Annotated in this window: 48 protein-coding genes (2 of these 48 only partly in view); 30 read left to right on the top strand and 18 right to left on the bottom strand. The window is 67.1% G+C overall.

What is annotated here, in order from left to right; all coding sequences use genetic code 11:
- Together C7402_RS21405 and C7402_RS21400 are read right to left on the bottom strand one after the other, a co-directional pair.
- Positions 1-777 carry the 5' portion of an ABC transporter permease gene (locus tag C7402_RS21405; protein ID WP_116612000.1) on the bottom strand. 171 nt of this gene lie to the left of the window's left edge, so the window shows 777 of its 948 coding nt (coding positions 1-777); its start codon is at positions 775-777; its stop codon lies beyond the left edge, outside the window.
- Positions 774-2,429 (bottom strand): ABC transporter substrate-binding protein, encoded by a 1,656-nt coding sequence (locus C7402_RS21400; protein WP_116611999.1) that lies wholly within the window; start codon positions 2,427-2,429, stop codon positions 774-776. The genes C7402_RS21405 and C7402_RS21400 overlap by 4 nt, the downstream gene beginning before the upstream one ends.
- A gap of 419 nt (positions 2,430-2,848) precedes the next feature.
- Between C7402_RS21400 and C7402_RS21395 the strand changes: the two genes are divergently transcribed.
- The 8 genes from C7402_RS21395 to C7402_RS21360 all read left to right on the top strand — a co-directional run bounded on the left by C7402_RS21395 (position 2,849) and on the right by C7402_RS21360 (position 12,295).
- Positions 2,849-4,066 carry a GNAT family N-acetyltransferase gene (locus C7402_RS21395; RefSeq protein WP_116611998.1) on the top strand — a complete coding sequence of 406 codons (1,218 nt, stop codon included), beginning with the start codon at positions 2,849-2,851 and terminating at the stop codon, positions 4,064-4,066.
- A gap of 42 nt (positions 4,067-4,108) precedes the next feature.
- The gene (locus C7402_RS21390; RefSeq protein WP_116611997.1) at positions 4,109-5,875 is read left to right on the top strand and encodes an ABC transporter substrate-binding protein; all 1,767 of its coding nucleotides are present in this window, start codon (positions 4,109-4,111) and stop codon (positions 5,873-5,875) included.
- Between the two features lie 22 nt (positions 5,876-5,897).
- Entirely contained in the window at positions 5,898-7,532 is a 1,635-nt protein-coding gene (locus tag C7402_RS21385) for a dipeptide ABC transporter ATP-binding protein (protein WP_116611996.1), read from the top strand.
- The gene (locus C7402_RS21380) at positions 7,525-8,469 is read left to right on the top strand and encodes an ABC transporter permease (protein ID WP_116611995.1); all 945 of its coding nucleotides are present in this window, start codon (positions 7,525-7,527) and stop codon (positions 8,467-8,469) included. The genes C7402_RS21385 and C7402_RS21380 overlap by 8 nt, the downstream gene beginning before the upstream one ends.
- 11 nt (positions 8,470-8,480) lie before the next feature.
- On the top strand, positions 8,481-9,470 hold the full coding sequence (locus tag C7402_RS21375; protein WP_112171737.1) for an ABC transporter permease: 990 nt from the start codon (positions 8,481-8,483) through the stop codon (positions 9,468-9,470).
- Positions 9,471-9,511: 41 nt separating this feature from the next.
- On the top strand, positions 9,512-9,856 hold the full coding sequence (locus C7402_RS21370) for a DUF3088 domain-containing protein (RefSeq protein WP_112171738.1): 345 nt from the start codon (positions 9,512-9,514) through the stop codon (positions 9,854-9,856).
- Positions 9,857-10,007: 151 nt separating this feature from the next.
- A complete protein-coding gene (locus tag C7402_RS21365; RefSeq protein WP_208948966.1) occupies positions 10,008-11,012 on the top strand; it encodes an LLM class flavin-dependent oxidoreductase in 1,005 nt (334 codons plus the stop codon).
- Entirely contained in the window at positions 11,009-12,295 is a 1,287-nt protein-coding gene (locus C7402_RS21360) for an LLM class flavin-dependent oxidoreductase (RefSeq protein ID WP_116611993.1), read from the top strand. The genes C7402_RS21365 and C7402_RS21360 overlap by 4 nt, the downstream gene beginning before the upstream one ends.
- A gap of 54 nt (positions 12,296-12,349) precedes the next feature.
- Here C7402_RS21360 and C7402_RS21355 read toward each other — a convergent pair whose 3' ends face one another.
- From C7402_RS21355 to C7402_RS21340, 5 genes are all read right to left on the bottom strand, one after another.
- A complete protein-coding gene (locus C7402_RS21355) occupies positions 12,350-13,579 on the bottom strand; it encodes a porin (RefSeq protein ID WP_116611992.1) in 1,230 nt (409 codons plus the stop codon).
- A 154-nt stretch (positions 13,580-13,733) separates the two neighbouring features.
- A complete protein-coding gene (locus tag C7402_RS46340) occupies positions 13,734-13,946 on the bottom strand; it encodes a hypothetical protein (RefSeq protein WP_133254519.1) in 213 nt (70 codons plus the stop codon).
- 96 nt (positions 13,947-14,042) lie between these two features.
- A complete protein-coding gene (locus C7402_RS21350; RefSeq protein WP_116611991.1) occupies positions 14,043-15,575 on the bottom strand; it encodes an amidase in 1,533 nt (510 codons plus the stop codon).
- Positions 15,576-15,606: 31 nt separating this feature from the next.
- Positions 15,607-17,235, bottom strand: a complete 1,629-nt coding sequence (locus C7402_RS21345) for an ABC transporter substrate-binding protein (RefSeq protein WP_116611990.1) — start codon at positions 17,233-17,235, stop codon at positions 15,607-15,609.
- A gap of 61 nt (positions 17,236-17,296) precedes the next feature.
- Complete coding sequence (locus C7402_RS21340) at positions 17,297-18,097, bottom strand: MetQ/NlpA family ABC transporter substrate-binding protein (protein WP_224043177.1); 801 nt, start codon at positions 18,095-18,097, stop codon at positions 17,297-17,299.
- A 310-nt stretch (positions 18,098-18,407) separates the two neighbouring features.
- Between C7402_RS21340 and C7402_RS21335 the strand changes: the two genes are divergently transcribed.
- Genes C7402_RS21335 through C7402_RS21325 form a run of 3 tightly spaced genes read left to right on the top strand, consistent with a single transcriptional unit; the run spans position 18,408 to position 22,072 of the window.
- A complete protein-coding gene (locus tag C7402_RS21335; protein WP_116611988.1) occupies positions 18,408-19,370 on the top strand; it encodes a sulfonate ABC transporter substrate-binding protein in 963 nt (320 codons plus the stop codon).
- A gap of 46 nt (positions 19,371-19,416) precedes the next feature.
- Positions 19,417-20,757 carry an LLM class flavin-dependent oxidoreductase gene (locus C7402_RS21330; protein WP_116611987.1) on the top strand — a complete coding sequence of 447 codons (1,341 nt, stop codon included), beginning with the start codon at positions 19,417-19,419 and terminating at the stop codon, positions 20,755-20,757.
- Between the two features lie 19 nt (positions 20,758-20,776).
- Positions 20,777-22,072 carry an acyl-CoA dehydrogenase family protein gene (locus C7402_RS21325; RefSeq protein WP_116611986.1) on the top strand — a complete coding sequence of 432 codons (1,296 nt, stop codon included), beginning with the start codon at positions 20,777-20,779 and terminating at the stop codon, positions 22,070-22,072.
- 46 nt (positions 22,073-22,118) lie between these two features.
- Here C7402_RS21325 and C7402_RS21320 read toward each other — a convergent pair whose 3' ends face one another.
- From C7402_RS21320 to C7402_RS21305, 4 genes are read right to left on the bottom strand one after another with little or no spacing between them, the layout of a single operon-like run.
- Positions 22,119-23,315: a c-type cytochrome gene (locus tag C7402_RS21320; protein WP_116611985.1), complete on the bottom strand. Its 1,197-nt coding sequence runs from the start codon at positions 23,313-23,315 to the stop codon at positions 22,119-22,121.
- Between the two features lie 32 nt (positions 23,316-23,347).
- Positions 23,348-24,172, bottom strand: a complete 825-nt coding sequence (locus C7402_RS21315; RefSeq protein ID WP_116611984.1) for an ABC transporter ATP-binding protein — start codon at positions 24,170-24,172, stop codon at positions 23,348-23,350.
- Positions 24,166-25,260, bottom strand: coding sequence for an ABC transporter permease (locus C7402_RS21310; protein WP_116611983.1), 1,095 nt, complete (start codon positions 25,258-25,260; stop codon positions 24,166-24,168). The genes C7402_RS21315 and C7402_RS21310 overlap by 7 nt, the downstream gene beginning before the upstream one ends.
- 4 nt (positions 25,261-25,264) lie before the next feature.
- A complete protein-coding gene (locus C7402_RS21305; protein ID WP_112171751.1) occupies positions 25,265-26,302 on the bottom strand; it encodes an ABC transporter substrate-binding protein in 1,038 nt (345 codons plus the stop codon).
- Between the two features lie 415 nt (positions 26,303-26,717).
- Between C7402_RS21305 and C7402_RS21300 the strand changes: the two genes are divergently transcribed.
- The gene (locus C7402_RS21300) at positions 26,718-26,948 is read left to right on the top strand and encodes a hypothetical protein (RefSeq protein WP_116611982.1); all 231 of its coding nucleotides are present in this window, start codon (positions 26,718-26,720) and stop codon (positions 26,946-26,948) included.
- A 71-nt stretch (positions 26,949-27,019) separates the two neighbouring features.
- Here C7402_RS21300 and C7402_RS21295 read toward each other — a convergent pair whose 3' ends face one another.
- The 4 genes from C7402_RS21295 to C7402_RS21280 form a co-directional block, all read right to left on the bottom strand.
- Positions 27,020-28,216, bottom strand: coding sequence for an acyl-CoA dehydrogenase family protein (locus C7402_RS21295; RefSeq protein WP_244314897.1), 1,197 nt, complete (start codon positions 28,214-28,216; stop codon positions 27,020-27,022).
- Between the two features lie 25 nt (positions 28,217-28,241).
- On the bottom strand, positions 28,242-29,306 hold the full coding sequence (locus C7402_RS21290) for an aldo/keto reductase (RefSeq protein ID WP_116611980.1): 1,065 nt from the start codon (positions 29,304-29,306) through the stop codon (positions 28,242-28,244).
- A 53-nt stretch (positions 29,307-29,359) separates the two neighbouring features.
- On the bottom strand, positions 29,360-30,910 hold the full coding sequence (locus C7402_RS21285; protein ID WP_425273793.1) for an ABC transporter substrate-binding protein: 1,551 nt from the start codon (positions 30,908-30,910) through the stop codon (positions 29,360-29,362).
- Between the two features lie 120 nt (positions 30,911-31,030).
- Positions 31,031-32,095, bottom strand: a complete 1,065-nt coding sequence (locus tag C7402_RS21280) for an ABC transporter substrate-binding protein (RefSeq protein WP_116611979.1) — start codon at positions 32,093-32,095, stop codon at positions 31,031-31,033.
- Positions 32,096-32,430: 335 nt separating this feature from the next.
- On the opposite strand from C7402_RS21280, the gene C7402_RS21275 reads away from it, so the two are divergent.
- Positions 32,431-33,666, top strand: a complete 1,236-nt coding sequence (locus C7402_RS21275; protein ID WP_112171756.1) for an acyl-CoA dehydrogenase family protein — start codon at positions 32,431-32,433, stop codon at positions 33,664-33,666.
- 66 nt (positions 33,667-33,732) lie between these two features.
- Positions 33,733-35,079, top strand: coding sequence for an LLM class flavin-dependent oxidoreductase (locus tag C7402_RS21270; RefSeq protein ID WP_116611978.1), 1,347 nt, complete (start codon positions 33,733-33,735; stop codon positions 35,077-35,079).
- A 16-nt stretch (positions 35,080-35,095) separates the two neighbouring features.
- Here C7402_RS21270 and C7402_RS21265 read toward each other — a convergent pair whose 3' ends face one another.
- A complete protein-coding gene (locus tag C7402_RS21265; RefSeq protein WP_224043209.1) occupies positions 35,096-36,292 on the bottom strand; it encodes an LLM class flavin-dependent oxidoreductase in 1,197 nt (398 codons plus the stop codon).
- 308 nt (positions 36,293-36,600) lie between these two features.
- Between C7402_RS21265 and C7402_RS21260 the strand changes: the two genes are divergently transcribed.
- From C7402_RS21260 to C7402_RS21190, 15 genes are all read left to right on the top strand, one after another.
- A complete protein-coding gene (locus C7402_RS21260) occupies positions 36,601-38,202 on the top strand; it encodes an ABC transporter substrate-binding protein (protein ID WP_116611977.1) in 1,602 nt (533 codons plus the stop codon).
- 31 nt (positions 38,203-38,233) lie between these two features.
- Positions 38,234-39,214 (top strand): ABC transporter permease, encoded by a 981-nt coding sequence (locus tag C7402_RS21255; protein WP_112171759.1) that lies wholly within the window; start codon positions 38,234-38,236, stop codon positions 39,212-39,214.
- A gap of 54 nt (positions 39,215-39,268) precedes the next feature.
- Positions 39,269-40,246, top strand: coding sequence for an ABC transporter permease (locus C7402_RS21250; protein WP_116611976.1), 978 nt, complete (start codon positions 39,269-39,271; stop codon positions 40,244-40,246).
- 9 nt (positions 40,247-40,255) lie between these two features.
- Entirely contained in the window at positions 40,256-41,959 is a 1,704-nt protein-coding gene (locus C7402_RS21245; protein ID WP_116611975.1) for an ABC transporter ATP-binding protein, read from the top strand.
- Between the two features lie 184 nt (positions 41,960-42,143).
- Complete coding sequence (locus tag C7402_RS21240; protein WP_116611974.1) at positions 42,144-42,434, top strand: co-chaperone GroES; 291 nt, start codon at positions 42,144-42,146, stop codon at positions 42,432-42,434.
- A gap of 26 nt (positions 42,435-42,460) precedes the next feature.
- On the top strand, positions 42,461-44,095 hold the full coding sequence (groL, locus tag C7402_RS21235) for a chaperonin GroEL (protein ID WP_116611973.1): 1,635 nt from the start codon (positions 42,461-42,463) through the stop codon (positions 44,093-44,095).
- A 164-nt stretch (positions 44,096-44,259) separates the two neighbouring features.
- Positions 44,260-44,826, top strand: coding sequence for an OsmC family protein (locus tag C7402_RS21230; RefSeq protein ID WP_112171764.1), 567 nt, complete (start codon positions 44,260-44,262; stop codon positions 44,824-44,826).
- Between the two features lie 147 nt (positions 44,827-44,973).
- Positions 44,974-45,690: a haloacid dehalogenase type II gene (locus tag C7402_RS21225; RefSeq protein WP_116611972.1), complete on the top strand. Its 717-nt coding sequence runs from the start codon at positions 44,974-44,976 to the stop codon at positions 45,688-45,690.
- Between the two features lie 169 nt (positions 45,691-45,859).
- Positions 45,860-47,515, top strand: a complete 1,656-nt coding sequence (locus C7402_RS21220; protein WP_244314896.1) for an ABC transporter substrate-binding protein — start codon at positions 45,860-45,862, stop codon at positions 47,513-47,515.
- Positions 47,516-47,678: 163 nt separating this feature from the next.
- The gene (locus C7402_RS21215; RefSeq protein WP_244314895.1) at positions 47,679-49,328 is read left to right on the top strand and encodes an ABC transporter substrate-binding protein; all 1,650 of its coding nucleotides are present in this window, start codon (positions 47,679-47,681) and stop codon (positions 49,326-49,328) included.
- Between the two features lies 1 nt (position 49,329).
- Entirely contained in the window at positions 49,330-50,256 is a 927-nt protein-coding gene (locus C7402_RS21210; protein WP_116611969.1) for an ABC transporter permease, read from the top strand.
- Positions 50,253-51,131, top strand: coding sequence for an ABC transporter permease (locus C7402_RS21205; protein WP_116611968.1), 879 nt, complete (start codon positions 50,253-50,255; stop codon positions 51,129-51,131). The genes C7402_RS21210 and C7402_RS21205 overlap by 4 nt, the downstream gene beginning before the upstream one ends.
- Positions 51,128-52,849, top strand: a complete 1,722-nt coding sequence (locus C7402_RS21200; RefSeq protein ID WP_112171770.1) for an ATP-binding cassette domain-containing protein — start codon at positions 51,128-51,130, stop codon at positions 52,847-52,849. Before C7402_RS21205 ends, C7402_RS21200 begins: the two co-directional genes overlap by 4 nt.
- Before the next feature lie 138 nt (positions 52,850-52,987).
- Positions 52,988-54,415 (top strand): NAD(P)-binding domain-containing protein, encoded by a 1,428-nt coding sequence (locus tag C7402_RS21195; RefSeq protein WP_116611967.1) that lies wholly within the window; start codon positions 52,988-52,990, stop codon positions 54,413-54,415.
- Positions 54,416-54,465: 50 nt separating this feature from the next.
- Positions 54,466-55,413, top strand: coding sequence for a TauD/TfdA dioxygenase family protein (locus tag C7402_RS21190; RefSeq protein WP_116611966.1), 948 nt, complete (start codon positions 54,466-54,468; stop codon positions 55,411-55,413).
- 28 nt (positions 55,414-55,441) lie between these two features.
- Here the strand turns inward: C7402_RS21190 and C7402_RS21185 are convergent, their stop codons facing one another.
- Positions 55,442-56,344 (bottom strand): AraC family transcriptional regulator, encoded by a 903-nt coding sequence (locus tag C7402_RS21185; protein ID WP_116611965.1) that lies wholly within the window; start codon positions 56,342-56,344, stop codon positions 55,442-55,444.
- A gap of 150 nt (positions 56,345-56,494) precedes the next feature.
- Here C7402_RS21185 and C7402_RS21180 point away from each other — a divergent pair, with 150 nt between their 5' ends.
- Entirely contained in the window at positions 56,495-57,346 is an 852-nt protein-coding gene (locus C7402_RS21180) for an oxidoreductase (protein WP_116611964.1), read from the top strand.
- Positions 57,347-57,393: 47 nt separating this feature from the next.
- On the opposite strand, the gene C7402_RS21175 is transcribed toward C7402_RS21180, so the two are convergent.
- Positions 57,394-57,671, bottom strand: the end of a protein-coding gene (locus C7402_RS21175) for an AraC family transcriptional regulator (protein ID WP_116611963.1). 616 nt of this gene lie beyond the right edge of the window; the window shows 278 of its 894 coding nt (coding positions 617-894); its start codon lies beyond the right edge, outside the window; the stop codon is at positions 57,394-57,396.

The following is a 57,671-nucleotide window of genomic DNA, read 5'->3' as shown; positions in this document are numbered from 1 at the left end:
GACGAGAATCACGCCCGAGAGCAGATAGCCGATTTGCAGCCCCGTCATGTTGACGACCGGCGCGAGCAGATTGCGGCCCACGTGGCGGCGCAGCAGCGTGCCGCGAGCAAAGCCCAGCGAGCGGAACGTGCGCACGTAGTCGGCGCGCTCGATCTCGATCACGCTCGCGCGCACCAGGCGCGCGAGTATCAGCATCGAGATGACCGCCGCGCAGAACGCGGGCAACAGCAGGTGGCGCAGCGTGTCGAGCGCGCCACCGTCGCCGCGCAAGTCGGCGATGCCCGAGGAAGGCAGCCAGTGCAGCTTGAGCGAAAAGAGCCACACCAGCGCGAGGCCGAGCCAGAAGATCGGCACGTTGTGGCCGAGCTGGATCACGAACATCGATATGGCGTCGGCACGGGTGCCGCGCCTGAGCCCCGCGAACACGCCGATCGCCACGCCGAACACCACGCACAGCACGACGGCGGCGGCCGTGAGCAGCAGCGTGTTGCCGAACGCCGGTGCAAGCAGGCTGGCAACGGGCACCTTGTAGATGATCGAAGCGCCCCATTGCCCCGAGAGGAAATGGCCCAGCCACACGACATACTGCTGGGGAAGCGGGCGATCGAGGCCGTAGGCATGGCGAAGCGCGTCGATTGACGCCTGCGGCACCTGGCCCGCGAGTGCGTTCGAGATGGGGTCGCCCGGCGCGAGATGCGCCGAGACGAACACGAGCACGGAGATCGCGAGAAAGAGCGGAACGGCCGTCAGCAGGCGCAGGAGGATCGTGCGGATCATGTCGAGAGCGAGACGCGCGCGAGGTCGTACCAGTTCTGCGCGGGCACGTTGAAGCCCTTCACCTTCGGGCTGACGGCGAAGTAGCGCGTGAAGGACACGAGCGGCACCGTTGCCGCCTGCTGCTGGAGCAGCCCGTTGGCGTGCTTCCATGCGGTAATCGCCTTCGCTTCATCCACTTCGTGCGAGGCGGTGTCGATCGCCGCCTTCAGTTCAGGCCCGAGCAGATCGCCGCCGCCGCGCGTGACGACGTAGCCCTGATACACGATGCGCGCCCACAGCGGCGTGACGAAGCCCCACTCCATGCTGGTGAGCGCCACTTCCGGCGCGAGCTTCGGCAGATTCGACGTGTACGTGAGCCATTCCTGCGAGAGGATGTCGACGTGAATGCCGACCTTGGCGAGATCGCGCTGAATCCATTCGATGCTCGGCTGGTTTGCCTCGTCGGTGGCGATGGTGAAGCGGATATCGCCGTCCTTGAAGCCCGCGTCGGCGAGCCGCTTTCTCGCGGCTTCGGGGTCGTAAGCGTAGTCGCGCTGGTTCGCGTCGAACGCCGCGTTGCCAGGGTTGAGAATGCTGTATGCGGCGAGCGCGTGACCCTTGAAGAGCGTCTTCGCGAGACCTTCGCGGTCGATCGCCTGGATGATCGCCTGACGCACGGGCAACTGCTGCGCGAAACGGTTGCGGAAGTTCCACCCCAGATACAGCAACCCCGCCTGGGCGCTTTCGGGCACCGCGTAGCCGCCGCCGGTCAGTGTGTCGACCGCATCGGGCGGGGTGCGCGTGAGAATGTCGATCTCGCCCGCCTGCAAGGCGGCGAGCCGCGTAGCGTCGTCGGTGATCGGTCTGAACACGATGCGCTCCAGCGGGGCGCGGCCGCCCCAGTACTGATCGTTGCGCGCGAGTTCGGTTTTCTCGCCATGCACGCGCTGCACGAGACGGAACGGTCCGGTGCCCGTCGCGTGTTCGGCGAGCCCGTCCTGGCCGTACTGTTTCAGCGCCTGCGGGCTGAAGATGCCGGACACGTAGTTGCCTTGCGGCAGCATGCGCAGGAAGTCGCGAAACGGATGCTTGAACGTGTAGCGCACCGTCTGGTCGTTCAGTACCTCGAATGACTTGAGGTCGCCGTACACCGCTTTCATGAACGCGTTCGCCTTTACGTCATAGAACTCGAAGCCCGGGTCGCTGAAACGGCGCACGTTGAATTCCACGGCGTGCGCGTCGAAATCGGTGCCGTCGTGAAACTTGACGCCGGGGCGCAGATGAAACGTGAACGTCGTCGCGTCGTCGCTGACTTCCCAGCTTTGCGCGAGCGCCGGAATGAGCGGCGGCGGCCCGGCCGAGGCGGGCTTCGACAGGTCTTCGGCGACCAGCGATTCGTAGATATGCCGGTCGATCCGGTACGTCTCCCACGAATACTGATGGTTGGGATCGTAGACCGTGGGCTCCTGGTACGAGCCGACCACGAGCGTGCCGCCTTGCGCACCTTGCACGCCCGCTGCGCCTTGCGTGGCGGCCTGGCCGGTTGAGGACGAAGTGCGCCAGAAGCCGTAAGCGACGGCGCCGACGCCAACGGCGGCGCCTGCGGCAAGCACTGCGCGGCGGCGCGGATTGGTCGGCTTATCGGCGGGCAAGTCGGGTGGGGTGTCGGACATCGGGAGAATCAGTCGATCAGGGGTCGAAGGCACGCGCGGCGCTGAAAATGAGCACAGCGATGTGCCGGGAAGCGAAAAGGCTAGATTCGCCAAACGCTTCCGGCAACCATTGATTCATGCAATCGATATGAGCGCTTTTTCCCATTGCCTGATGCACGCGGGGCGAGCGCCGTTGAATAGCTTATGATTGCGCGCCGAAAATATTCAGAAGCAATTCATATAATCGGAGTGCAGAATAATCCGCAAGTCGAATGCTAGGATTGAAACCCGCCGATCAACACGCCGCAGGAATGATGTCAGGTCGTGTTATTGCAGCGGATATCTCCAATCCAGCGTCAATATGATTTGCGAAGCGCCATGCAAGAACCGACGAGACTCAGTGCGTTTGCCAAACGTGACGTACACGCGGCAGGTGGGCAATGAGCATTGAAGTTCGCGTGCTGCGCGACACCGCCGATCTGCTGGCCGCGCTCACATTGTTTCGCTCCGCGATGATCGGCTTGCCTGCGCTCACCGAAGACGACGCCGTGCGTCTGGTCGGCATGAGCGAGCCGGGGCGCAGCTATGGCGCGTTCGACGGCGGCACGCTGGTCGGCACGACGGAGTCTTACTCGGGCACGCTCACGGTGCCGGGCGGCGCGCGCGTGGCGCATGCCGCGGTGACGCATGTCGGGGTCGCGCCCGGTTGCACGCGGCGGGGCGTAGCCACGGCGTTGCTAGAACGCCAGTTGCGCGACGCGCACGCCGCTGGCGACGTGGTGGCGACATTGCGGGCGTCGTCTGCCACGCTCTATGGCCGCTTCGGTTACGCGGTGGCGTCGTCCACGGCTACGGTCGAGATCGACACGCGGCATGCGCGCCTCGCCGTCGAGTGGCGCCCCGAAGCAGTGCGGCTCATCGACCCCGCGCAGGAATGGGACACGATGCGCCACGTCTACGAACGGCATCCGCCGTTGCGCGCGGGCACGATCAGCCGCCCGCCGTACTGGTGGGCGAATGTCGCGCTGCGCGAGCGCGGTGCGCCCACCCCGCACTACCTGGCGACGCATGAAGGCCCCGACGGTCCGGACGGCTATGTGCGCTATCACGCGGCGGCCAGCGACGGCTGGTTCAGCGACCGGCAGCGAACGATCGTCGTCAGCGATTTCGTCGCGCGCACACCGGGCGCTTCGGCGGATCTGCTCGGCCATCTGTTGTCGCGCGATATCGCGCATCGCATCGTGATCGCCAGTTGTGCGATCGACGAGCCGTTTGGCTGGCTGCTCGACAACTATCGCGACGCGCGCGTGAGCGCGGTGGCCGATGAAACGTGGCTGCGCATTCTCGACGTGCGCGCGGCGCTTGCGGCGCGCCGCTACGGTCACTACGGCGGCGAGGCGGTCATCGAGATCGCCGATCCGCTCATTGCGGGCAACAGCGCGCGCTTTCATCTCTCGGAGCGCGGTGTGCAAGCGACGAGCCGTTCGCCGGATGTCGTGCTTGGCATTGACGCGCTCTCGGCGGTTTATCTCGGCGGCGTGCGCTGGTGGCAACTGGCGCGCGCGGGACGCCTCGACGTGCACCACGCGCCTGCGCTCGACGGGCTCGACGCCTTGTTCGCGTGCGATGCGGCGCCGTTCAGCGGCACGCGTTTCTAGCGCTGTCCGCTCCTCATCCTCTTTCAACTCAAAGCATTGACCATGAAGGCAAAATTTCTGGAACGCGCGAAGCGGGCGGCGGGTTTCGCGGCGCTCGTCGCGCTTGGCGTGAATGCGGGCGGCGCGCATGCCGCATCGGCCGACGCGCCGCAGCGTGGCGGCACGCTGCGCATTGCCTCGTTGCAGCCCGATATCGACGCATTCGATCCGCAGACCGGTTACAGCATCGATTCGTGGGAGATCCTGCGGGCGGTCACGCGCCAGCTGGTCACCTATCCCGGCTCGCCCGCCGGACTCAAGGACGACACGAAGATCGTGCCCGATCTCGCGAAGTCGTGGGACGTGAGCGCGGACGGCAAGACCTATACGTTCCACCTGCGCGACGGCATCCGCTTCGCGGGTCCCACGCAACGCCCGATTGTCGCGAAGGACTTCGTCTACACGATCAAGCGCTTCTGCGACCCCAACCGCCAGGTCGCGGCGGTCAACTATTTCAATCTCGCGTTCTCGGGATTCGCCGACTACTGCAAGGCCTTCTCGAAGGTGCCGACCGGCGATCTGGCCGCGGCCCGCAAGTTCATCGATACGCATGACATCGCAGGCGTCACCGCGCCCGACGACAAGACGCTCGTGCTGCGCTCCGACACGCGCAACTACGACTTTCTGAACATCCTGTCGATGAACTTCGTGTCGCCGTTGCCCGAAGAAGTCGCCTCGCGCTATTTTCCCGATTCGCAGGAGTTCCGGCGTAATTTCCCGTCGAGCGGACCGTATTATGTGGAGTCCTATACGAGCGGCCAACAACTCACGCTCGCGAGAGTGCCCAACTACAACTACGCAAGCGACCCCGCGCGCCACGCCTACGCCGATCGCATCGTGATCGACTTCACCTCGAACAGCGAAGACGCAGTCGTGCAGAAAATCCAGACGGGCGCGGCCGACCTTTCGCTGTATCTGGACGTGCCGCCGCTCGCGACGCTGCGCAGCTACCAGTTGCAGAACAGCCCGCAGTTGCATGCGTCGAACAGCGGCGCGGCGAACTTCATCGTCATCAACGCGCGGCCCGAGGCACAGAGCGCGGGGGCCAATGCGCTGCGCAAGCTGCCCGTGCGCCAGGCGCTGGCTTACGGCGTGAACAAGGCGCATATCGTCCAGACGCAAGGCGGCACGATCGCCGCCGAGCCGCTCGGGCAGATCATCACGTCCACCACGCTCGGCTATCAGAAGTTCGACCCGTATGGCACCCCGCAGGACCGGGGCGATGCGCAGAAGGCGAAGGCGCTCCTCGCCGGGGCGGGCTACCCCGGCGGCGTGAGCTTCGACCTGGCTTATCGCGCCAATGCGCAGTTTTCGGCCATCGCGGTGACGCTCAAGGAAGACCTCGCCGCCTCGGGCATCAAGCTCAACCTGCTGCCGATCCCACCGACGCAGTTCCTCGCCTACCTGCAAGACCCGAAGAGCCGCTACGATCTCGCGCTCGCGCAGTTCGCCCCCGACTGGCAGGGGCCGAGCACGCGCATGCTGCTTGGCGGCTGGCTCGACTCGGACGCGTCGCCTTGCGGCAAGGGCAATAACTACGCGATCTGCTATCGCAATCCGCAACTGAACGCGCTCGCGGCAAAAGCCTTCCCCTCGGAGAACCCCGGCCCGATCTGGACCGAGGCGGATCGCCTCGTTTCGGCGGACCTGCCGTGGATTCCGCTGTTCGAAAAGCGCAAGGTGGCCATCACGTCCGACCGCGTCACGAACTGGGTGTGGTCCTCGCTCGCGGTGCAGGCCGACGTGACCAACATCGCGTTGCGCCAGTAACGGCATTTCGTGGACGACCCCCATGGCGCTCCTGGAAATCAACGACCTGCGCGTGAGCTTCGGCGCGCAGGGCGCGCGTAACGAGGTGGTGAGCGGCGTGTCGTTCGCGGTGGATGCGGGCCGCACGCTGGCCGTGGTCGGCGAGTCGGGCTCGGGCAAGAGCGTCTCGCTGCTCGCGGCGACCGGCCTGCTCGGTCCCGGCGCCGAGGTCACGGGCAGTGTGCGCTTCGACGGCCGCGAGATCCTGCACCTGGGCGCGCGGCAGTTGCGGGCGCTGCGCGGCGCGCGCATCGGCTACGTGTCGCAGGACCCGTCGAGCAACCTGCATCCGCTCAAGCGTATCGGCGTGCAGATCGCGGAGGCGATCCGCGTGCATCGTCCGCTGCGCGCGCGTGCATTGCGCGCGCGCGTGATCGAGTTGCTTACGGAGGTCGGGATTCGCGACCCCGAGCGCCGGATCGACGATTATCCGTGGCAGCTTTCCGGCGGCATGCGTCAACGCGTGATGATCGCGATGGCGATCGCGCTGAACCCGCAGCTTGTAATCGCCGACGAACCGACCACGGCGCTCGACGTCACGGTTCAGGCTTCGATCATGCGCCTGTTGCGCCAGCTTCAGGCGCGCCACGGCACGGCGCTCGTCTTCGTGAGCCACGATCTCGCGCTCGTCTCGGACATCGCGGACCATCTCGTCGTCATGCAGCGCGGGCACGTGCGCGAATCGGGCGAAGCGCAAGCGGTGTATCGCGAGCCTTCGCATCCCTATACGAAGCAACTGCTCGAAGCGTCGCTGCCGTTGCGCGCGCCGTTGCGCCCGTCCGCATCGCCGGCGACGCCGCTGTTGCGGGTCGAGGCGGTCTCGCGCGTGCGCACGAGCCGCAGCGGCTGGCGTTCGCACGCTCGCACGGTGCTCGACGCGGTGTCGTTCGACTTGCATGAGGGCGAGATTCTCGGTCTGGTTGGCGAGTCGGGCTCGGGCAAGTCGACCATCGGCCGCATCGTAGCGGGTTTCGACCGCCCCGACGGCGGCCGCGTGCTGCTCGACGGCGACGCTTATGCGCAAGCGGGGCGCGGCGCGCCACGTCTGCAAGCGACTACGCGCCGCGCGATCCAGATGGTGTTCCAGGACCCGTACGGCTCGCTCAATCCGCGCCAGCGCGTGGCGACCGTACTGGCCGAGCCGTTCATCCTCCAGCGCAAGCTCACGGCCGCGCGCATCGAGCAGGAGGTCGCCGCGCTCGCGCAGCGCGTGGGACTGCCTCACGAATTGCTGGAGCGCTTTCCGGCGCAGCTTTCCGGCGGCCAGCGCCAGCGCGTCGCCATCGCGCGCGCGGTGGCGCTTCAGCCGCGCGTGGTGGTGGCCGACGAGCCCGTCTCAGCCCTCGACCTCACCACGCAGCGCCACATCGTGGCGTTGCTGCGCTCATTGCGCGACGCGCTGCGCGTGTCGTTCCTGTTCATCTCGCACGACCTGGCCGTGGTCGGCGAGCTTTGCGATCGCGTGCTCGTGCTCGACGGCGGGCGCATCGTCGAAACCGGCCCGGCGCGCGAGGTGCTCGCGCACCCGCAACATCCCTACACCCGCAAGCTCGTCGATTCCATTCCGGGGCGCGGGCAGCTATTTACTTCCGGTTTAGCGGAGCTCGATCATGTCTAGAGGGTTGCCAGCCCTGTCACCGCCCGTAGCGGGCGCTCAACCCGCGCGGCGCGCCGCCGGCATCACAGGCGTGCTGTTGCGCGAGCGCAGCGTGGTGGTGGGCTTGCTGATCGTGGTTTGCGTGGTGGCGGCGGCGCTGGCCGCGCCGCTCGTTGCCGCTTGGCTGGGCCACGGTCCCACGCAGCAGTTTCGCGACACGGCGCTCTCCGAAATGGGCTTGCCCGTGGGGCCCAGCCGCGCGTTCCCGTTCGGCGCCGACGACAACGGCCGCGACGTATTCGTGCGCACGCTCTATGGCGCGCGCCTCTCGCTGCTGATCGCGCTGCCCGCCACCACGCTCGCCATGGTCGTGGGCACGATGATCGGGCTCGTGGCGGGCTATCTGGGCGGGAACGCGGACCGCATTCTCTCGCAGGCCATCGACGTCACGCTCTCGTTTCCGTTCGTCGTCACCTCGCTCAGCCTGATTGCCTTCGCGCGCGGCGCGGACGGCACGAGCGTCGTGAACCCGGCCACCCTCGTGATCGTCGTCATCGCGCTCTTTTCGTGGACGTATTTCGCGCGGCTCGTGCGCGGCCTGACGCTCGCGCTGCGCAGCCAGCCGTTCGTGGAGGCGGCAGCGATGACGGGGGCGGGGCGCCTGCGCATTCTCTGGCGCGAGATCCTGCCTAACATCGCACCCGCCGTGATCGTGTACTGGGCGGTCCAGTTGCCGAACAACATCATCGCGGAAGCGACTTTGTCCTTTCTCGGCGTGGGCGTGCAGGCGCCCACCGCGAGCCTCGGCAACATGATCGCCGATGCGCAGCGCTCGTCGATGTACCAGGTGCAGCCGTGGTTCCTGCTGGGGCCCGGCATCATGCTGTTCCTGATCGTGGTGGGCTTCAACTCGCTGAGCTCGGGACTGCGCGACGTGCTCGATCCGTCAAGACGTTAGGAAAACTGACCATGCCAAATCTGTTGCTGCGTCTGCTGCGGACCGTATCGACGCTCCTGATCGTCCTCTTCGCGACCTTTCTGATCACGCGCCTCGCGTACCAGGACCCCGCCGTGATGCTCGCGCCGCGCAACGCGAGCCAGCAGACGATCGACGCCGTGGCGCACGCGCTGCGTCTTGACGAGCCCTGGTATCGCCAGCTTGGCTACTACGTGTATCGCGGGCCCGATATTCAGGGCGCGCCCATGGGCCTCGCGCACTGGCCGCCCGCACTCGGCTATTCGTTCCGCCACCAGGCGCCCGTGACCGATCTGATTCTCGCGAAGGTGCCGGTCACGCTGTCGCTCGCGGCCGGGGCACTGTTTTTTTCGGCGATCTTTTCAGTCGCACTCGGCGCGATCGCGGCGCGTTACGCAGGCTCGTGGATCGATCGCGGGCTTGCGACCGTCTCGTATGCGGCGCTCTCGGTGCCGACCTTCCTGAGCGGCATGCTCGCGTCGTACTTCCTGTTTTATCACCTGTCGCTGCGCGGCATTCACCTGTTTCCGCCGGGCGGTTACGCGCCGCTCAGCGAGGGCGTGGGCGAATGGGCGCGGCACCTGTTGCTGCCGTGGCTCACGTTGTCGGTGGCGGAGGTGGGCGTGTTCCAGCGCATCGTGCGCTCGTCGATGCTCAACGTGCTGAGCGCCGACTATGTGCGCACCGCGCGGGCCAAAGGCGTGCCCGAGTGGCAGGTGCAACTGCGCCACGCGTGGTCGGCCGCGCTCAATCCGGTGCTGGCGCTCGGCGGGCTGGAACTGGCCACGATCATGGGCGGCGCGATCGTCACGGAACAGATGTTCGGGCTCGACGGCGTGGGCCGCCTCGCGGTCACGTCCGCGCTCGATGGCGACTTTCCGGTCGTGATCGGCACCACCATTTTCGCGGCGTTCGTGTTCGTCGCGTGCACGCTGGCCGTCGATCTGATCGTGCGCTGGCGCGACCCCGCAAGCGCCGCTTAACCGAAGCAACAAAGTCCTATCCACGAAGAGGCAAACACATCATGAGCCGCGATCTGCTGTTATTGCTGGAACCGAACTTCACCGACCCGCGCCACCCAGGCGAGCGGTTTATCTGCCCGGACGGCGCGCCCATCGAAGGGCTGCTTGCGAGCGACCCGTCGAAAGTCGACCGGCTCGACGTGCGCCGCATTCCGTTCGAGCGTCCTCGCGCGGCGGTGATCGAGGCGCTGGACGCCGATCATCAGGGCTTGCCGGTGCTCGTGCTGGGCGACGAACTGCCCGCGCCCGCCGATGCGCTGACGCTGGGCGAGCGGCGTTTCGTGACCGACACCCGGCGCATTCTCGACCTGCTGGCCGAGCGTCACGGCTTTGCCAAGGTGCATTGAGTCGCCGCATTTTGTCCGTCGAAGCCGTGCGACGTCACGACGTTACGATGACCCGCGCGGCTTCCCCTTTTAGCGTGAGCGTCGCCTGCCTCGGTGCGCAATCCGCCACCCGTTCCCGGCAGCACGCGCCGCGCAAACGTGGAGAACCAGATTGCCTGTTCCCTTGCACATCGGAATCGAACTTCCCGGAGCGGATCTGCTTGCCGCTTTGGCATCGCCAGCCGGCGACGCCGTGCGCGCGCTCGATGCGAGCGGCGCGGCGTACGCCGTGATCGGCGGCGAGCGCGACGATGAGGCGCCTCGCGTGGCGCCCAGCCCGACCGTGACCGCCGCGCTGCTCGCGCGCCATACGCGGCGTATCGGCCTGGTGGCCGCCGCCTCGCCGCAGCGCGATCACCCGTACAACATCGCACGACGCAGCGCCTCGCTCGATCACTTCAGCGAGGGCCGCGCGGGACTGCTGGCCTTGCGGCACGATCGCGCCACGGCGCTCGGTCTTGGCGAGACATCCGCCTGGACCGACGCGCCCGCCGATGTCGCGACGCTTGCCGAAGCGCTCGTCGCCGTACGCAAGCTCTGGCGGACCTGGCCGCTCGAATCGCTCGACGACGATCCGTCCGTGTCGAGCCGTGCCGTAGTGCGCCTCGCCGCGCACGAAGGCCTCTTTCCAACACGCGGGCCGCTGAACAGCCCCGCCACGCCGCAAGGCGAGCCGGTGGTGTTCTGGCGCTGGCACGCCCACGCAAGCGTTGCCGCGGAACTGGCGGCTTTGCGCGAGGCGGACGTCGTGCAGGTGAACGCGGCGGACCTGGGCGGCTTCCTGCGCGTTGCCGCCGATGTGCTCGACAGCGCGCACGCGAGCGGCGAGCCGATCCAGGTGCACGTTCGAACGCCGTGGACGCCGGCGCTCGATGCGCAACTGAGCGAATGGCGCGGCCATGCGCACGTGGTCGGCGTCACGCTGCTTGCCCGCGAGGGAGAACTGGCCGCGTGGCTCGCGCAAGGCTCGCTCGCCCGGCTGACGAGCGAATCGTCCGTGAACGCGCCCACGCACGCCAACACGCTGCGCGCGCGCCTTGGCATCGCGCGCCGCGCCGACCCCGACCTGAGCGGCCACGCGCCCGCTTTCGAACCCGTCAACAAGGTGGCCGCATGAGTGTCCAAGCTCCTCGTCATGTGATCCTGAACGTCAACGTGCTCGACTTCGGCGTGTCCGCCGCGGCGTTCGAATATTCGGGCCTGCCCGCGCGCTCGGTGACGTCCGCCGACTATTACGCGGGCATTGGCCGGATCGCCGAGCGCGGCAAGCTCGACGCATTCTTTCTTGCCGACAGTCCTGCGCTGCCTCACGATCCGCGCGGCCGGGGCGCGCGGGCGCTGGAGCCTTCGCTGATCCTCGCGGCGGTTGCCGACGCCACGCGCCACCTGGGCGTGATCGGCACGCTCTCCACGACATACAACGACCCGGTCGAACTGGCCGAACGCATGTTGACGCTCGACCACCTGAGCGGCGGCCGCGCGGCATGGAACGCGGTGACCACCTACAGTCCCGCCGTTAGCCCGAACTTCGGCCTGCACGACAATCCCGAGCGCGAGCTGCGTTATCGCCGCGCCAACGAGTTCGTCGACGTGGTGCTGGGCTTGTGGCAGGGCGCGATTTCCGGCACGCCGCTCGCGCATCACGGCGAGTTCTTCAAGGTGGAGGGACGGCTGGGTCTGGGCGCCTCGCCGCAGGGCCATCCGTTGCTGGTGCAGGCGGGCGGCTCGCCCCAGGGGCGGCAACTCGCGGGCCGCACGGCCAACGCGGTGTTCGCCGCCGAGCTGGACCTGGACGCCGCCATCGAGCATTACGAACAGGTCAAGGCCGACGCCGTCGCAGCGGGCCGCCGCCGCGAGGACGTGGCGATCCTGCCGGGCCTCATCACCATCATCGGGAGTACGAAAGAGGAGGCGTATGCGCGCGAAGCCCGGCTGAGCGAACTGGCGGGCGGCCGTCACGAAGTGGCGGCGCTCAGCGGACGGCTGGGATTCGACCTGTCCGAACTGGGTTACGACGAGCGCATTCCCGCGCATGCCTACGCCGAGCTGGCCGATCCGCAGCAGTTCAAGGCGTCGCTGGGCTTTCGTGAATCGATCGTGCGGGTGCTGCGCAAGCGCGCATACACGGTGCGCGAACTGGTTGCCGAGTTCGGCCACAGCACGCACAAGCGTTTCGTCGGCACGCCGGAGGAGATCGCGGACTTCATCGAAACGTGGTTTCGCGCGGGCGCGGCGGACGGCTTCAATCTGATGCCCGATGTGTTTCCCGACGGCCTCGGCGTCTTCGTCGATGAAGTCGTGCCGCTGTTGCGCGCGCGTGGCCTCTTTCGCCACGAGTATGCCGAGGACACGTTGCGGCAACGCTGGGGCGTGCACCTGGCCGAGTCGATTCCGGCCTGACCCGCGATCGAGCCGCCGCTGTCGAACCCACGACGCGGCGGCTCGTGTTGCCCGTTAAAACAGGTGCTTGATGCCGGCCGACACCGCCACCTGGTTCGACGTGGTCGAAGGCGACAGATAGCCGATGGACGCGACCGCTTCGCGGCCCCACGAATCGACGCCGCTTGCATGCTGGTACGCAGCCGTTGCGTAGAGCTCGGTGGCCTTCGAGAGCGAGTAACCGGCGCCCAGGTTCCACTGTTCATAACGCGCGCCGCCGCTGCCGTTCAGGTTGCCGCCATTCGTGTAGTCGAACGACGTGCCCACGCGCAGCAACGGCGTGACCTGATAGCGCACGCTCGCACCGACCGTGTTGAACGATGCCGTGCCGTGGTAGTTCTGCGTGTTGAGCGCAGGCGTGGCGCCGAGATCGCGATATTGCGTGTTGGACCAGGCAACGCCCAGGATGGCCGAGCCGATCGTCCAGGTCGAGGCCACGGCGACCGTTTGCTGCGTGCGGGCGGAGGCGAAGCCCGAGATGGACGGATTCGATTCCGGCGACGTGGCGGAACCGGCCGAGCCGAGATTGTTGCCCGTCGCGCTTGCGTTCGCATTCGTGCCATACAGCGAATTGTTCGGGTTGCGCGCGTTGATGATCGACGCCGCGACAGCCAGGTTCGCGCCGGTATAGCTGAAGCCCGCCGACCAGTACTGGTTTTGCGTGAAGTTGCCGGCGATGCCGCCCAGGCTGTACTGCGCGCCGAAGCGGAACCCCGAGAAGGCGTCCGAGCTGTACTTGATCGAATTATTGATGCGGTGCGTGAAGTTCAGGTTGTCGTAGTCGGCCGGATGGATCGCGAGGTTGCCGAAGTACCACGCGTAGAGCAGCGGCGACACATAGTCGACCGCGGCATCGGATTGCCGGCCGAGCGATGCGGTGCCGTAAGTGGGCGCGGCGATCCCGATCCAGGCCTGGCGGCCGAACAGGGTGCCGCCCTGGCCCATCGTGCCGTTGGCGACGCTGAAGCCGTTTTCGAGCGTGAACAGCGTCTTGATGCCGCCGCCCAGATCCTCGGTGCCCTTGAGGCCCCAGCGGCTCGAACTCGGGCCCGAGGTGCCGCTGTCGAACTGGGCGACCTGGCCGCCGCCTGTGGGCTTGCCGCCGCCGCCCGTTGCCGACGTTTGAACGTTGTTCGCATAGGTCACGTTGCCCGTGACGATACCGTAGAGCGTCACGCTGCTTTGGGCGTAAGCGGCGACGGGTGACAGGGCGAGGGTAGTCAGGGCGAGAAGTGTCTTTTTCATGTTAAAGGCAGAGTCGAGCCGTGATCGGCTTCTGAAGGGTCGTTGTGAAAAATTCGCTTGATCCGCGAATTCATTTCCGGGCGCAAATGAAATGATCGGAGTACGAATGAAATAGACTGAATCGGCCAGGTCAATTTCTTTCGCGATTATTCACTTACCGGGAACTATTTTCCGGAGTCACGGAAGCTCCGGTCAAGGCGAAAACATCGGCAATATCGAACGATTTCTTATACTGATATTTATTCGGTACTGCGATGCGAATGCCGATTCTGTAAAAACCGCTGACGATGTCGATTGTGTCTGCTCGATCGATGGCGGCGTGGCCCGGGCAGGCGAGGTGCGCGTCCGGGCCGCGTTTCGTATGCATTCGTGTGACGGGGGCTGCACATCCGGCGCGGCCGCGCAAGCGCTGGATGGAGGGCACGGGGATGCGTCTAAACAACACCCCGCGCGCCGCCCTCAATCACGCGCCCTGACCATACCCCGGCGGCGCCTCGAATCCACCATACGCGTCTTCGAGCAAGCGCGCGAACGCGATCGGCGTGCGATCTTCCAACCACGGTCCGACTGCCTGCGCGCCGACCGGCAGTCCGTCGCCGTCCACACCCAGCGGGAAACTCGTTGCGGGCAGACCGGGCAACACCGGCAAGCCCGCCCAGTAGAAGAAGTCGCTAAAGCGCAGCGTCCGCACGCCATCCGCGAACGTCGCTGCAAACGCGCGCTCGTCCTTGGGCTCGCTGTCGTCATGGGGGAAAGCAGGCGTGGGGGCGACGGGCGTAACGACCACGTCGAACGCCTGGAAAAGCGCTTCCCACTGCGAACGCAGCACGAAACGGCGCTCGTTGGCGGCAAGCCAGTCGCGGTGCGAGATCGAAGGCGCGCGCAGCGTGGCGGCTTCGTAGCTGTCGTCGCCGGGCGCAAGGGCGGCGAGGCGCGCTTGCGCGGCTTCGTCGGGTAGCGGCTGGATGGCCGATGACCCGAGCAGCGTGCGGTACAGCGTGTGAGACGCGCGCAGATCGGGCAGCAAGCCGTCGGGCAGATCGGCGGGACGCTGAAACTTCACACCCTGCGCTTGCAGACGCTCGACCACGCGCTGCGCCACGAGCCGCTCCGACTCCGTCGGCTCCACGCCCGGCCAGCGATCGATCACGAGCACGCGGAAGTCGGCGAGCCGCGCATGGCGCGGCGGCGGCAGCGTCACGCGCCATGCCTTGTTCAACTCCGGGTCGCGGTTGAGCAGCAGGCCGAGCGCCAGATCGAGGTCGGCGGCCGTACGCGCGAGCGGCCCGGCCACGCCCAGGTCACGCGACGCGCGGCGGCCCGGCGGCAGGCCCGAGCCGAGCGTCGCGATGAGACCGTAGCTCGCCTTGTGGCCATAAAGGCCCGTGAAATGCGCGGGAATGCGGATCGAGCCGCCGATGTCCGTGCCCACTTCGAGCGCGACAAAGCCCGCCGCCACGGCCGCCGCGCCGCCGCCCGAGGAACCGCCGGGCGTGCGCGCGAGGTCCCACGGATTGCTCGTGCGGCCGTAGACCGCGTTATAGCTTTGCAGATCGGTGAGCCCATGCGGCACGTTGCTCTTGCCGATCACGACCGCGCCCGCTTCGCGCAATGCCGCGACCACGGCCGAATCGTGCTGCGCGCGGTTGCCGGTCAGTTCGGGCTTGCCGACCGTGGTGACGAGTCCTTCGGCGTCGAACGATTCCTTCACCGTGACGGGCACGCCGAGGAGCGGCTTGCGTTCGCCGCGTGCGAGCGCGGCGTCGGCGGCGCGGGCATCGGCGCGGGCGCGTGCGTCGTCGCGCACCACGACCGCGTTGATCGCGCCATCGAATCGGTCGATGCGCGCGAGGCTGTGTTCGAGCAACGCGAGCGCGCTCACGCGCCCTTCGGCGAGCGCGAGCGCCTGTTCGGCGGCGCTGGCGAACGAGAGTGCGTCGAGCGCGTTGGCGGTGTCTTTTTCGTGGATGGTGTCGGGCAGGGCGGCGGTGCTCATGGTTGCGGTTGTCCTCGCGGTAAGGTCGGCATCAGGCCGGTGCGATCCACGCGTCGGACAGGTCGCCCGCCGTGAGATCGATGCTGTTGTTGAGGTTGTGCACGCGGCGGTTGTAGACCTGCACGGCCGAGGGCACCGTCACGAGCGGGAACACGGGCAAGTCGCGCCCCACGATCTGCTGGATCTGCTTGAAGATCGCCGCGCGGCGCGCGTTGTCCTGTTCGACTGCCGCCGTCCTGAAGAGCGTGTCGACCTGGGGGTTCTGGTAATGCGAGGCATTGATCCAGATGAGCGGATGCGCCACGCCGTCGCCCCAGTAGATGCGCTGCACGCCCACGGACGGGTCGTAGAGCCGCCCGAGCCCGTTGATGTTGAGGTCGAAGTCGCGCGCGGTATAGGCGCGGCGCAGGTACGTGGGCAGGTCGCCGTCCAGGATCGTCGCCTTGATGCCCACGCGCGAGAGCGTCGCGCGCAGGTAGTCGGCGCTGCGCCGGAAGTCGCTGCCGGTGAGGTAGTTGATCTTCACCGCGAAGCGCTGGCCGTCCGCGCCGCGCGCGTGGCCCGCGGCGTCGAGCAGCGCATTGGCCTTCGCGACATCGTGGGGATAGGCGAAGGTGCTGTCGTCGTAGTAGTCGGCGAGCACGGGCGGCACCGGCGAATTGACCACTTGCGAGCGGCCGTAGAACACATGGGCGCGCAGGAACTCGCGGTCGACGGCGTGTGCGATCGCGCGGCGCACGTCGGCGTTGGCGAGCAGCGGATTGTCGAGATTGAATTCGAGGAACGCGGCGTTGTTCAGGTACGCGTCGTAACTGTCGTCCACGCGCAGGTGCGGCAGGGTCGCGAGGCGCGGCAAGTCCGCGAGCGCGACATTGGTCGCGGCGTCCACTTCGCCGGTTTCGAGCGCCGCCGAAATCGCGCCCTGATCGGGCGTGATGCGATACACCAACTGGTCCAGATGCGGCGCGCCGTGGCGCCAGTAGTCGGGGTTGCGCTTGAGGCTCACGTGCGAGCCGCGCACCCATTTGTCGAACACGAACGGCCCGGTGCCGATGGGCGCGAGCACGTTCGGGCTCGTGGTGGGATCGCCGTCGCCGTAGCGGTGTTGCGGCACGATCGGCAACTCGGCCGAAGCGAGCGCCTTGAGCAGATACGGCGTGGGCTTGTCGAGCACGATCACGGCCGTGAGCGCGTCGGGCGTTTCCACGCCGGAGACGTTCGCGAGCGTAATGCGCCCGCGCGGGCCGAGCCGCTTTTGCGTGAGCACCGAAAAGCGCACGTCGTTCGAGGTGAAGGGCCGGCCGTCGTGCCAGCGCACGTCGGGGCGCAGCGCGAAGGTATAGCGCAGCCCGTCGCCACTCACGGACCAGCGCACCGCGAGCAGCGGTTGCGCGCGGAACTGCGCGTCATAGCGCAGCAGTCCTTCCGAAATCTTCGCGCTGATGTTGCGGATCACCGTGTTGGTGTCGAGCAGCGAGACGAGGCCGGGCGGCTCCTGTTGCACCGCGTAGGTGAGGGTGCCGCCCGATACCGGCGTGGCCGAAGTGGCGGACGCCCCGGCGGCGCCGGCCGCCTGCGCGCGCGCCGCGAGCGGCACGGCCGCGCCGCTCGCGAACAGGCCGGCGGAAAGTTGCAGGAAGGTCCTGCGGTCGATACTCATCGTGCCTCCAGTGGTGGAAACGGGATTGCGCGCAACCTTGGCGTGAGTGAGGCCGGTTGGGCTAACGCGGGAAGTAATCGGGCAGGCGGTAGCCCTTATAGGTGTCGTTGCGCAGGATCGCGGCGCGGAATTCATCCGACCGATAGGCCGCGACAATGTCGGCGGTCTCCTGCGCATTGCGGTTCGCCGACTTGACGACCACCTGGTTCACATAAGGCGAAAGCATCTGTTCGAGCGCGAGTGCTTCGGTCAGGCGGTGCCCGCTCGAAATGGCGAAGTTGCCCTGGATCGCCGCGAAATCGACGTCTTCGAGGGCACGCGGCGCCTGCGCGGTTTCGAGCGGCACGATGCGAATGCCGGCGGGATTGGCGACCACGTCACGCTCGGAAACATCGACGGGATTGGGGTTCTCGCGAATGCGGATCCAGCCGATGGCCTGGAGAATCTTGAGCGCGCGTTCGAGGTTGACCGGGTCGTTCGGCACGGCGACCGTCGCGCCGGGTTTGACCTCGGTAAGCGAATGGTGGCGGGTGGAGTAGAGACCCATGGGCGGCGTGGGCACCTGCACGACGCCGACCAGATCGGTTTTGTTGCGGTCGTTGTAGGCCTTCAGGTAGACGGTGTGCTGCATGACATCGGCGGCGATTTCGCCGTGCCACACGGCCTGATTCGCTTCGAGCCCGGTGCTGAAGTTGACGTACTGGACGGTGTAACCCTTGCGCTTGAGTTGCGGCTCGACGCCCTCGCGGAATTCATCGGCGTAAGGGCCGGGCACGAAGCCGACGCGCAGGACGTGCGCGTTGGCGTCGGCCGCCAGGACGGGCTGCGATTGCAGCGCAAACAGCGTGAAAGCGGAAAACAAGGTTTGGATAACTAATCGATGACGCATGGCGGGTTGCTTGATGTTTTGAAGGGTTTTGAACGAGGCGTTGATCGGCGGACGTGGGGCCGCATCAGGCCGATTATGGTTGTCGCTTCATGGGGCGGCCAATATCGATTCGAGATTTACATATCGGCTAGCCGCATAGACCAGGAAGCCGACCGCGAGGCGAAGCGGTTATCTGCGGCGGGAATTAGGAGCGCAGGATTTGATGGTTTCCACGCTGCCGAGCGGCTTATAAGATCGGCGTCGTCCCTATTTTTCCGTCGATTTCACGTCGAACCCGCCGAGCATGAACGCACGCCGCCACTTCATCCGAATCTCCGCCACAGCCGCCGCGCTTGCCGCCCTGCCTGTGCTCGGCGCGTCTTCCGCGCGCGCGGCAAGCCCCGCGCGCACGCTGCGCATCGGCAATCAGAAGGGCTATCTCAGTCTGCTCAAAGGGCGAGGGACGCTTGAAAAGCGGCTCGCTCCGCTCGGTGTTTCGGTCACGTGGACGGAGTTCGACGCGGGCCCCGTGCAACTGGAAGCGCTCAATGTGGGCTCGATCGACTTTGGCGACGTGGGCGAAGCACCGCCCATCTTCGCGCAGGCGGCCGGTGCGCCGCTTGCCTATGTCGCGGCCACGGTGCCGCGCCCGCAGTCGGAAGCGGTGCTCGTGCCTCACGCTTCGACCATTCGCAGCGTGGCGGATCTCAAGGGCAAGACGATCGCGCTCAATCGCGGCAGCAATGTCCACTATTTCCTCGTGAAGCTGCTGCAAGCGCACAACGTCCAGTATGGCGACGTGAAAGTCGTTTTCCTCGCGCCTGCCGACGCGCGCGCGGCTTTCGAGCGCGGCTCCATCGACGCGTGGGTGATCTGGGACCCCTTTCTCGCCGCCGCGCAAAAAACGCTCGACGCCCGCATTCTTGCCGACGCGACCGGCGTGGTCGGCAACCGGGCCTACTATTTTTCGTCGCTCGATTACGCGAAGCAAAACCCCGATGTCATCAAGATCCTGATCGACGAATTGAGCCAGATCGATCAATGGGGGCAGGGCAACCGCGCGGCGCTCGCCGCCCAGCTCGCGCAATTGTGGGGCTTGCCCAACGACGTGGTGAGCGAGGTGATCACACGCGTGCAATTCGGCACCGGTCCGATCACGAAAGCCATTCTTGCCGAGCAGCAGCAGATCGCCAATACGTTTTTCGACCTCAAACTGATTCCGAAGCGCGTGAACGTGCTCGAAGCGGCGGCGCCGGGAATCGTTTAGTCATCCATCGCTGTTCGATCCGATTGAGCCACAGGCGCCTACGCACATGAGCAAACCTTCCCGACAGTTGCGCCTCGGCGCATTCCTGATGCAAACCGGCCACCATATCGCGGGCTGGCGTCATCCCGACGCGCAGGCCGACGCGAGCCGCAACTTTCGCCATTACGTCGAGCTTGCGCATCTGGCCGAGGCCGCGAAATTCGACGCGATCTTTTTCGCCGATTCGTCGGGCGTGCGCAGCACGGATCTCGGCTCGCTCGCCCGCACGGCGCGCAGCGAGTTTTTCGAGCCGCTCACGCTGCTTTCGGCGCTCGCCGCCGTGACCGAGCGCATTGGCCTTATCGCGACCGTTTCCACGTCGTTTCACGAGCCCTTCAATGTGGCGCGCAAATTCGCATCGCTCGACCAGATTTCAGGCGGCCGCGCGGGCTGGAATCTCGTCACGTCGAGCAGCACCTCCGAGGCGCACAACTTCAATCTCGACGAATTGCCCGATCACGCGAGCCGTTATCAGCGCGCGGCGGAATTCCACGACGTCGTGCTCGGCCTCTGGGACTCCTGGGACGACGACGCTTTTCCGCGCGACAAGGCGAGCGGCATCTACCTCGATACGGAGAAACTGCACGTGCTCGGGCATCGCGGCGACTTCTTCAAGGTGCGCGGGCCGCTCAACGTGTCGCGCTCGCCGCAGGGCCGCCCGGTCGTAGTGCAGGCGGGCGCTTCCGAATCGGGCCGCGAGTTGGCCGCGCGAACGGCCGAAGTGATCTTCGTCGCGCATCAGACCTTCGATGAAGCGAAGGCCTTCTACGCCGACATCAAGGGCCGCCTGCCGCGCTACGGTCGCGAGGCCGACGACGTGAAAATCATGCCCGGCATCTTTCCCGTGATCGGGCGCACGCAGGCGGAGGCCGAAGAAAAGTTCGAACAACTCCAGGCGCTCGTCGACCCCGTGGTGGGCGTGGCCTTGCTTTCCAACGTGATCGGCGGCGTGGATCTTTCCGCGTACGACGTGGACGGCCCGATCCCCGATCTGCCCGAGACCAACGGCCCGAAAAGCCGTCAGCATCTGCTCGTCGATCTCGCGCGCCGCGACAAGCTCACGATTCGCCAGTTGTATTTGCGCATTGCCGGGGCGCGCGGCCATCAACAGGTGGTCGGCACGCCGCAAAGCATTGCCGATCAGTTGCAGCAATGGTTCGAGGAAGGCGGCGCAGACGGCTTCAACATCATGGCGCCTTACTTCCCCGGCGGCCTCACCGACTTTGTCGAACTCGTGCTGCCCGAATTGCGGCGGCGCGGGCTTTTCCGCACCGAATACGAAGGCCGCACGTTGCGCGATCACCTCGGGCTCAAGCGCCCCGCGCGCGGCAGCTATCCCTCAGCCTGACCCAACCGGAATTCGCCCTATGTCTGAACACACCGCTGACAACACCACCCACGCCGATATCGACGCTGAACACCACGCCGCCTGGGGCGCGCCGCCGAGCGAGCGCTATGAAGCGCTCGCGCGCGACTGGCGACCGCTCTTTGCGCGCATACGCGCGAGCGCCGTCGAACGCGATATCGCTCACCGCCTGCCGCACGAGGAGATCAAGTGGCTGCGCGAGGCGGGCTTCACGCGCCTGCGCTTGCCGCGCGAGCAGGGCGGCGTGGCCGCGACGCTCCCTGAACTGTTCGGATTGCTGATCGAACTGGGCGCCGCCGATACGAACGTGGTGAACGCGGTGCGCGCCCATCTGGGCTTTGTGGAAGACGTGCTCACCGCGCACGAAGCCGAATGGCAGGCGCACTGGCTGGGCAAGCTGTCCGCGGGCGACCTGATCGGCGCCGGTCTGTCCGAAGCGGGCAGCGCGAAGGTCGGCACCTTCGCCACGACAATCACGCGCACGCCGCAAGGCATTCGCCTCAACGGGCGCAAGTTCTACACCACGGGCTCGCTGTTCGCCGACTGGGTGGCTGTTGCCGCGCAAGACGGCGAAAACACCGTTTATCTTCAGGTGCCGCGCGCGACGCCCGGCGTCGAGGTGATCGACGACTGGGACGGCTTCGGCCAGGCGCTCACGGCCAGCGGCACGGCGACCTTCGTGGATGTCGCTGTCGACCCCGACTGGATTCGCCCCTCCGACACGCGTTTCCCGTATGCGGTGGCGTTCTATCAGCTCGTGCATCTGGCGTCGCTGGCGGGCATCGGCCGCGCGCTCGCCGACGATGTCGCACGCCGCGTGCGCCGCCGCGACCGCGTCTACAGCAACGGCAATGCCGGGCGCGTTGCCGACGACCCGCAAATTCTCCAGGTGGTCGGCCGCCTGCACAGCGCCGCCTATGCGGCGCGCGCGGTGGTGTTGCAGGCCGCGAAGGCGATCCAGCGCAGCTACGAGGCGCACCAGGACGCCGCCGCCGCGAGCGAATCGCGTCGTCAGGAGGCGCTCAGCCAAGCGGTTGTCCAGGCGCATGCCGACGCGCACATCGAAGTGGACCAGTCCGTCTCGGTCATCACGCGGCTTGTGCTGGACGCGAGCACGGATCTCTTCGACGCGCTCGGCGCATCGGCCACGCTGCGCACCGAAGGGCTCGACCGCTACTGGCGCAATGCGCGCACCATCTCGTCGCATAACCCGCGCGTGTATCGCGAGCGGCAAGTCGGCGCGTTCGCCGTGAACGGCACCGTACCGCCGAGTTTTTATCGCGTGGGCAAAGGTTGATTGCAGCAGTGAGCGCAGGCAGGCGGATCGCCGCTTGCCTGCGCGCTCAATGGACGTAACCACCCTTGACGTAGCGCACCGGCTCCGCGTCGATGCGCAGCAGTAACGAGGTCAGCGAGTCGGCCCGGCCGCGCGTCACGCGTTCGCCGCGACCGCCACCCGCCGCGCACAGCAACGTGGCGTCGGCCCATGCGGGGTCGCCCGGTTTCGCTTCGGCACGTAGCCAGCCGTCGCGGTCCGCGATCAACTGCGAGCCCGCGAAGCGTTGCGCCTCGATCCCCGCGATGCCCGCAAACGCATCCCAGGCGCCCGGCGTGACCGCCACGCACGACGCCTTCCCGCTCGCCCCCCAACGCGCCGCTTCGGACGGCGGCGGCAACGCGCCGTCGCGTGACAGCAGCAGCGTCTGCCAGCGCGGATCTTCGAGCGGCGGCGGCGCGGAAGCGTCGATCGCCACGGCGCGCACGCGCTGGCCCGCGCGCCAGCGGGCCAGCGGCTCGGCGGGCGCGTCGCCGCAGCGCACGTCGAGCACAGGCAGCGCGACCGGCACCGGCCAGCCGTCGCCGTCCCGCACACCGCCGCCCGCTGCCAGGACCTTGAGGTAGTCGAGAATCGCCCATGTGTCGGCGTCGCTCAGGCGCGACGCGAACGCGGGCATGGTTGGCGCGCCGTCGCGCGCATGCATGCCGTGCTGCACGCGCCAGAACAACTCGCCGTCCAGCCGGTGGCCGAGCAGCGGGCCGACCACGGTGGGCGGCCAGCGCACGAGCGAGGCGGCGCGCGGGCCGTCGCCGCGTCCCGTATCGCCGTGGCAGGCCGCGCAGTCGCGCGCATAGTGCAGCGCGCCGCGCGCGACGGCTTCCACCGAGAAGGGCGTGGTCTGGAAACTGGTGGGGACGGCGTCGGCGAGCCAGAGCGAGGTGTCGGGCCACGGGGCGAACCACGCCGCGAGAACGGCGGCGGCGAACAGGGCGAGGCGAAGCTTGCGCCAGAAGAGGCCCGCGATGGCGAGCAGCAGCGCGCCACCCGTGGCGGCGAGCGCGAGTGCCAGTTGGCGCGCGACGCCCGCATCGATCAGCAGGATCTCGACCGCGAGCCGCTTCGGCCACGGCCAGGCGGGCTGGCCGTGGCTGTCACCCGCGAAGCCGAAAACGTGCGCCACGCCGCCCAGGGCGACCTGCGCGGCCTGTAGCACGCCAAGAAACGGATTGACCCAGGCGTTGCCGGAAAGCAGCGCGCTCATTGGCGCGCCAGATACAAAACGATTGGCATTGCTTACCAGCTCGCGTCGAGGCCAAGGTGATGCAAAGCTTCGCGGCGCAGCGAGGCAAAGGCGGGGTCGCCGCGATGGCGCGGATAGGGCAGATCGACATGCAGTTCCGCCGCGACGCGCGCGGGTCTCGGACCGAAGACGATCACGCGCTGCGCGAGAAAGAGCGCCTCCTCCACATCGTGCGTGACGAGCAGCGCGGAGAAGCGATCGCGCTGCCAGAGATCCACGAGTTCGCTTTGCATCGCCAGACGCGTGAGCGAGTCGAGCTTGCCGAGCGGTTCGTCGAGCACGAGCAGGCGCGGGTCGTTGACGAGCGCGCGGGCCAGCGCCACGCGCTGCGACATGCCGCCCGAAAGCTGGTGCGGAAACGCGTCCGCGAATTCCGTGAGGCCCACGCGCGCCAGCTCGATATCCACGCGCTTGCGCTCGCGCTTGAGCACCCCGAGCGCTTCGAGGCCGAGCGCGACGTTCGCGCGCACGCGCCGCCACGGGTAGAGCGTGGGGTCCTGGAACACCACGACGCGCGACGGGTCGGGTCGCTCGATGGGCGCGCCGTCTTGCAGGAGCCGGCCTTGCGTCGCCGGTTCGAGCCCGGCGACGAGGCGCAGCAACGTCGATTTACCGCAGCCGCTCGGTCCGAGCAGCGCGACGAATTCGCCGGGTTCGACCGTCAAGCTCACGTCGTCGAGCACCGCGAGCGGGCCCTTGGGGGTGTCGAACTGGTGGCTCACGCGCTCGACCGCGATGCGTGCGCCGCGGGCGACGCTTCCGGGCGAGGGCGTGGCATGCGCCACCGTGGTATTTGCCGTATTTGCCGTAGTTACCATTTGACGGTTCCTTTCTGCCACACGAGCGTGCGATCGCGCACGAGGAAAAGCAGGCTGATGAGGCCGGAGAACAAGACGGCCATCAGGAGCAGCGCGGCGTACATGTTCGAGTACGATGCCCACCCTTGCGCCCACGTGAGGTACCAGCCGAGGCCGGACTTCACACCCATCATCTCGGCCGTCACGAGCACGGTGAACGAGGCGCTCAAGCCCATGAAGAGGCCGACGAACACCTGCGGCAGCGCGGCCGGAATCGCCACGCGCAGCACGAGAAAGCGCTGGCTCGCGCCGAGCGTGCGCGCTACGTCGTAATAGGCCTTGTTGACGCTCGCGACGCCCGACCACGTGAGCACGGTCACGGGAAACGCGGTGGCGAGCGCGATCAGGAAAATGGCGGCGGAGCGGCTCGACGGAAAAATATAGAACGCGAGCGGCAGGAGCGCGGTGGCGGGCACCGGGCCGAGCACGCGCATGACGGGGTGCACCCAGTACCCCACGGCGCGCGACCAGCCGATCGACACCCCCACGAGAAAGCCGACCACGCCGCCATACAGAAAGCCAACGGCGAGCAGGCCGATCGAATGCGCCACGCAGTCCGCGAGGCGCGCCCAGTCGTCGCGATAGACCTCGACGAGCGCCTGCGGCGGCGCGAAGAACGGCGTGGGCAGCAGCGCGGTCTTGGCCGTGACGACCTCCCACAGCGTGAAGGCGACGGGCAGGGCGACGAGCCACGGCCCCGCCTTGCGCAAGCCGCGCAGCGCGGGCCGCAGCCGCGCGCTCGTGCGCTCGAGCGTGGGCAGCGCGAGCGCGAGGAGTGCGAGCCATGCCGCGATCGCCCAGTCGGCCGCGCCCAGCTCGGCCGTATAGGCCCAGTCGGAGAAGCCGGTGATGCGGTTCGGCCACTCGCGTGTGACGGCGCCGAACACGGCCCATGCCGCCGCCACCGCGAGGCCCGTGTACCACACGGCCGGGCGGCCGGGCGCGCGTTGCCGGCGCCGGTCGGCGTCGGCGAATGACGGGTTCTCGCCGGCGTTGAGTGCGTTGCCGGCGGCCGTTCTCGCCAGCACCGGTTGTTCGAGCGAAGACATGGCGTTACCCCAGTACGTTGGTGTAGACGGCCGCGGCGAAGCGCTGCGGATCGGTGGTCGGCTTCAGCACGCCCGCGCGCTTGAAGTCTTCAGCGAAGTAGGCGATCTCCTGCTGGAGATCGACGTTGGTCGGATGGTGGTCGTAGGTGAGCGACGCGTAGAGCTTCACGAGGTCGTCTTCCGCGAACTTCGGCGTGTACTTCGCGAACGACTTCGCGGCTTCGCGCGGGTTCTCGCGCGAGAAGTCGGTGGCCTGGATCAGCGCGCGCGCAAGCGACGCGGCGGTGGCGCGGTCGCTGCGCAAGAGCGACCCGCGCGCGGCGATCACGCAGCACACCTTGTGCGCGTACTCGTCGGAGAGGTTGCTCGCGAGATGCGTGTAAGCGCCCGGACGTTGCCGCTCCAGCAGATACAGATTCGGGTCGCCGTCGGCGATGGCCTGGATCTCGCCCTTTTGCACGGCGACGTCGAGCAGGTCGGCGGGATACTGGCGCCAGCTCACGTCGCGGTCGGGGTCGATGCCGTGCTTGAGCAGCAGGATCGCGAAGAAGTTCTTGCCAGGCGAGGCGAGGTCGCTCACGCCCACGGTCTTGCCCTTGAGCGAGGCGAGCGAGGTCACGCCCGCCGCGCTCGCGCCGATCAGGCGCACGCAGCCGCCGTGCACGCTGCTGATGATCTTGACGTCGAAGCCCGCCTCCAGCGGCTTGAGCCAGCGGTGGATCATGCCCACGGCGGCGTCCGCCTTGCCGGTGGAAAGCGTTTGCAGAAGCTGGTCGTTCGACCCCGCATAACTCACGAGGTTGACCTTCAGGCCGTTCTTTTCGAAGAAGCCCTGCTCCTGCGCGACGGCGACGGGCGTGAGGCAAAACCCGTTGGGCGCCCACGCGAAGGTGAAGGGCTTGAGCGGCGGCGCGGACCATGCCTTGCGGCCGAGCGTGAGCACCGGGGCGCTGAGCGCCGTGGCGCCGGCCGCGCGCAGCCATTTGCGGCGTTTCCCGTTTGGGGCGGGTGGGGTGGGGCTGGAACCGTGCAATGCGGCCATGAATCGGTCTCCGTTCGGATCGAAGTGAGGGTTTCGCTTGAGGGGTGGGCGGCTCGCATACGCACGACGGTCAACCGGGTCGTATGCAATCCTGATTAGATAACGCGTGCTTCGCGACACGATTTTCCGGCCGCGCAGCGATGCGAACGCATGCAGTCGACATCGGAGGTGAGCGTAATCCCGAACACGCTCGGCCAGTAAATAATGATTTGCGCAAACCATATCTGCTTTGCGCCGATTCCAGATCGGCCGCAAGCGCCGCCGCGAGCGAGGCGCGCCGTGATGACGAAGTGAGGGCCACGCTGATTTGCTAACGCCAAAGCATTCTTTGGCGCAGCGCGCGTCGCGCACTAGCATGAAGTGTCGCGGGCGCTCGTGCCCGCGCGTGTTTTAACCGGATTGAACGGGAACCTACATGCGATACAAGGGATACAACGTCGAACCGTCCGCGCACGCGCTGCCAAGCGGACTCTACGCGGCGAACCTGACCATCGAGAACGGGTCGCCGGCGCTTGAGTCGTCGTTTTCTTTCGAAGCGCTCGATTATTTTTTCGAGCCCGATCACGCCATTGCGTATGCGTCGCGCTGGGCGCGGCTGTGGATCGATCAGCGCGGCCAGGCGGCCGGCCGCCGGCGCGGCGGCTAGTCTTATCCAGCGAATCCATTGAATCCAGCGCCCCGGCGCGCACGCCGGGGCGCTTTCTCTTTCTCAGGCTTTTACACGCCCAGCGCGCGACGCGCGGCCATCGTACGCAGCAAGCTGTTGGACGGCGCGTGAATGCGCGCGCACTGCACATTGCGGTGATGGCGTTCGAGCGGATTGTGGCGCGCGATGCCGTGATTGCCCGCGAGTTCCAGCGCGACGTCCACGGCCGCGATGGCGTTGTCCACGACGGTATGCTTGATCACGGCGGAGAGTTCGGCGGGCGCGGTGCCCGCGTCGATCGCATCGGCGTGCGTGCGCAACAGCCAGTCGTTGGCCGTCAGCAGCATGTCGATGCGCCCCACGCTTTCCTGCACGATGGGCACGGTGGCGAGCGACGCCCCGCCGAGCGCCCCCGGCTTGCGCTCGTTGAGGAAAGCGAGCAGCCAGTCGCGGGCGGCGCGCGCCGCGCCGTCGTAGACCGTGCCGACCAGGCTGAAGTACCACGCCGTGGCGTGCGGATCGCGCTGCACGCCTAGATGCGCGGGCTTCAGCCCGACGACATCGTCAACGGGAATCGCCACGTCCGTGAACACCACGTCGTGACTCGCCGTGGCCCGCATGCCGAGCGGGTCCCAGGTCTCCACGATGCGCACGCCCGCCGCCTCGCGCGGTACGAGAAAGTGGCCGAGTCGCGGCTCCGGCTCGTCGGTGCGGGCCAGCACGTTGATCCACGTAAGCAAGGGCGCGCCCGTCACATAGAGCTTGTGCCCCGTGATGCGCCATGCGTCGCCTTCGCGGCGCGCGAGCGTTTCGGGCAGGCCGCCATGCGAGGGCGAGCCGAGCGCGGGCTCGACCTGCGCCGCGTTGACGAGCGCGCGGCCTTCCACGCTGGCACGCGTGAGACGCCGCGCGAGCGCCGCGGGCCAGTTGCCCGTGTGTTCGCGCGCGTCGCGCACGATCATGGCGTGCTGGCTGTAGTGCATCGAGAGAATGAGCGCGACGGATGGATCGCCATAGGCGATCTCCGCGACAATGGCGCGCGAGAGCGCCAGCCCCGCGCCGTAGCCGCCATCGCTGCGCGCAATGTTCGCGCGCAGCAAACCGGCTTCGCGCAATGCGCGGAACTGATCGAGCGGCGCGGTGGCGTTACGGTCATGTTCGTCGGCCACGGCGGCGAAGGCGCGGCCGAGCAGCACGGCGCGTTCGACCAGTGTGGCGGCCTGATCGTCGTCGCGCGCGAGCGCGGCGTCCGGAGTGAATGCGTTCACGGTGCGCTCCCTTGGCGTTGGCCGGTTAACGTTCGCCGCCCGGCGCGCGGGCGTCCTGCGGGGCGCCATGACGCACGAGCCGCCCGAAGAACGGATGGCCGGGGTCGTTGAAGCCCGGTGTCGACGGATGGCCGCTCGCAACCAGTGAATCGACGAATGCTTCGTCATCCGAATCGAGTCGGTACTGGAGCGTGGGCAGGTAGTCGCGCCATTGCGCCTCGGTGCGCGGGCCCGCGATGGCCGAGGTGATATAGCGGCTGTTGAGCACCCACGCCAGCGCGAACTGCGCGGCAGTGAGATTGCGCGAGCGCGCATGCGCCTCGACGCGCCGCGCGAGTTCGATCGTCTCCGGCCGCCATTCGGTTTCGCTCAGGCGGCGGTCCTGGCGTCCCGCGCGCGTGTCGGCGCCGGGCTGTGCGCCGGGTTCGTACTTGGCGGTCAGCACGCCGCGCGCAAGCGGGCTGTACGAGATCACGCCAAGGCCATAGTGCCAGGCGGCGCTCAATTGCTCCGCTTCGACCTGGCGATTGGCGAGGTTGTAGAGCGGCTGGCTCGCCACGGGGCGCGGCACGCCCAGCAAATCGGCCACGCGGCTGAACTCGGCAATGCGCCACGCGCGATGATTCGACAGACCATAGTGGCGCAGCTTGCCGGCCGCGATGAGATCGCCCAGCGCGCGCACGGTTTCCTCGACCGGCGTGTGATGGTCCTCGCGATGCAGATACACGAGGTCCAGATAATCGGTGTTCAGGCGCGCGAGGCTCGCTTCGACGGCGCGGATCACGTGCTTGCGCGTGGCGCCCGCCGCGTTGACATCGCGTCCGCCGCCCGGCGTGAAGTCGAACGGGTTGCCGAACTTGGTGGCGAGCACCCAGCGATCGCGCTGCCGGGCAATATGGCGGCCGACCACGCGTTCCGATTCGCCCTGATGGTAGACGTCGGCGGTATCGATCGAATTCACGCCTTGCTCCTGCGCCGCGCCGATGATGCGTTCGGCGGTGGCCTCGTCGGTTTGTCCGCCGAACATCATCGTGCCGAGCGTGAGCGTGGAGATTTTCAGGCCGCTATGGCCAAGTTGCCGGTATTCCATGAATTTTCCTTGAATCTTCCTTGAGTCGTTCAAGCAGGGTGACGTGTGCACGCCTAGTGCGAAAGCCAGACATCGGCGAAACTCGCGGCCGTGCCGTCGGGTGAAATGGTGTGGTCGTGCACGCGCTTCGCGGCGAGCGTGATCCATTGCGGCGAGACGAGATTCAGGTCGGGCAGGTCGCGCTCCAGAATGCGCTGGATTTGCGCGAACTGCTGCTTGCGCTTCGTTTCGTCGCTTTCTCGCGCGGCTTGTGCAAAGAGGCTGTCGATTTGCGGATTGCTGTAGTGCGAGCCGTTGGTGAAGGGCACGCCGGGGCGGAAGTTGTCGGTCGTGTACAAGCGCGCCACGCCCACCACCGGATCGAACAGATTGCTCATGCCGTTCGCCGTGAAATCGAACTGCCGGTCGGTGTAGACGCGCTTCAGATAAGCGGCGAGATCCTGGTTGCGGATCGTCACGGCGATCCCCACGCGGGCGAGCGCCGACTTGATGTACTCGCCCGTGCGCGCGGGCAGGTCGCCAATCGGCAGCGGGTCGAGCGTGAGCGCGAAGCGCGTGCCGTCGGCCTTGCGCGGATAACCGGCCTCGTCGAGCAGGCGGTTCGCGCGCGCGATGTCGAACGGGTAAGGCGAGGGCGTCGCGTCGTAGTAGGGGTTCGACGGCATCAGCGGGCTCGCGGTCGGCGTGGCATAGCCGTAGTAGATGATCTTGCGGATCACCTCGCGGTCGATGGCCGAGGCAATCGCCTGGCGCACCTTCAACTGCTTGAGCACGGGGTTGTCGAGATTGAACTCGATGCGCTGCACGCCCGCCTGGAACTCGTAGCCGCGCGTTTCGATGCCGAGCTTCGGATTGGCCTTCAGACGATCGAGGTCGCCGAGCGGTACGGGCGTATCGCCGCCGATATCGACCGAACCGTCTTCGAACGCCACCGCGCGCGCGGCCGGGTCGGCGATGATCTTGACGATGATGCGGTCCAGATACGGCTTGCCGGGGTTCCAGTAGTCGTCGTTGCGCGCATATTCGATGTAACTGCCGCGCACCCATTTGACGAAGCGGAACGGTCCCGTGCCGATGGGCGCGTTGTTGGCCGGATTGGCGAGCACGTCCTTGCCCTCGTAGAGGTGCCTGGGCAGGATCGGCGTTTCCGAGGCCGAGAACGCGCGGATCAGCCACGGCGCGGGCTCGCTGAGCGTGAGCACGACCGTATAAGGGTCGGGCGTGGCGATGGCGCTCAGGGTCGCGAACGTCGTGCGTGCACGCGGATGCACCTTGCGTAGCGCTTCGATGGACCACGCCACGTCCGCCGACGTGAACGGCGCACCGTCATGCCATTTCACGCCGTGCCGCAGATGAAACACATAACGGCGGCCGCCGTCCTCGATGTCCCATGAGGTGGCGAGCAGCGGCTTGGGCTTCAGGTCGAAGTCGTAATCGAGCAGCCCTTCGATCACTTTCGGGCTGACCTTGAGGACATTCACGGCGGTGGTCGCGACATCCACGAGCGCCGTCGGCTCCGGCGTCACCACGAAATTGAGCGTGCCGCCGCGCGTTTGCGCGTGCGCGGCCACATGCGCGAGTACGCTCGCCGTGACCACGAGCATCAGGAAGACACGGCGGCGCGCCGTGAGCAGGAGGGCAGGAATCATCGGTTCGACCAAGGCGATCAGCGGAAAAAGGCGCGCTGGCGGGCAGCGCTTCATGAGTGTTGTCGATGGGTCGAACTAGGCGGCGATGGCGGCGGCGCGCTGCGCGCGACGCGCGAGCGCCGCTTCGAGCGGTGCGGGCTCGACCCATTGCGCGAAGTCGAAATCGGTCGGGATGAATCCGTGCTCGAAAAGGAAGTGCTTGAAGTGCGCCAGCGCGTCGAGCGCGGCGGCGTCGAGGCCGATGTCCAGTTGCCGGTGCAGCCCGGCCGGATACGCCCGTGTGACCCAGTGCTCGGCGCTGCGCACTTCGCGCCCGACATAGCGTGTGACCTCGCCGGGGTGCGCGCCGGCCCACGCGGCGACGTCGAGCGTACGCGCGAGCACGCGTTCGACGAGATCGGGCCGTTCGCGCAGCAGTTGCGCATCGACCGTGAGCGGCCGTGGCGTGCCGTTGTTGGCGTGCGCGCGGCGATCGGGATGCGCGCTGATGTCGATCAGCACGCGCGCGCCGAGGACGTTGGCGATGTCGAGGCCCGTCGCGCCCTTGACGAACACCACGTCGGCTTCGCCGCGCAGGAGGGCCGCCGCCTCGCGCGAAAATTCGTGGGCGCGCTGGGTATCGAGCCACTCGGCGAGCGGTGCGGTGTCCTGCGCCTTGGCATGGGCGAGGCCGCGGGGCGCGTGCGGCAGATCGACAAGCTCCACGTCGGCGGGCGAGACGCCGATGGCTTCGAGCAACGTGTGGAAACCGCGCAGTGCGGTGGCGCGGTGAAAATCGACCACTTCGGCGGCCGTATTGATCGGTAATCCGAAGCGACGACCGGCGAGCGAAGCGCGCGTTGCCTTAAGCTGCGGATCGAGCGTGATGAGCGCCTGGAACTCGTCGACCCAGCTTATGCCGATAAGCCGCGTGTCGCTGCCTTGCGCGCGCGCCCACAGCGCCGGTATGTTGCCGCCCTGCCGGAACGACCACGGCTGCGTGTGCGTGAAATGCGAGCGACGGATGGCGGGGTCGTCGGCGTCCTGCAACGCCTTCACTTCAATGCCGTCGGTGGCGAATTCCTCTTGCAGCAAGCCTTGCTGCGCGGCAATGCCGAATGGGGTCGGCGCGGGGCAACGGGTGTACCAGAGAAGCGTCATGATGATTCCTGGGTCGCGAGTGGACGCACCGCGCGCAAGCTCTGCGCAGGCAACGTGGAGCAGACGATTATCGGCAAGCGCTTGCCGCAGGGTCAAAGAACGAAAAGTGAAATCGGTCCATGCATGGGCATGGTTTGCTTTTGCGGCAATGTCGTGCTGCCCGACTGTACGTCATGCCGACCCATGACCCACCAACGCAGACAGGCGAATAACAAAATGCGAAATCCGTGGTTAGGCGCGGGCCATGCACTCCCTATACTTTTCCTTTTGGCAAAACGCCGTGCGGCCGTCCGTGAGTCCTGACGATTCGCGGGCCTGACAACAAGGAAAATTCGATGTCCGCTCTTCCCACTCAGCTTCCGGTGCGCGATCGCGCCGCCGCTTCGTCATTGCAGGATGCGCTCGCCGATTTGCCCTCGCTCGCGACGATCATCGGCCAGGATGCGGCCGCGCGCGAAGGACGGCGCGAATTGCCCTTCGAGGGCTTCGAAGCGTTCCGGCGCTCCGGGCTCGGGCGTTTGCGGCTGCCGGTGGAATGGGGCGGCCTGGGCGGCTCGCTCGTGGACGAGTTCGAAGTGATCGCGACGCTGGCGGCAGCGGACAGCAATCTCGCGCATGCACTGCGCATTCACTACGACCAGACCGAAGCGCTGCTCCTTTCGGCTCGCACGCCGTTCAACGATTTGCAGATTCAGCGCGTAATTGAAGGCGCGATCTTCGGCGGCGCCTCGACCGAACTGGGCACGTCGCGCCCCGGCGAACACACCACGGCGCTGCGGCGCGACGGCGAGCATTACCGGCTCGACGGCCGCAAATACTATTCAACCGGCACGGCCTTTTCCGACTATGCGCGCCTGAGCGTGCTGAACGACGAGGGCCGCCCGGTGGTGGCCGTCGTGCCGGTGCGGCGCGAAGGGCTCACGGTGCTCGACGACTGGGACGGCATGGGCCAGCGCATGACGGCGAGCGGCAGTCTCGTGTTCGAGAATCTGCTGGTGCGCGCCGACGAAATCACCGAGCGCGGCCTGACCACGCTCGCGGGCCGCCACGGCGGCGCGCTGCGGCAACTGCATCTCGTGACGGTGGCCGCGGGCATCGTGCGCAACGTGGTTGCCGACGCGAAGCGTTACGTGGTGGAGCACGGGCGTCCCGTGCTGCATAGCACCGCGCCTACCGCGCGTGAGGACGCGTTCATCCAGCAGGTGGTCGGCACGCTCACCGCGCATAGCCATGCGATCGACGCGCTGGTGCGCGAAAACGCCCGCGCGCTCGACCGCTCGGCGCAAGCCATTCGCGCGGGTGCGGCGGATGCGGAATCGCTCGTGCTGGAAGGGGCGCTGGCGACGGCGCGCACGCAGCTCGTGGTGAGCAAGCTGGCGCTCGAAGCCGCGGAGCGGCTGTTCGAAGCGGGCGGCGCGTCGGCCACGTCGCGCGCGCACAATTTCGACCGGCACTGGCGCAACCTGCGCACGATCTTCAGTCACAACCCGCTGCTGCACAAGGCGCGGGTGGTGGGCGACTATGCCTTGAACGGCGTGACGACGCACCTCACCGAAGGCCGCGTGTTCTGAAACCCCGTTAAACGAAGCGCGGCCCGTGCCGGTCGCGTCGATCCTGATTTGAGGAGTGCCTACGAGATGAGCCGAACCTCGGCAGGCGCCGCGCCGCGGCGCCTGCATTTGAACATCAATATCCTGCACTCGGGCTTCGTGCCGTCGGCGTGGCGTCTGGACGATGCCGATCCTCGCGCATTCGTGGACGTCGCGCATTACGTGCGCGTCGCGCAACTGGCCGAACGCGGCAAGCTCGACGCTGTGTTTCTCGCCGACAACGCGGCGATCATCGACCAGATCGACTTCCGCCCGATCACTGCGCTCGAACCCACGGTGCTGCTGGCCAGCATCGCGGCGGCGACCACGCATATCGGCGTGATCGGTACGGCTTCGACGAGCTACAACGAGCCCTATAACATCGCGCGCCGCTTCGCCACGCTCGATCACGTGAGCCGTGGGCGCGCGGGCTGGAATGTGGTGACGACGGCCGATCTGCCCTCGGCGCGCAACTTCGGCCACGACGTGGTGCCCGATCACGCGCAACGCTATGCGCGCGCGGCCGAGTTCACGGAACTCGTCAAGGCGCTTTGGGATAGCTGGGACGACGACGCCTTTGTTGGCGACAAGGCGAGCGGCCGCTTCATCGACGTGACGAAAGTGCGTCCCGTCGAGCACGATGGCCGCTTTTTCAAGGTGCAGGGGCCGCTGAATCTGCCACGTCCGCCGCAGGGGCATCCGGTGCTCGTGCAGGCGGGCGGCTCGGGCGACGGCCGCGATCTCGCGGCGCGCCATGCGGAGGCTGTGTTTTCCGCGTCGCAATCGTTCGAGGAATCCGCGGCGTACCGGCGCGATCTCAACGCGCGCGCCGCCGCCTACGGCCGGCCGCAGGGCGTGCAGGTGCTCGCGGGCCTCACGACCATCATCGGCGCGACCGAGGCTGAGGCGCTGCGGCGGCGCGACGAACTCGTTGAGCAGATTCCGTGGCGCTACAGCCTCACGCGCCTTGCCGGTACGCTGGGCATTTCGGCCGATCAACTCGAACTCGACGCGCGGCTGCCCGAGCATCTCGCGCTGCCCAACGGCGGCAACGGCAACCACACATTCTTCCATGCCACGATTGCCGAGGCGCGGCGCGGCGGCCACACGGTGCGCGAGTTGATCCGTTCGCTCGCGGGAGGGGGCGGGCATCGCGTGATCGTTGGCACGCCTGAGCAAGTCGCCGACGATATCGAGCACTGGTTCAAGGGCGAGGCCGCCGACGGCTTCAACCTCATGCCCGACGCGCTGCCGGACGGGCTGGAGGCGTTCGTGGACGGCGTGGTGCCGATCCTGCAACGGCGGGGCCTCTTTCGAACCGAATACGAAGGCAATACCCTGCGTTCGCATCTCGGGCTGGAGCGGCCGGGCGTGCGCGAGGCCGCGATTCCGTAACCGCTGCAACCTGCGCCTAGCGGCGCAGCCCGGCTTCGTGCAGCAAAGGCAGCACACGCTCGCCGAAGAAGTCGAGGTCGGGCTGAAAATCGAAGAAACTCAACTGCACGCCGTTGATGCCCGCTGCGTGCAGCTTGACGATCTTCCCGGCCACCTCTTCGGGCGAGCCCACGATCGTGATGTTGCCGCCCACCGCGCGCGAGGCCGCCTTCGCGCGATCCTCGAAACCGCCGCGCCACGCATGCGCGTCGCTGTCGAAGCGATGAAAGCTCCCTTCGTCGGCGTGCGCGACGATGGCGTCGTGATAGGCGTGCGCCTCGGCGGACGTCTCGCGGCAGATCACCATCGGATTGATCAGCGTGCGCACCTCGCGCCCATACGCGCGCGCGGCGGCCTTCACGCGCGCGGTGTGCGCGGGCAACGCCTCCAGCGCGCGATCGATCTGCGGGCCCGCCGGGCTCGTGATGAACACCACGTCGGAGTAGCGGGCCGCAAAATCGATGCCCGCGTCGGAGCCCGTCGCATTGATGAGCAGCGGGCGTCCGTAGCGCGGCTTGGGCGTGACGAACGCGCCTTGCAGTCGCCAGCTCGACAGTTCCGGCTCGAAGCTGAAGTTATCCGGTTGCGCCCACAACTGTTGAACGGCGTCGAGGAATTCGGCCGCCATGTCATAGCGCCGGTCGTGCTCGATGCGGTTCCAGCCGAACATTTCGTGTTCGACCGCGCGGTGCCCCGTGACCACGTTAATGGCCCAGCGGCCGCGCGAGATGTGGTCCAGCGTGGCGGTGAACTTCGCGAAGTGCAGCGGGTGCCACGGGCCGTAGAGCACATGCGTCGTGGCGGCGAGGATGATGCGCTCGGTGCGTGCGGTGAGCGCGGCCAGCGTCATGAAGGAGTCGAGCGCCTGGCCGTCGAATACGCCGCCATAGCCGCCTTTTGGCAGCCATTGCGACAGGGCGAAGACGAGATCGAAGCCGAGCGTTTCGCACTTCTGCACGAGCGCGGCATTGTAGTCGAACGACCAGTCGGTGCCGCGCGGCAGCGTGGAGGCGCTCCAGCCGCCCGCCTGGATCGGCAGGAACAGGCCGAGCATGAGCGGCTGCGCGAACGCGCGCGCCGCCGGGCTGTCGGCAAAGGCGGCGGGAGAGGCCACGGGAACGAAGGGCGTCGATGCGCGGGAAGAAACGGCAGACGATGCGTGCGGCTGCGCCACGGGAGCCACAGAAGTTTCGCTCAAGACGGACACCTTGGAGGTTCGTTGCGGCGCAGGGCGCCTTGCGGGTGGATCGATGAATTAAACACGCCGCGCGGGCGAATAACAAAGAAGCTTTTCTGCTTTCCAATTGAGGCGGCGCCCGGCTGCATTCACCGTTGGGCGTGCCGGGTCATATGGTTAGCAGCATCGCTTGGTTAGCGCGTGAGAGGGCCGTTGCTACGATTGCAGATCTGTCGCCACGGCGCGAATTTACCGGCTCTGGCAGATCGCCACGCCCGGCCTCATCGAAATCGGAACGCATCAGCATGTCACGTTTGACCCGTCGAGCCTTTCTTGTTGCAAGCGGCGCGGCCGCCGCCACGGCGGGGTTTCCCGCGCTTGCCCGCGCCCAGGACGCCGTTGCGCGCAAGCGCGGCGGCACGCTGAACGTATTGATCAATCCCGAGCCGCCCGTGCTGGTGTCGATCTTCCAGACCACGGGACCGGCGCTCGCCGCGAGCTCGAAAGTGCTGGAAGGGCTGCTCGCCTATGACTTCGACCTGCGTCCGCAGCCGCAACTCGCGACCGCCTGGACCGTGAGCCCCGATGGGTTGCGCTACACGTTCAAGCTGCGGCCGAACGTACGCTGGCACGATGGCCAGCCTTTCACGTCCGCCGACGTGGCGTTCTCGGTGGAACTGCTCAGGGCGATTCACCCGCGCGGGCGCAGCACCTTTGCGAACGTGACAAAGGTGCAGACGCCCGACGCGAATACGGCCATCATCGAGTTGTCGAAGCCCGCGCCATTTCTCATCAAGGCGCTTTCGGCGGGCGAGTCGCCGATCGTGCCGAAGCACCTGTACGCCACGGGCGATCCGCTCACCAACCCGCACAACAACGCGCCAATCGGCACCGGGCCGTTTCGCTTCAAGTCGTGGACGCGCGGCGCGAGCATCGTCTACGAACGCAATCCCGACTACTGGGATGCGGGCAAGCCGTATATCGACGCGCTCGTCTACAAGGTCATTCCCGATCCGGCCGCGCGCTCGGCGGCGTTCGAAACGGGCGCGCTCGATCTGGGCGGCGAGAACCCCGTGCCGCTCACCGACTTGCCGCGCCTCACGCAACTGCCGCAGCTCACGACGGAAACGCGTGGCTACCGCTTTCTCGAACCGCTCGCGGAGATCGACTTCAATCTCGATCATCCGGTGCTCAAGGACCAGCGCGTGCGCCAGGCCATTGCGCACGCGATCAACCCGCAGGTCGTGCAAAAGACCGTGGCCTACGGTTACGCCGACGTCTCGCCCACGCCCATCACGCCCGCTTCGCCGTATCACGACGCACAGCTCGCGCCTTACGCGTTCGACCCGCAGGCCGCCGAGGCGCTGCTCGATGCAGCAGGCAAGCCGCGCGGCGCGGACGGCGTGCGCTTCAAGCTGACGCACGATTACCTGCCGTACGGCGACATGTACCAGCGCCAGGCGGGCTACGTGAAGTCGGCGCTCGCGCGCGTGGGGATCGACGTCACGGTACGTGCGCAGGATCTGCCGTCGTTCCTCAAGCGCGTCTATGCCGACCGCCAGTTCGACTTCACGAGCATCGGCGTGAACACGCTGTTCGATCCGGCCGTGGGCGTGCAGCGTCTTTACTGGTCGAAGAATATCCGGCCCGGCGTGCCGTTTTCGAACGCGCCGCATTACAGCAGCGCGGAAGCGGACCGCTTGCTCGAAGCCGCCTCGGTCGAGATCGACGAAAACCGCCGCGTGGTCCTTTACAAGCAGTTCCAGCAGACCGTTTATCGCGATCTGCCGATCCTCAACCTCGTCGCGCCGCGCATGGTCACGCTCGCCAACCGCCGCGTGCACGATCACACAGTGAGCGCGCAAGGTCTGGAGGGCAACTTCGCCGATGTCTGGCTGAGTGCCTGAAATGCGCATCAACGAGTAACGGAGCCCGACGATGAGCCGAAGCGCCCGCTGGCAAACGATCCTGCGCCGCACCGCCTGGCAGGCGCTGCCCACGGTGCTCGGCATCGTGATCCTCAACTTCTTCCTGCTCAAGCTGATGCCGGGCGACGCCGCCGACGTGATCGCCGGTGAAGCCGGCTCCGCGACGACGGAAACGATGACCCTGCTGCGCGCGAAGTTCGGGCTCGACCAGCCCGTGCTCGTGCAGCTATGGACCTATCTGAAGCATCTCGCGCATTTCAGCCTCGGCTATTCGCCGCGCTACGACATGCCCGTGATGCAACTGATCCTCTCGCGGCTGCCCAACACCTTGCTGCTGATGGGCGTGGCGCTTTCGCTCGCGCTCGTGGCGGGCGTGGTGCTGGGCGCCGTGATGGCGCACTGGGCGGGCAAGTGGCCGGACCGCGTGCTCTCGGTGTTCGCGCTGCTGTTCTATTCGACGCCGGGCTTCTGGATCGGCCTGCTCGCCATCATTCTGTTCGCGGTGCGGCTGGGCTGGCTGCCGAGCGGCGGCAACGTCACGATCGGAGCGAACCTGCACGGCTTCGCTTACGCCGCCGATATCGCGAGGCATGTGCTGCTGCCGGCGGCGACCCTTGCCACCTTCTTCGTGGCGATCTACGCACGTATCACGCGCGCGGCGATGATCGAAGTGCAGCGTCAGGATTTCGTGCGCACGGCGCAGGCCAAGGGGCTGAGTCCCTGGCGCGTGACGGTGCGCCACGTGCTGCGCAACGCGCTGATGCCGCTCACCACGCTCGTGGGGCTGCATTTCGGCACGCTGCTGGGCGGCGCGGCCGTGACGGAGACGGTGTTCAGCTGGCCGGGGCTCGGCCGCCTCGCGCTCGATGCGGTGCTGGCGCGCGATTTCAGCGTGCTGCTGGGCGTGCTGCTGTTGTCGTCGCTGCTCGTCATCGTCGCGAACGTTCTCGTCGATCTGCTACAGGCGTGGCTCGATCCGCGCGTAGGTTGAATCAGTTGCGTCGCCGCGGCGCAGCCTCGGCGACGCCTTCACGGAGGAACCCCAATGAGTTTCGAATCGCCGGATCTGCCGGTTCAGGCGCCGCGCGCCGCCGCGAGCGAAGGTTCGTCGTGGCGGCGTCAACTGGCGTTCGCGCTGCTTGGCCGCCGCGGCGGCGATGCCGGGGGTGCCGCCGCGCGGCGCGGCGGTCGCGCTTTCTGGCGCGCGCTGTTGTGCAATCCTTCTGCGTGCGCCGGTCTCGTGCTGCTCGCTGCGTTCGTGCTGCTTGCGGTGCTCGCACCGCGGCTCTACCCCGGCGACCCGCTCGACATGGTGGGCGGCCCGTTCGAGTGGCCGGGCAGCGACCCGCAATTCCTGCTTGGCACCGACTCGCTCGGGCGCGATGTGGCGGCGGGCGTGGCGCATGGCGCGCGCGTGTCGCTGCTGATCGGCGCGGCCTCGGCCGGCATCGGGCTCGTGATCGGCACGCTGGTCGGCGCCATCGGCGGCTATTTCGGAGGCCTGATCGACGACGCGCTGGTGCGCGTGACCGAACTGTTCCAGACCGTGCCGTCCTTTTTGCTGGTGATCGTGCTCGTGGCGATCGGGCGGCCCAACGTGGTGGTGATCGCGCTCGCCATCGGCATTGCCTCGTGGCCCACGGTCGCGCGCATCGTGCGCGCGGAATTCCGCACGCTGCGGCGCTCGGACTTCGTGCTCGCGGCGCGCAGCCAGGGGTTCGGCAACACGCGCATCATTTTTGGCGAGATTCTGCCCAACGCGTTGCCGCCCGTGATCGTCACCGCCTCGGTGATGGTGGCGAGCGCCATCCTGATCGAATCGTCGCTGTCGTTTCTCGGCATGGGCGACCCGAACGTCGTGAGCTGGGGCGCGATGATCGGCTCCGGCCGCGATTCGCTGCGCACGGCGTGGTATCTCACGGCGATTCCAGGCGCTGCCATCGTGCTCGCGGTGCTCGCCCTCAATCTGCTCGGCGACGGCCTGAACGAGGCCCTCAATCCGCGTCAACGGCAACGATCGTAAAGGTGTCATGTGAGCCAACTGCTTGAAGTGCGCGATCTGCGCGTGAATTTCGGGGCGCACGAAGCCGTGCGCGGCGTGAGCTTCGACATTGCCGCGGGCGAGACGCTCGCACTGGTGGGCGAGTCGGGCAGCGGCAAATCGGCCACGGCGCTTTCGCTCATGCAACTCGTTGCGCAGCCCGGCCGCGTGACGGGCAGCGTGCGCTTCGAGGGGCGCGAGCTGCTGGGCTTGCCGCCCAAGGCGGTGCGCGCACTGCGCGGCCGGCAGATCTCGATGATCTTTCAGGAGCCGATGACCTCGCTCAATCCGGTGCTCCCGGTCGGCGCGCAGATCGTGGAGACGCTGCGCCAGCACGAAACGCTGTCGCGCCAGGCCGCCCGCGCGCGCGCCGTCGAACTGCTCGATCTGGTGCGCATTCCCGAACCGCAGCGCCGCTTCGACGACTATCCGCACGAGCTTTCGGGCGGCCAGCGCCAGCGCGTGATGATCGCGATGGCGGTGGCCTGCCGCCCCCGCTTGCTGATTGCCGACGAACCCACCACCGCGCTCGACGTGACAATTCAGGCGCGCATTCTCGAACTGCTCGACGCGCTGCGCCGCGAGCTTTCGATGTCGCTGTTGCTGATCACGCACGACCTGGGCGTCGTGGCCGACCATGCGGACCGCGTGGCGGTGATGCTGGCCGGTCGCAAGGTGGAGGAGGCGGCAACGCCGGAACTGTTCGCGCATCCACGCCATGCCTATACGCGCGGACTCCTGAGCGCCTCGCTCAATCTGGCCGACGATCTGCACTACCAGTCGTGGACCTTGCCGGAAATCCGCCACAACGTAACGTCGGACCGGCCCGGTGAGGAAGGCGGCTTCGTGGTGGTGCCGCGCAAGGTGCCTGAACGCGCGGTGTCGAGCATTCAGGCCGCCGACGCCGCACCGCTGCTCGCCGTGCGCGACCTGCGCGTGACGTATGCGCAGCGCCACGGCGCACCGGCGCATCATGCCGTGGACGGCGTGTCGTTCGACATCGGCCGAGGCGAGACGGTGGGGCTCGTGGGCGAATCGGGCTGCGGCAAGTCCACGCTTTCGCGCGCGATCATGCGCCTCACGCCGGTGGCCAACGGCTCGATCGCGCTGGAGGGGACCGATCTCGTCGCGCTCGGCGAGCGCGCATTGCGGCCTTTGCGTCGCAAGGTGCAGATGGTCTTTCAGGATCCCTATGCATCGCTCAATCCGCGCCGCACGGTGGGCGACATTCTCGAAACCGTGCTGGCCGTGAACGGCGTGGGCGACGCGACAGCGCGCCGTGCTCGCGTGCGCTCGGTGCTGGAGCGCGTGGGGCTTCCTGCGGCGTCGCTTGGCCGTTTTCCGCATGAATTCTCGGGCGGACAGCGTCAGCGCATTGGCATTGCGCGCGCACTCGTGCTCGAACCCGCGTTGCTGATCTGCGACGAGCCGGTTTCCGCGCTCGACGTCTCGATCCAGGCGCAGATCCTCAATCTGCTCGTCGAACTCAAGCGCGAGCTTGGGCTCTCCATGCTCTTCATCTCACACGATCTTTCGGTGGTGCGCTACATCGCCGACCGCGTGCATGTGATGCAGCAGGGCAAGATCGTCGAAAGCGGCGACCACGAGAACATCTGGCGCGCGCCCCGGCATCCGTATACGCGCACGCTGCTCGCCGCGATTCCCGGGCGCGAGCTGGAAGCCGAAGCGGCCTGAACGCGCTTTGCAATGACCTGCGCGTGCGATATCGATAAGCGCGTTCTGGAGATATCGATCTGCCAATCCGTTATTGGAGCGGCGCGCGGCGGCTTTCTATACTCGGTGTTCCATCAGCACTCGCATGCAGCGAGTGCCAACTCAACAGCGAACCCAATCGCGCATCACCGAGAGAATTCAGCCCATGAGCCTGCGCCCACTGCACGACCGCGTGATCGTTAAACGACTCGACCAGGAAACCCGCACGACGTCGGGCATCGTCATTCCCGACAGCGCCTCCGAAAAGCCCGACCAGGGCGAAGTGCTCGCTGTCGGCCCCGGCCGGCGCGACAACGACGGCCGCCGCATCGCGCCGGACCTGAGCGTGGGCGACCGCGTGCTGTTCGGCAAATACGCCGGCCAGACCGTGAAGGTCGATGGCAATGAACTGCTCGTACTGCGCGAAGAAGACATCGTCGCAGTCGTCAATCAATAAACGAGAACCTGAGAGAACCCGTCATCATGGCAGCCAAAGACATCGTATTCGGCGACATCGCCCGCACCAAACTCATCGAAGGCGTGAACCTGCTCGCCGACGTGGTCAAAGTCACGCTCGGCCCGAAAGGCCGCAACGTCGTGCTCGAACGCAGCTTCGGCTCGCCTGTCGTGACCAAGGACGGCGTGTCCGTCGCCAAGGAAATCGAACTCGCCGACAAGCTCCAGAACATCGGCGCGCAAGTGGTCAAGGAAGTCGCTTCGAAAACGAGCGACGCCGCGGGCGACGGCACCACGACCGCCACCGTGCTCGCCCAGGCGATCGTGCGCGAAGGCCAGAAGTACGTGGCGGCCGGGCTCAACCCGCTCGACCTGAAGCGCGGCATCGACAAGGCTGTGCACGCGGCCGTCGAGGAACTGAAGAAGATCAGCAAACCCACCACGACGAGCAAGGAGATCGCCCAGGTGGCGACGATCTCGGCCAACGGCGAGGAGTCGATCGGCCAGCGCATTGCCGAGGCGATCGACCGCGTGGGCAAGGAAGGCGTGATCACGGTCGAGGACGGCAAGTCGCTCGAAGACGAACTGGACGTCGTGGAAGGCCTGCAATTCGATCGCGGCTATCTCTCGCCGTACTTCATCAACAACCCGGACAAGCAGGTCGCGGAGCTCGACAATCCGTTCATCCTGCTGCATGACAAGAAGATCTCGAACATTCGCGACCTGCTGCCGGTGCTGGAGCAAGTGGCGAAGGCGGGGCGGCCGCTGCTGCTGATCGCCGAGGATATCGAGGGCGAGGCGCTCGCCACGCTCGTCGTGAACAACATTCGCGGCGTGCTCAAGACCGTGGCCGTGAAGGCGCCGGGCTTCGGCGATCGCCGTAAGGCGCTGCTCGAAGACATCGCGATCCTCACGGGCGGCCAGGTGGTTGCCGAGGAAACCGGCCTCACGCTGGAGAAGGCCACGCTCCAGGAACTGGGCCAGGCCAAGCGCATCGAGGTGGGCAAGGAAAACACCACGGTGATCGACGGTGCGGGCGAAGCGAGCGCGATTGAAGCGCGCGTGAAGCAGATTCGCGCGCAGATCGAGGAAGCCAGCTCCGACTATGACCGCGAGAAGCTCCAGGAGCGCGTGGCGAAGCTCGCGGGCGGCGTGGCCGTCATCAAGGTCGGGGGCGCCACCGAGATCGAAGTGAAGGAAAAGAAGGACCGCGTGGACGACGCGCTGCACGCCACGCGCGCCGCCGTGGAAGAGGGCATCGTGCCGGGCGGCGGCGTGGCGCTCATTCGCGTGCGTCAGGCGATTCTCGACCTGAAGGGCAATAACGCCGATCAGACGGCGGGCGTGAAGATCGTGCTGCGCGCGCTCGAAGAACCGCTGCGCCAGATCGTGACCAACGCGGGCGAAGAAGCCAGCGTGGTCGCGGCGAAGGTCGCGGAAGGTCAGGGGAACTTCGGCTACGACGCGGCGACGGGCGAGTACGGCGATCTGGTGGAAAAGGGCGTGCTCGACCCGACGAAGGTCACGCGCACCGCGCTGCAAAACGCCGCTTCCGTGGCGGGCCTCCTGCTCACGACCGATGCGACGGTGCACGAGGCGCCCAAGGCTTCGGCGGCGGCGGCTCCGGCAGGCGGCCCCGGCGGCGCGGATCTCGGCTTCTAAGCCGGCTGGGCAGGCGTAGCAGGCTTGGCGGGCGATGGGGAAAGCCCGCGGCCTGAACGCATCGAAGGCCGCCCTGGCGTTACGCCATGGAGCGGCCTGAGTCTTTTGCAGCACCCGGTTTTGCCGCATCCGGCAACGCATCGGCCAACGAACCCATATCGATCATGACGACACTGAACGAGTATCTGACACAAAAGCGCGCGGCGTGGCTCGCCAAAAAAGAGGCGGCGCGCAGCAATCCCGACCTCAAGGCCAACGTGCTCAAGGCACAGGTGCGCGCGCTCGGGCGCAGTGGCGTGCGCGAGATCCGCATTCGCGATTTTCAGGTGATCAGCGACAGCCCGGCGGATTTCGCGGGCTACAACCTGGGCCCCGCGTCACCCGAGCTTCAGCTTGGCGTGCTGGGAAGCTGCCTCACGCATATCACGCTGATCCAGGCCGCCGAGCGCGGCCTTTCCATCGACTCGATCGACGTCGAGGTGACGGGCGAGCAGCATCCGCTCGCCCAGCAGCCGGGCTTCGAGCACATCCCGATCTTTCCGCACAATATCCGCTATACGCTCGATATCGTTTCGCCGGAGTCCGCCGAGACGATTCGCGCGCTCCATGAAGCCGTGGAAGCCGTGTGCCCGATCTTCAACCTGCTCAAGCAGCCGCAGACGATCGATGGCGAGCTTCGGCATACGGTGTCCGCGCCCGCCGCGTCCACCGCGCAAGCGCAGGCGGCCTGAGCGCACGTTGGCGTACTGGGCAGGGTGGCGGCGCGACGCTCAGCGAAATTTCCGCGCTAGTGCTTCAATGTGGGGTGCGGCGCCGTTGCCGGTTGGCATCGGCGGTTCTCCATGTCGTGTTCCGATCCACTGACCTTTCTGGACCCTATGACGAATCCCACTGAAATCAAGGCCCTCGTATTCGACGTCTTCGGCACCGTGGTGGACTGGCGAAACGGTGTCGCGAGCCAGGCCGCCGTTTTTCTGCAACGCCACGCGCCGCATCTCGACCCGTTCGAATTCGCTGACGCCTGGCGGCGCGAGTATTCGCCCTCCATGGAGGAGATCCGCAGCGCGCGCCGGCCGTATGTGCGCCTCGACGTGCTGCATCGCGAGAACCTCCTGAAAGTGCTGGAACGTAGCGGTATTACCGGAGTCGCGGATGCCGAGATCGATGAACTCAACCTGGCCTGGCATCGTCTCGATCCGTGGCCGGAAGTCGTCGAGGCGCTCGGCCGCCTGAAGCGCCGCTTCATCATCGCGCCGTTGTCGAACGGAAATATCCGCCTGATGGTGGACATGGCCAAGCGCGCCGGTTTGCCTTGGGACGCCATTCTCGGCGCCGAGGTGGTGCGCGCGTACAAGCCATCGCCGCAGGTGTATAGCGAAACCGTGGACATTCTGGCGCTCAAGCCTGCGGAACTGTGCCTGGTCGCGGCGCATAACGGCGACCTGGCGGCGGCGCGGCGGCAAGGGCTTTCGACGGCCTTCGTGCCGCGGCCGACCGAACATGGCGCGCAGCAGAAAACGGATCTGGCCGCCGAGCAGGCGTGGGATTTCGTCGTGAACGATTTGAGCGAGCTTGCGAACCGGCTTGGTTGCTGAGGCGTTTTTCAGCGAGGCGCGCAGGCAGATTCATGGCACTGCTTATGATATGCCGCGCGCACTAGCAAGCTTATGGGCTTTTCATCGTTGACCAGACCCTTTTCATTTGATGATATGGACGCCCTTCAAGTCGACAGGGCGGAACATGAATCGAGGATCGAGAAAGCCATTGCGCCAAGCCGCGACGGCAGGGGTCTTGCTGAGCGCGTTGGCATCGCTCTCGGCGTGCAACCAGTCCGATAGCGCGCAAGCCGCGCAGCAGAGCGCGGCGGCGAAGCCCGTAGCGGGCGGCACGCTCACGTGGGGCGTGACCACCGAGCCCGCGTGCTTCGATCCGCATCGCTCTTCGCAGCAAAACGCGTTCTGGGTGATTCGCAATTACGTCGATTCGCTGATCTACAAGCAGCGCGACGGTTCGTACTCGCCGTGGCTCGCGAAGTCGTGGAGCGTGTCGGGCGACGGCAAGACCTACACCTTCAATCTGCGCGACGACGTGCACTTTACCGACGGCACGCCGTTCGACGCGCAGGCCGTCAAGGCCAATTTCGATTACATCATCGCCAACGTGGCGACCACGGCATCGTCGGCGGCGCTGCTCGCGCATCTCGATCACGTGGAAGCGGTCTCGCCCTCGGTCGTGCACATCGTGCTCAAGCAGGCGGATTCCACGTTGCTCGCGTCGCTTTCGAGCGTGAGCCTCGGTTTCATTTCGCCTAAGGCGCTCGCCGCGAATCACGATCTGTGCGGGGGCGGCCCCGGCATCGTGGGCACGGGGCCGTTCGTGTTCAGCGCGTATCAGCGCGGCCAGTCGGCCACCTTCACGCGCAACGCCGATTACCGCTGGGCGCCGAGCGCGGCACAGCATCAGGGCCCGGCGTGGCTCGACAAGGTGGTGTACCGCTTCCTGCCGGAAGCTTCGGTGCGCACCGGTGCGCTCAGTTCGGGGCAGGTCGATCTGATCGAAGGCGTGCAGCCCACCGACGCGAGCGTGTTCGATCATGTCGCGGGCTTCCAGTTCTTTACGGGGCCTTCGGCGGCCACGACGTCGTTCACGCTCAACGTGAACTACACCGCATGGCCGACCGACGACGTGCGCGTGCGCCGGGCGCTGCGCGACGGCTTCGACGTCGACGGCATCGTCAAGAGCATTTATCTGGGCACCGTGGGCCGCGCGTGGTCGAACATCGGCCCCGACAATCCCGACTACGCAACGGCGTTGAAAGGCTCGTGGGGCAACAAGGTCGCCGAGGCGAACCGTCTGCTCGACCAGGCGGGCTGGACGACGCGCGACAGCGAGGGCTTTCGCACGAAGGACGGCAAGCGTCTGACGATCGAAGTGGGCTATCCGCAGCCGTACATTCGCGACAGCCGCGACGTGCTGATCCACGCGGTCCAGTCGGCGCTGCGGCAGAACGTGGGGCTCGATCTGCATCTGCGTATCACGACGGCGGGCGAGTTCGAAAACCAGAAGGTCACCGGCCGCTGGAGCGCTTATCCGAACACGGAAAACGCCTCCGATGCCGCTTTCGAACTCTGGGACAACCTGGGCGACGCGGGCTTCCTCTACCGCGCCGTGCCGGCGCGCGACGCCGTGCTCACGGGCAAGATCAACGAGGCGCGCAGGCTGCCGGTAGGCGACGAACGCCGCAAGCTGCTGGCCGAGATCCAGCAGTACGCGGTGGATCAGGCCTATATCGTGCCGCTCTATACGCCTCAGTATCACCTCGCCGCGAAAGCGAACGTGCATGGCGTGGGGTTCGAGCCGTCGCTGGACGGACCGTCGAGTGCTTACGAACTCTGGGTCGACAAACAAGGCACGTCCTGAACGCGCCGCCACGCGCGTCTTCTTCCTCGTCATTTGCTTATGCGCCGCCGCCCGGCAAGCTTATCGAATCTTCATGGTTGACCCGGGCGGCGCGAACTGATGAATTTGCGGTTTCCTCCTTTATTAAACTGATCCAGTGATGCTTCGAAGGCCAAAACAATTCGTGTCACCCATTTTTTCCGCTATGGCGTTGGGTAGTGCGTTGCTCTCACTCGCGGCGTGCAACCAGTCCGATAGCGCGCAGGCCGCGCAGCAGAGCGCGGCGGCGAAGCCCGTAGCGGGCGGCACGCTCACGTGGGGCGTGACCACCGAGCCCGCGTGCTTCGATCCGCATCGCTCCTCGCAGCAGAACGCCTTCTGGGTGATTCGCAATTACGTCGACTCGCTGATCTACAAGCAGCGCGACGGCTCGTACTCGCCGTGGCTCGCGAAGTCGTGGAGCGTGTCGGACGACGGCAAGACCTACACCTTCAACCTGCGCGACGACGTGCACTTCACCGACGGCACGCCGTTCGACGCGCAGGCCGTCAAGGCCAATTTCGATTACATCGTCGCCAATGCGGCGACCACGGCGCCTTCGGCTTCGCTGCTCGTGCATTTCGATCATGTCGAGGTGGTGTCGCCTTCGGTGGTGCATATCGTGCTCAAGCAAGCGGATTCGACCACGCTCGAATCGCTTTCCAGCGTGAAGCTCGGCTTTATTTCGCCTAAGGCGCTCGCCGCGAATCACGATCTGTGCGGGGGCGGCCCCGGCATCGTGGGCACGGGGCCGTTCGTGTTCAGCGCGTATCAGCGCGGACAGTCGGCCACCTTCACGCGCAACGCGGATTACCGCTGGGCGCCGAGCGCCGCGCAGCATCAGGGCCCGGCGTGGCTCGACAAGGTGGTGTACCGCTTCCTGCCGGAAGCTTCGGTGCGCACCGGCGCGCTCAGTTCGGGGCAGGTCGATCTGATCGAGGGCGTGCAGCCCACCGACGCGAGCGTGTTCGATCATGTCGAAGGCTTCCAGTTCCTGACCGGTCCTTCCGCCACGACATCGTTCACGCTCAACGTGAACTACACGGCATGGCCCGCCGACGATGTGCGCGTGCGCCGCGCGCTGCGCGACGGCTTCGATCTGGACGGCATCGTCAAGAGCGTCTATCTCGGCACGGTGCGCCGCGCGTGGTCGAACATCGGCCCCGACAATCCCGACTATGCGAAGTCGCTGCAAGGCTCGTGGGGCAACAAGGTCGCCGAGGCGAACCGTCTGCTCGATCAGGCGGGCTGGACCACGCGTGACAGCGACGGCTTCCGCACGAAGGACGGCAAGCGTCTGACGATCGAAGTGGGTTATCCGCAGCCGTACATTCGCGACAGCCGCGACGTGCTGATCCGCGCGATCCAGTCGGCGCTGCGGCAGAACGTGGGGCTCGATCTGCGCCTGCGCATCACCACGGCGGGTGAGTTCGCGACCCAGCAGCACACGGGCGTCTGGAGCATTTACCCGAACACGGACAACCCGTCCGATGTCGCGATGGAACTGTGGGACATGCTCGGCGATCGCGGCTTCCTGTACCAGGCGATTCCGAAGTCCGACGCTTCGCTCACGGGCAAGATCAACGAGGCGCGCAGGCTGCCGGTGGGCGAGCCGCGCCGCAAGCTGCTGGGCGAGATCCAGCAGTATGCGGTCGATCAGGGCTACATCGTGCCGCTCTATGCGCCGCAATACCATCTGGCCGCGAAGTCGTCGGTCCACGGCATCGGCTTCGAGCCGCAACTCGACGGTCCCGCGAGCGCGTACGAGCTGTGGGTCGACAAGCAGGGGGGATGACATGCTGCGTAAAGTGGTGACCCGCCTGCTAACGGGCCTGCTGGTGCTGTGGCTCGCGGCCAGCGCGGCGTTCGTGACGATCCACGCGCTGCCCGGCCGCATCGAGGACATCCTCGCGGGCGACCTCTCGTACCCCGGCCTGCGGGAGGCGATCGCGGCCCAATGGGGCCTCGATCGCAGCCTGCCCTGGCAGTACGGGCAGTTCGTGCTGCGGCTCGCGCGCGGCGATCTCGGCACCTCGTTCGTGCTCCAGCAGCCGGTGGGCGCGGTGCTCGCGAGCCAGCTCTGGCCGACGGTTCAACTCGCGGCTTCGGCGGGCGTGCTGGCCGTGCTGCTCGCGCTCGGCGTGGCCACGGCCACGGCGGGGGCCGGGGCGCGCGGCGCGTGGTCCACGCGGATCGCCTCGGCGGCGGAACTCGTGTTCACGTCCACGCCGGTGTTCTGGGGCGGGCTGCTGCTGCTCATCGCGTTCTCGTTCCATTGGCGGCTCTTTCCGGTGTCGGGTGGCGCGGGGTGGCGCTCGCTGGTGCTGCCTGCCGTGACGCTTGCGCTGCCCACCGCGGGCATGCTTTCGCAGGTCATGCGAGAGGCGCTCGACGCCGCGTTCGAGCGCCCGTTCGTGACCACCGTGCGTGCGCGCGGCGTTTCCGAAGCGGGGCTGCGCGTGGGCCATCTGCTGCGCCATGCGTTGCTGCCGGTCGTGACGCTCGGCGGCTGGCTGATCGGCGGCCTGCTCGGCGGCGCCGTCATCACCGAGAAGCTGTTCGGCAGGCCGGGCCTCGGCAGCATCACGCTCGACGCCGTGACGTCGCAGGACGTGCCCGTGGTGCTCGCGGTCGTGCTGCTGGCCGCTTTCGTCCATGTGGTGATCTCGACCGCGCTCGACATTGCCTATCTGTTCATCGATCCGAGGTTGCGCAGCCAATGAGCGACATTTCCGTTTCCTCCGCGCCGGCTGCGAGCGGCCTGCGCACCACCATCGGCTTGCGGCGGCTCTCGCGCGTGCCGGCTTCCGTGCTGCTCGCGGCGGCGTTTCTGGCCGTGCTCGCGTTCGCCATCGCGCTGCCTTCGGCCATCACGCCTTACGACCCCTTGCTCAGCGACGTCGCGCACGCCATGCAGCCGCCCGACGCGGCGCACTGGCTCGGCACCGACCGTATCGGCCGCGACGTGCTCGCGCGCGTGGTTTACGGCGCGCGCTATTCGCTGCTCATCGGCCTGGCGAGCATGCTCGTGAGCCTGCTGATCGGGCTCGTGACGGGCCTGAGCGCGGGGCTGGGAACGCGGCTCGTCGACGAGTCGGCGTCACGCGTGTTCGACGTGCTTTCCGCGTTTCCGCCCGTGCTGCTCTCGCTTTTCGTGGTGGCGTTTCTCGGTCAGGGCATCGTCAATATCGCCGTGGCGGTCGGCATTGCGGGCATCCCCAAGTTCGGGCGCGTGCTGCGCGCGCAAACGCTCGTCGTGCGGCGCGCCGACTACGTCACCCAGGCCGTGATCTTCGGCCTCTCGCGCCGCGAAGTGTTCTGGCGGCACGTGCTGCCGAACGTGCTGGCGGCCGTGCCCGTGATCGCGACCATCGACATCGGCAGCGCGATCATCGCCGTTTCGGGGCTGAGCTTTCTCGGGCTCGGCCCGCAGCCGCCGACGCCGGAGTGGGGCGTGATGCTCGCGGAGGGGCGTGACGTCCTGCGCGTGGCGTGGTGGCCGAGCGTGTTTCCGGGCCTGGCGATCACGCTCACCGTGATTGCGTTCACGACGATCGGCAAACACCTGTCGCGCATCTATGGAGTCCGCACGCGATGAGCGAGATATTCACTTCCGAAGCTTCGGCGCCCCATGTGCCGGGGCGCACGCTCGTTGACGTGACGGGGCTGTCGATCGGTTTCGACGATGTCAACGGCGGCCGCCCGCTCGTGCGCGGCGTCGATCTGTCGATTCGCGCCGGAGAGTGCGTGGCGCTCGTCGGCGAATCGGGTTCGGGCAAGAGCCTCACCGCGCGCAGCCTGATCGGCCTCGCGGGCGCGCATGCGCGCATCGGCGCGCAGCGCTTCGAGATCGACGGCCGTGCCGCGCTTGCGTTTCGCGAGCGCGACTGGCGCCAGGTGCGCGGCGGCTTCGCGGGGCTCGTGATGCAGGACGCGCTCGTGTCGCTCGACCCGCTGCGCACGGTGGGCCGCGAAATCGGCGAGACGCTGGCGCGCCACGTGAAGGGTCAATCGCGCGCGCAGCGCACGGCGGCCGTGCATGCGGTGATGCGCGACGTCGGCATCGCGCAGCCCGAGCGCCGCGCCGCGCAATACGCGCACGAGCTTTCGGGCGGGCTGCGCCAGCGCGCGTTGATCGCCTCTGCGATCGCCGCGAGCCCCGCGCTCGTCATCGCCGACGAACCGACCACGGCGCTCGACGTGACCGTGCAGGCGCAGGTGCTCGCGGTGCTGGAGGCGCGCTTGCGCGCAGGCGTGGGCGTGCTGCTCATCAGCCATGATCTTGCCGTCGTTGCGGGCATTGCCGATCGCGTGATCGTGATGCATCGCGGCGAAGTGGTCGATAGCGGCCCGACGCGCGACGTGCTCGAACGGCCCACGCATCCCTACACGCGCCAGTTGCTGGCCGCGCAGCCCGGCGCACAGTCGCGCGGCTACCGGCTCGGCTCCGCGCGCTTCGTCGAGGAGCGCGGCGGCGTGATCGTGCGCGAGCCGTTGCCGCCTCGTGCGCGCGCGGTGGGCGGCGTGGTCCTGAGCGCACAGGGTATCGGCAAGCGGTATGCGCACGGCCGGCCCGACGCGAATGCGTTCGTGGCGCTCGACGACGTCTCGTTCGACGTGCGCGAGGGCGAAGTGCTCGGCATCGTCGGCGAGTCGGGGTCGGGCAAGAGCACCTCGGCCAATATCGTGCTGGGCCTGCTCGCGCCCACGAGCGGCGAGGTGGCATTTCTCGGCGAGCGCTGGAACGGCGCGGGCGTGAGCGAGACGCAGCGCGGCGCGCGGCGGCCGCTCATGCGCTATATCCCGCAGGACCCGCTGAGCGCGTTCGACCCGCGTCACAGCGTTGGCCGCTTGCTCGCCGACGGCCTGCATAGCCAGCGTCTCGCGCGGCGCGCCGTGCTGGAGCGCAGCGTCACGCTGCTCGAACAGGTGGGGCTGGACGCGAGCTATCTCGATCGGCTGCCGGTTTCGCTCTCGGGCGGGCAGCGCCAGCGCATTGCCATTGCGCGCGCGATTGCTTCGGAGCCCGCACTGATCGTCTGCGACGAGCCCGTTTCGGCGCTCGATGTGTACGTCCAGGCGCAAGTGCTCGATCTGCTCGGCGAATTGCAGGCGCGCTCGGGCACCGCGCTGCTGTTCATCTCGCATGATCTCGACGTCGTGCAGCACGTGAGCGATCGCGTGCTGGTGCTCAAGGACGGGCGCGCAGTGGAAACCGGCGCGACGGCCGAGGTGTTCGCCGCGCCCCAGGCCGACTACACGAAGCTGTTGCTGCGCTCCGCGCCGGATTTGCGGGTGCAACGCCGGGCGGCTTGATCGCTGGAGGCGGGGAATACGACAAGCGCAAGGAAAACCCGCGACACGGGAAATTCCTAAGCACAAATCGTTCGTTCCCACGCCGCCGCGCCGGTTCGATACTCGATGAATCGATCGTTCCTTCCATGGCTTCCATTCATGACCCAGTCCTCAGCACCCGATCATTTCGCAAGCGAAACATTGCGCCTCATCGGCCCCGACCCGGAGAACTGGGTCGTCGAGCGTCCCGGCCTCGATCACAACGTCGTGGTCGTCGGCGGCGGGCAGACGGGCGCGGCGTTTGCCTTCGCGCTGCGGCGCGCGGGCATCGGCAAGGTGAGCGTGATCGACCGCGCGCCCGATGAGGCCCGCGCGGGCGTGTGGACCACCTATGCGCGCATGAACCGCCTGCGCACGCCCAAGACGCTGGCGGGGCCGGAAGCGGGCCTGCCGGCGCTGAGCTTCCAGGCGTGGTACGAAGCGCGCCACGGCGAGGCCGCCTACGCGCAGATCGAGCGCGCGGGGCGCGAGGACTGGGCGGCCTATCTCGCGTGGTATCGCGAGTTTCTCGGCATTACGGTTCGCTATGGCACGACGCTGGAACGCATCGAACCCCAGGGCGATCACTTCAGGCTCCATCTCGCGGTTCGACAGGGCGAGACGCTGGAGCGCCGCGTGGAAACCGCCCGCAAGATCGTGCTCGGCAATGGCGTGGCCGGTAACGGCCGGCCCAATGTCGAAGGGCCGCTCGCGGCGCTGCCGCGCAGCCACTTCGCGCACACGTCCGATGCGATCGACTTCGCGTCGCTGCGTGGGAAATCGGTGGCGGTGATCGGCGCGGCGGCTTCGGCGTTCGATGCGGCCGCAACGGCACTCGAAGCCGGTGCGGCCGACGTGCATCTGTTCTCGCGCCGCGCGAGCCTCGCGGCCGTGCCGGTGAATCGCGCGCGCGCCTATCCGGGCGCTTACGAGAATTACCCCGCGCTGCCCGACGCGCTGCGCTGGCGGCAGGCGCTGCGCTTCAGGCGCGCGGGCTCCACGCCGCCCGCCGACGCCGTGGCGCGCGCCACACGCTTCGACAATTTCCACTTGCACACGGGCACGCAGTGGAAAGAGGCGACGGTTGACGACGCACGCGTGCGCGCCTGGGTGGACGGCGGATCGTTTGCGTTCGACTTCGTGATCGCGGGCACGGGCTATGCCGTCGATCTGCATGCGCGGCCCGAGCTGGCGGACGTGGCCGACCACGTGCTGCTCTGGCGCGACCGGTACACGGCGCAGGAGACCGAGCGCGACGAAGGGCTGGGCGCGCATCCTTACCTGGGCGACGCTTTGGAGTACCTGGAAAAGACGCCGGGCGCCGCACCGTATCTGAAGCATATCCACGTGTTCAACCCGGCCGCATTCGTGAGCCGAGGCTTGCCGGTCGGCGACGTGCCCAGCATGAAGCGCGATATCCCGGCGGTGGTCCGGCGCATCAGCGAAGACCTCTTTCTCGATGATCTGGAGGCGCACGAGGCGCGCATGACCGCGGACGTGCCCGCCGATTTCGATGTTTCGCACTACGAGCAACGCGTCGTTCGCTAAGCCGCGTGGCAGCGCCATTCCCTTAATTCCGTCCCCATTCGCCGGCCATCATGAACGCACAAGTCATCGCAGACGACAACCCGATCCGTATCGCGCCGCTTTCGGCCCATATTGGCGCCGAAATCAGCGGTGTCGATCTTTCGCGGCCTTTGCCGCAGCCGCAGATCGACGCCATTCGCGCCGCGCTGCTCAAGTGGCGCGTGGTGTTTTTCCGCGAGCAGTTTCTGAGCCACGAGCAGCAGGTGGCGTTTTCGGCGCAATTCGGTGAGTTGACGGTGGGGCACCCGGTTTTCGGCCATGTCGAAGGGCATCCCCAGATCTATTCGATCGCCAAGTTTCGCAAGGCCACGCGCTTCGAAGGCGCGCCGCTGCTGCGGCCGTGGACGGGCTGGCATACCGACGTGACCGCCGCCGTGAATCCGCCGTTCGCCTCCATCCTGCGCGGCGTGACCATTCCGCCCTATGGCGGCGACACACAGTGGACCAACCTCGTCGTCGCCTACGAGAAACTGTCGGCGCCGCTGCGCGCCTTCGTCGACGGCTTGCGCGGCGTGCATCGCTTCGCGCCGCCCGCGGGTTCGAGCGGCACCGGCGCCTTCGAGCAGGCCGTGAAGGACCAGACGCTCGTGAGCGAGCACCCGCTCGTGCGCGTGCATCCGGAAACGGGCGAGCGTGCGCTTTACGTGAGCCCCGGCTTCCTCAAGCAGATTGTCGGCCTCGCGCCGCGCGAGAGCCAGGTGCTGCTCGAACTGGTTTGGGAGCACGTCACGCGGCCCGAATTCACGGTGCGGTTCAAGTGGGAACCGGGCAGCGTCGCGTTCTGGGACAACCGCTCGACCGCGCATCTCGCGCCCACCGACATCTTCGATCTCGACTTCGACCGTCAGCTATACCGCACGACGCTCGTGGGCGACGTGCCCGTCGGCCCCGATGGCAAGCCCTCGGTTGCGATCCAGGGCTCGCCCGTGGGCGCGGCCGCCGCTATCGCGCTCAACTGAGCGGTACAACGCGCAAACCCGATAGCGATTAAAGATCGGGCAACGCCGCTGCGTTGCCCGACTGCGCAAGCTCGGCCTCTTCGCTCGGAGAGCGCCCGAAATGCCTGCGATATTCGCGGCTGAACTGCGACGCACTGTCGTAACCCACGTCGGTCCCCACTTCACCCACGCGCGCCGCGCCCGCGAGGATGCGCCGCCGCGCCTCTTCCAGTCTGATTTCGCGCCGGTATTCGAGCGGCGTCATCGCCGTGATCGCCTTGAAATGGCGATGCAGCGAGGTCGCGCTCATGCCGACGCGCGACGCCAGGTCATCGATACGAAACGGCAGGTGGTAATGGTCGCGCAGCCAACGGGTTGCGCGGTCGATCTGCGTCAGGCTGGGATCGCTCGCGAGGCCGGCGAGGACAGGACCGAACGCGCCTTGCAGGAGGCGGTAAATGATCTCGCGCTCGATCATGGGCGCGAGCACGGCGGCGTCCTGCGGCCGGTCGAGTATGCCCAGCAAGCGGGTGACCGGGTCGATGAGATTTTGCTCCAGCGCACCGGTGACGAGCCCGCACGCGCCGCCTTGTGGCGCGGGCCGCGCGGGCATGGTCGACCAGACCTCGGCCACGCGCAGGCGTTCGAGCGTCAACGTCACCGCAAGGTGCGGTTTGTCGGGGCGCGCTTCGGTCACGCTGGCCGTGACGGGCAGATCGGCGGTGGCGACGAGGCACTGCGACGGCCCCGCGTCGTGAACCGTGCGCCCGAGCATCACGCGCTTGCGCCCCTGAAGCACCACGCAAAGGCGGGGCTCGTAGAGGCTGCGCACGGGCTTCGTGGGCTGCGCACAGTTAAAGAGGGTGACGTTGGGTAACGACGTCGCCTTGCGCGGCTGATGGCAGTGCCGCAGCACTAGCCGCTGAAGCGCCGATTGCGGGTTGGCTGGCATGGCGTATCGGCCTCGAAGTGGGGTTGCGCGCGGCGTGCAGCCAGGCGCGTTGGCAGGATCGTGCAAGACATGGATCGTAACGGACTAACGCGCCATCGCGCCGCCGCGCCATCATGGCACCCACATTCTGTGCAAAACGAGGACGCAACGATGGCAGCATTACCTGAAGATTCCGTATGGTTCGTGACCGGCAGTTCATCGGGCCTGGGCCGGGAGATCGCCGCATTGGCGCTCGCGCGCGGCTGGCGCGTCGTGCTGGCGGCACGCAATCCCGAAGACATGGCGAGCCTTGCCGACGAGTATCCCGATACCGCCATGACGACTCGCCTGGACGTGACCGATGCGGCGTCGATCGCCGAGGCGGTGAGCGCCGCGCAGGCAAGATTCGGCCGCCTGGACGTGCTGGTGAACGCGGCGGGCTATGGCTATCTCGCGGCCATCGAGGAAGGCGAGGAGCATGACATACGCGCGCAGTTTGAAACCAACGTGTTCGGGCTGCTGGCCGTCACACGGGCCGTGCTGCCCGGCATGCGGGCGCGGCGTCGCGGTCATGTCGTGAACTTTTCTTCGCTCGGCGGTCTCGTCGCATTCGCGGCCACGGGCTACTATCACGCGACGAAATTCGCCGTCGAAGCGCTGTCCGAATCGCTGGCGCACGAAGTGGGGCCGCTTGGCATCGGCGTCACGATTGTCGAGCCGGGCGCGTTTCGCACGCAATGGGCGGGTCGTTCGATGATCGCCTCCGGAACGGTGATCGACGATTACGCGCCCACGGCCGGCAAGCGCCGCGAGGCGACAAGAGCGGTCTCGGGGCATCAGCCGGGCGATCCGGCCAGGGCGGCCGCAGCGGTGATCGCCGCGCTGGAATCGGATGCGCCGCCGCTGCGGCTCCTGCTCGGCAAATCGGCGCTCGACGTCGCGCTCAAGCGCCTCGACGCCCTGCGCGCGAATTTCGAGGCGTGGCGCGAACTCACGGAAGGGACCGACTTTCCCGCCGCTTGATTTGGCCACTGAATGGGCCGCGGAGTGGGCCTCTGAAGCGCGGGCGTTCACGTCGCCTTGGCCACCCGGCGCGCCGCCGCATCGCGCCGGGGCGGTGCGCTGAATAATCGTCCGTACTCCCGACTGAATTGCGAAGGGCTTTCGTAGCCGACACGAAAGCCCGCTTCGGCCGCGCCGAGTCCTTCGGCCAGCATCAGGCGGCGCGCTTCCTGCAAGCGGATCTGCGTGCGAAAGCGCAGCGGGCTCATGTGCGTCGCGGCCTTGAACTGCGCATGAAACGTCGAGACGCTCATGTCGGCGATGCCGGCCAGATCGTCGATGGCGA

It is taken from the genome of Paraburkholderia unamae (assembly GCF_003096875.1).
GTDB classification, from domain to species: domain Bacteria; phylum Pseudomonadota; class Gammaproteobacteria; order Burkholderiales; family Burkholderiaceae; genus Paraburkholderia; species Paraburkholderia unamae.
The sequence above is the reverse complement of the archived record's forward strand: the minus strand, read 5'-3'. Positions and strand labels throughout refer to the sequence as shown.

What these genes read in the sequence shown, in the direction of transcription:
- C7402_RS21375 (WP_112171737.1), top strand. Translation starts at nt 8,481, where the DNA reads ATGCCAAATCTGTTGCTGCGTCTGCTGCGGACCGTATCGACGCTCCTG.
- C7402_RS21320 (WP_116611985.1), bottom strand. Translation starts at nt 23,315, where the DNA reads ATGAGCGCGCTGCTTTCCGGCAACGCCTGGGTCAATCCGTTTCTTGGC.
- C7402_RS21275 (WP_112171756.1), top strand. Translation starts at nt 32,431, where the DNA reads ATGTCCGCTCTTCCCACTCAGCTTCCGGTGCGCGATCGCGCCGCCGCT.
- C7402_RS21205 (WP_116611968.1), top strand. Translation starts at nt 50,253, where the DNA reads ATGAGCGACATTTCCGTTTCCTCCGCGCCGGCTGCGAGCGGCCTGCGC.
- C7402_RS21305 (WP_112171751.1), bottom strand. Translation starts at nt 26,302, where the DNA reads ATGGCCGCATTGCACGGTTCCAGCCCCACCCCACCCGCCCCAAACGGG.
- C7402_RS21240 (WP_116611974.1), top strand. Translation starts at nt 42,144, where the DNA reads ATGAGCCTGCGCCCACTGCACGACCGCGTGATCGTTAAACGACTCGAC.
- groL (WP_116611973.1), top strand. Translation starts at nt 42,461, where the DNA reads ATGGCAGCCAAAGACATCGTATTCGGCGACATCGCCCGCACCAAACTC.
- C7402_RS21325 (WP_116611986.1), top strand. Translation starts at nt 20,777, where the DNA reads ATGTCTGAACACACCGCTGACAACACCACCCACGCCGATATCGACGCT.
- C7402_RS21190 (WP_116611966.1), top strand. Translation starts at nt 54,466, where the DNA reads ATGAACGCACAAGTCATCGCAGACGACAACCCGATCCGTATCGCGCCG.
- C7402_RS21345 (WP_116611990.1), bottom strand. Translation starts at nt 17,235, where the DNA reads ATGAGTATCGACCGCAGGACCTTCCTGCAACTTTCCGCCGGCCTGTTC.
- C7402_RS21280 (WP_116611979.1), bottom strand. Translation starts at nt 32,095, where the DNA reads ATGACGCTTCTCTGGTACACCCGTTGCCCCGCGCCGACCCCATTCGGC.
- C7402_RS21390 (WP_116611997.1), top strand. Translation starts at nt 4,109, where the DNA reads ATGAAGGCAAAATTTCTGGAACGCGCGAAGCGGGCGGCGGGTTTCGCG.
- C7402_RS21370 (WP_112171738.1), top strand. Translation starts at nt 9,512, where the DNA reads ATGAGCCGCGATCTGCTGTTATTGCTGGAACCGAACTTCACCGACCCG.
- C7402_RS21360 (WP_116611993.1), top strand. Translation starts at nt 11,009, where the DNA reads ATGAGTGTCCAAGCTCCTCGTCATGTGATCCTGAACGTCAACGTGCTC.
- C7402_RS21260 (WP_116611977.1), top strand. Translation starts at nt 36,601, where the DNA reads ATGTCACGTTTGACCCGTCGAGCCTTTCTTGTTGCAAGCGGCGCGGCC.
- C7402_RS21330 (WP_116611987.1), top strand. Translation starts at nt 19,417, where the DNA reads ATGAGCAAACCTTCCCGACAGTTGCGCCTCGGCGCATTCCTGATGCAA.
- C7402_RS21255 (WP_112171759.1), top strand. Translation starts at nt 38,234, where the DNA reads ATGAGCCGAAGCGCCCGCTGGCAAACGATCCTGCGCCGCACCGCCTGG.
- C7402_RS21290 (WP_116611980.1), bottom strand. Translation starts at nt 29,306, where the DNA reads ATGGAATACCGGCAACTTGGCCATAGCGGCCTGAAAATCTCCACGCTC.
- C7402_RS21350 (WP_116611991.1), bottom strand. Translation starts at nt 15,575, where the DNA reads ATGAGCACCGCCGCCCTGCCCGACACCATCCACGAAAAAGACACCGCC.
- C7402_RS21200 (WP_112171770.1), top strand. Translation starts at nt 51,128, where the DNA reads ATGAGCGAGATATTCACTTCCGAAGCTTCGGCGCCCCATGTGCCGGGG.
- C7402_RS21180 (WP_116611964.1), top strand. Translation starts at nt 56,495, where the DNA reads ATGGCAGCATTACCTGAAGATTCCGTATGGTTCGTGACCGGCAGTTCA.
- C7402_RS21355 (WP_116611992.1), bottom strand. Translation starts at nt 13,579, where the DNA reads ATGAAAAAGACACTTCTCGCCCTGACTACCCTCGCCCTGTCACCCGTC.
- C7402_RS21225 (WP_116611972.1), top strand. Translation starts at nt 44,974, where the DNA reads ATGACGAATCCCACTGAAATCAAGGCCCTCGTATTCGACGTCTTCGGC.
- C7402_RS21380 (WP_116611995.1), top strand. Translation starts at nt 7,525, where the DNA reads ATGTCTAGAGGGTTGCCAGCCCTGTCACCGCCCGTAGCGGGCGCTCAA.
- C7402_RS21250 (WP_116611976.1), top strand. Translation starts at nt 39,269, where the DNA reads ATGAGTTTCGAATCGCCGGATCTGCCGGTTCAGGCGCCGCGCGCCGCC.
- C7402_RS21335 (WP_116611988.1), top strand. Translation starts at nt 18,408, where the DNA reads ATGAACGCACGCCGCCACTTCATCCGAATCTCCGCCACAGCCGCCGCG.
- C7402_RS21230 (WP_112171764.1), top strand. Translation starts at nt 44,260, where the DNA reads ATGACGACACTGAACGAGTATCTGACACAAAAGCGCGCGGCGTGGCTC.
- C7402_RS21300 (WP_116611982.1), top strand. Translation starts at nt 26,718, where the DNA reads ATGCGATACAAGGGATACAACGTCGAACCGTCCGCGCACGCGCTGCCA.
- C7402_RS21270 (WP_116611978.1), top strand. Translation starts at nt 33,733, where the DNA reads ATGAGCCGAACCTCGGCAGGCGCCGCGCCGCGGCGCCTGCATTTGAAC.
- C7402_RS21315 (WP_116611984.1), bottom strand. Translation starts at nt 24,172, where the DNA reads ATGGTAACTACGGCAAATACGGCAAATACCACGGTGGCGCATGCCACG.
- C7402_RS21195 (WP_116611967.1), top strand. Translation starts at nt 52,988, where the DNA reads ATGACCCAGTCCTCAGCACCCGATCATTTCGCAAGCGAAACATTGCGC.
- C7402_RS21210 (WP_116611969.1), top strand. Translation starts at nt 49,330, where the DNA reads ATGCTGCGTAAAGTGGTGACCCGCCTGCTAACGGGCCTGCTGGTGCTG.
- C7402_RS21285 (WP_425273793.1), bottom strand. Translation starts at nt 30,910, where the DNA reads ATGCTCGTGGTCACGGCGAGCGTACTCGCGCATGTGGCCGCGCACGCG.
- C7402_RS21400 (WP_116611999.1), bottom strand. Translation starts at nt 2,429, where the DNA reads ATGTCCGACACCCCACCCGACTTGCCCGCCGATAAGCCGACCAATCCG.
- C7402_RS21385 (WP_116611996.1), top strand. Translation starts at nt 5,898, where the DNA reads ATGGCGCTCCTGGAAATCAACGACCTGCGCGTGAGCTTCGGCGCGCAG.
- C7402_RS21310 (WP_116611983.1), bottom strand. Translation starts at nt 25,260, where the DNA reads ATGTCTTCGCTCGAACAACCGGTGCTGGCGAGAACGGCCGCCGGCAAC.
- C7402_RS21185 (WP_116611965.1), bottom strand. Translation starts at nt 56,344, where the DNA reads ATGCCAGCCAACCCGCAATCGGCGCTTCAGCGGCTAGTGCTGCGGCAC.
- C7402_RS21395 (WP_116611998.1), top strand. Translation starts at nt 2,849, where the DNA reads ATGAGCATTGAAGTTCGCGTGCTGCGCGACACCGCCGATCTGCTGGCC.
- C7402_RS46340 (WP_133254519.1), bottom strand. Translation starts at nt 13,946, where the DNA reads ATGCATACGAAACGCGGCCCGGACGCGCACCTCGCCTGCCCGGGCCAC.